This window comes from Paenibacillus sp. BC26 (assembly GCF_900116125.1).
GTDB lineage: Bacteria > Bacillota > Bacilli > Paenibacillales > Paenibacillaceae > Paenibacillus_Z > Paenibacillus_Z lignilyticus.
Map to the genome: position 1 here is coordinate 1 of NZ_FPAD01000005.1, position 57,671 is coordinate 57,671.

Here is a 57,671-nt window from a genome sequence, read left to right on the forward strand (position 1 = left end):
TTCGCTTGGTAGCTCATTCAAAAAACTAGCTTTGCGAAACGTTATGTTTCGCGATTTATAACCATTTGACTGGTCGCTCATTGTTCAGTTTTCAAGGAACAAATACTTCTTGTTTTGTGCGCCCATGTCTCAGCGGCGACTTGATTAATATATCACATTCGCTTACTTCATTGCAAGCTTTTTTTATTCTTTCAAATAAAAAACTGTGTTATATTTCTTTGCCTCAAAAGCGGCAAGGAGTAATATAACACAGTTCGACAAATCAGGTCAACCTTTATTTTGAAAATCTTCTTATTGATTGTTTCTCGACATTACTTCTTCTATATATAGCTGTCGTTCGGTAATAAGGTTGACGATCGTTCCGGATACAGATACCCAAGGCCTTGTCGGATGGTTCCTGTCTGAGAATACAATCTCACCGACCCGATCATCATTTAATCGTACGACTGTTCCATTGTTAAACTGAGTTGCCTTATCAATAAAGATCCGTACGTAGGCAGGATCCAGCTTGCCAAATGAGTCCTGCAGCAGCTGTTCAAGCACTAAGTAAGGCGATGTTGCTTTACGGTAAGCGCGTTTCATCGTCATGGCATTGAAGATATCCGAGATCGCTACAAACTTTGCATAAGGATGGATTTTTTCCGACCCGATACCAAGAGGATAACCGCTCCCGTCATACCGTTCATGATGCTGCAGTGCTGCCAGCTTCACGCCTTCATTGATCGCTGCAGCGTTCTTGAGCAACTGATAGCCAAGAACAGTATGCCGTTTCATATCCTCTACTTCCTCAGCCGTCAGCTTCGTAGGTTTATTGAGGATGTTGCGGTCTATCTTAGCGTTGCCGATATCATGAAGCAGCCCTGCGAACGCCGACTGCATCCAGTCCTTCTTGGGGAGGTTATTCCACTGAGCGAGCATGTAGCAGCTTAATGCTGACATGACGCTTTTGTGAAACAGGTAATCCTCATTCGGGACATTCTGCGGAGAGAAGGTCATCATCTTATAGTCGTGACTATAAGACAGCAGCGCTTCCAGCTGATTACGCAAATCAAGAATCGGCAAAGCCATTCCGCTCATCATCTGATTGAACACTTTCTTGAGCAGCACAACCGTTAGGTCATACTGCTCCATCAATCCCGATTTAACCGAGCTCTCTTTGCCTGATTCTAGATTTTTGTCTTGTGCTGCTTCCTCTGCTTCCTTCTTGTCCCCTGGCGCATCGATGCAGACAGTAGGTACAAGGAATGCATGCAAGATATCATACTCACGTGGAGTTACCACTTTACCTTTATGCAAAAGCACACTGCCAAGCGGGGTGAGAACGTCTTGTGCAATTTTGTCCCCAAGCTTTACTTGCGAAATCGCTACTGTCCCCATAGCTCTCCTCCACGATGCCTGCGATTATCTTTCTCGTCTATGTCTATTCTTCAGTGGAGGACGTTCCTTCTGTTTCCTCGCCCTCTAACTCTTCATCATTGTTGTCCGACTCGTCATTGCGCGCCACACGGGTAACCGTCGCAACAGCATCATCTTCGCGAATGTTGATGAGTCTAACCCCTTGCGTGTTACGGCCCATTGTAGAGATGCCGGCCATGCTCATACGAATGAGCGTGCCTCCGGATGTCATGATCATCAGATCCTCATCGTTCTGAACGACTTTCAAGCTGACGATCGATCCGTTTCTCTCCGTTACATTGAGCGTCTTGATCCCTTTACCGCCACGGCTTTGGCTGCGGTACTCACTTACCGGAGTACGTTTACCATAACCATTAGCTGTAACGATCAATACCTCATTCTCCGGCTCTACAACATCCATACCGATTACCTGATCGTCGTCATCAGAGTTAATCCCCTTAACCCCTGTCGCCGAACGTCCCATCGGACGAACATCCGTCTCTGGGAATCGGATGGACATCCCTTGGCTCGTACCCATAATGATTTCTTTCGTTCCGTCCGTCAGCTTCACGCCAATCAGATCATCGTCATCGCGCAGGTTAATCGCGATAAGTCCAACTTTACGGATGTTCGAATAGTCATCAAGAGGTGTTTTCTTCACGATGCCTTGTTTCGTTGCAAAGAACAAGAAACGATCCGGCTCGAACGATTCAACCGGGATAACCGCATTAACGGTTTCTCCTTGCTCGATTTGAATCAGGTTTATGATCGGTGTCCCACGAGCTGTACGGCTGAGATCCGGAATCTCATAAGCCTTCAGGCGGTACACTTTTCCCTTATTCGTAAAGAAGAGAAGGAAGTGATGGGTGTTGGAAACAAACAGATGCTCGACAAAGTCGGTATCCTTCGTATCCATTCCGATAACGCCTTTGCCGCCGCGTTTCTGGCTGCGGTAAGTTGTAACCGGCAGACGCTTCACATAACCGGAGTGCGTAACCGAGATAATGACATCCTCGCGCGGAATCAGATCTTCATCCAAGATCTCATCTTCACTTGCCATCAGCTCCGTACGACGCTCATCCCCGAACTTTTCTTTCACTTCTTCAAGTTCCTCGTTGATGATTTGCAGAACAAGCTGCTCATCAGCAAGAATCGCTTTGAATTCCGCAATTTTGCGAAGCAGTTCAGCATACTCAGCTTCGATCTTGTCGCGCTCGAGTCCTGTCAGACGCTGCAAACGCATGTCGAGAATGGCTTGTGCTTGATCGAGGCTTAGACTAAAGCGCGAAATCAAGCCTTCTCTTGCTTCTTCCGTTGTTTGCGATGCACGAATCAATTTGATGACTTCATCAAGGTTATCAAGCGCAATACGCAAGCCTTCCAGAATGTGAGCGCGAGCTTCCGCTTTCTTCAGGTCAAACTCCGTACGACGGCGAATGACTTCGATTTGATGCTCTAAATAGTAATACAAAATATCACGCAGGTTGAGTGTACGCGGCTCTCCTTTAACAAGGGCAAGCATGTTGAAGCCGAAGTTCATCTGCATCTGCGTTTGTTTGTATAAATTGTTCAATACAACTGTAGGCGTCACATCGCGGCGAAGCTCAATGACGACGCGCATCCCGTTACGGTCAGACTCATCGCGAAGATCGGTAATGCCCTCGATTTTCTTCTCGCGGACAAGCTCTGCGATTTTCTCGACAAGTCTTGCTTTGACAACCTGGTAAGGAAGCTCATGCACGATAATCCGCGCTTTGCCGCCGTTCTCCTCAATTGTTGCACGCGCACGCATGGTGACGGATCCGCGGCCTGTTGTATAGGCTTGGCGCATCCCTTCGCGTCCCATTACGAAGCCGGCAGTTGGGAAGTCCGGTCCTTTGATATAATCCATCAACTCGATTGGAGTGATATCAGGGTTCTGGATAAGCGCTTGTACGCCATTGATAACTTCGGTCAAGTTATGCGGCGGAATATTGGTAGCCATACCTACCGCAATCCCTGTCAAACCGTTTACCAAGAGATTCGGGAAACGGGCAGGAAGTACTTTCGGCTCATGCTCTTCGCCGTCATAGTTTGGAATGTAATCGACCGTTTCTTTATTGATATCGCGAAGCATTTCCATCGCGATCTTGGACAAACGCGCCTCTGTGTAACGCATAGCTGCCGCCATATCACCGTCAATGGAACCGAAGTTACCATGACCGTCGATAAGCATATACCGCAGCGAGAAATCTTGCGCCATCCGGACCATGGTCTCGTAAACGGCAGAGTCACCATGCGGATGGTACTTACCGATAACTTCGCCTACGATTCTGGCCGACTTCTTGTATGGCTTGTCCGGAGACATGCCAAGCTCGGACATGGCAAAGAGAATCCGACGGTGAACCGGTTTCAGTCCGTCTCGTACATCCGGAAGTGCGCGGCTAACGATGATACTCATTGCATAATCCATAAACGATTCGCGCATCTCAGTACCGATATCGCGATCCCTTACTTGCAGATTGTTCTCTTCCGCCATCGTTGACCTCCTAGGGTTGCTTATAACATCAACATGAGCCTTCGAATGCGATTACAGTGTTATTCGCATCATGAAAGCAGGGATAATTCGTATAACAGAATACTAGAATCCATTATAGTTTTTTCTCAATCCAGCCAACCTTAAACGTTTGCCGGCAATAAAGTTGTTTCAGGCACCCACCATCCAACAAACTTTCGCCAAACGTAGGTATTCGCCCACTCCATGCACCGTTCTCCGCCATAATCTAACAAGCAAGGGTGAAACGGCTGTAGACGTCCTTTAATCGGGCAATTTTGCGTAAAAGCAAAAATAGGCATTATCCCTATTATAACATCGTTTTCAACCCCTGTCTCCTGCAGGCTGGGCATTCCTGCACCACCTACTATCCCTCTGGAAGGCGGGACATTGTTGGCCATTCAACGCGTTAGAAGCAAATGGGAGAAAACAATCGTACTGCTGCATTCGGACGAATTGCGTCAGCGTATTCCGGTGACACAAGTGTGGAGCACGTCTGATCTTGAGCAGATGCTTAATGAGTTTGAAATGCTTTATGTAAAACCCGATCACGGCACATTCGGCAACGGCGTCATCCGGGTGGAGAAAACAGCCGATAATACGTACACCTATCAGCTTGGGACCAAGCTTCAGCGATTTTCTTCGTTTGAGTCGATGGCTCAATCTCTCGGGCAAGCCATTCAAGGACGCAAATATTTGATTCAACAGGGCATTCATTTACTTACTTATGACAAAAGAAGATTCGATGTTCGCGTCATGGTTCAGCGCAACCTGAAACAGCAATGGGTAACGACCGGTGTCATCGGCAGAGTCAGCCACCCCTCCAAAGTCGTAACCAACTGTCATAATGGCGGCACTGCGATGTCCTTCGAGAAGCTCATGGGATCGCATCTATCCAGCGCGCAAATCGCCAGCTATCAAGAATGGTTAGCTGAGCTCGGCGTAGCCACTGCCCATCAAATGCAGACCAAGTATAAGGGAATCAAAGAGATCGGTCTCGATCTGGCAATTGATCAATCCTTCAGGCCGTGGATCCTTGAGGTCAACACGATGCCTGATCCTTATATCTTCCGAAAACTACCGGATAAAGATATCTTCCGCCGCATTTACCGCTACCACGTAGCAAATATTCGCAAAAAGAAATAACACAAGCCGCCCGAATCTCCGGACGGCTTGTTGTTTGTTGGGTTTACGCTCTATACATCGAGATTCTTCACGTACTTCGCAAATTCTTGAATGAATTCACGGCGCGGCTCGACGTTATCCCCCATAAGGGTTTCGAAAATGTTGTCAGCCTCAATGGCATCCTCGATTGTAACTTGAAGCATCGTGCGGCTTTCCGGATCCATAGTTGTCTCCCACAGCTGCGATGCGTTCATCTCTCCGAGACCTTTATAACGCTGTACATTGACTTTAGCGCCTTCACCGAATTCGCTGATGATGGCATCCCGTTCTTTCTCGCTTTGCGCATAACGAATGACTTTATTGCGTTCGATCTTAAAGAGCGGCGGCTGTGCGATGTAAATAAAGCCGGCCTCGATAATTTTGCGCATGTAGCGGAAGAAGAAGGTGAGCAGCAGCGTACGAATATGTGCGCCGTCGACGTCGGCATCGGTCATAATGATGACTTTGTGGTAACGAGCTTTGGAGATATCGAAATCATCGGCTATGCTCGTACCCAGCGCCGTAATGATTGCCCGAATTTCCGTATTGGATAAAATACGGTCCAGGCGCGCGCGCTCAACGTTCAAAATTTTACCCCGCAGCGGCAAAATGGCTTGGTAATGACGATCACGGCCTTGTTTAGCCGATCCGCCCGCAGAGTCACCCTCTACGATATAGATTTCACTGATCGAAGCATCCTTCGAAGAGCAATCCGCCAATTTACCCGGTAATGCACTCACTTCCAGAGCGCTCTTACGACGGGTTAACTCACGGGCTTTACGAGCAGCTTCACGCGCACGTGCAGCTTGAAGGCCCTTCTCGATGATTTTCTTCGAAACAGCCGGATTCTCATTCAAGAACTCTTGGAACTTCTCCGCGAAGAAGGATTCGACAATCCCCCGCACTTCACTGTTACCAAGCTTGGTTTTCGTTTGCCCTTCAAACTGTGGCTCCGGAATCTTGACGGAAATAATCGCCGTCAAACCTTCACGAACATCGTCACCTGACAGATTGGAGTCGCTTTCTTTGATCGCGTTCATTTTGCGGGAATACTCGTTAATAATACGTGTCAGCGCGCTCTTGAAGCCGGACTCATGCGTTCCGCCCTCATGCGTGTTGATATTGTTAGCGAACGAGTAAATGTTCTCTGTATAGCTATCGTTATACTGCAAGGCTACTTCCACATGGATGTTGTCCTTGTTGCCCTCCACGTAGATCGGCTGCTCATGCAATGCTTCACGATTACGGTTCAAATACTTGACGAATTCGTTAATCCCGCCTTCGTATTTGTACGTGTTGGTTGCACCTGTTCGCTCATCAAGCAGCGCAATCTCAATTCCTTTATTCAAAAATGCAAGCTCGCGAATACGAGATTGCAATATCTCATACTCATAAACTAACGTCTCTGTGAAAATCTGAGAATCCGGTTTGAAACGAGTCGTTGTACCGGTTTCATCGGTATCGCCGATTACTTTGAGATCGTACTGCGGTACGCCGCGACGATATTCTTGTCTGTGAATATGGCCTTCCCGCTTAACGGTTACCTCTACATGCTCGGACAACGCATTCACGACGGAAATACCAACGCCATGCAAACCGCCGGAAACCTTGTAGCCCTCGCCGCCAAACTTACCGCCTGCATGGAGAACAGTCATAACCACTTCAAGTGTCGATTTCTTCAGTTTCACGTTCTCGCCAACCGGAATCCCCCGGCCGTTATCGATGACGGTAATGCTGTTATCCTCGTGAATGATAACTTCAATGCGCGTACAGAAACCTGCCAGCGCTTCGTCAATACTATTGTCAACAACTTCCCATACGAGATGGTGAAGCCCTTTGCCGCTGGTGGAGCCGATATACATACCCGGGCGTTTACGTACCGCCTCTAATCCTTCAAGTACCTGAATCTGACTTTCATCATACGTATGCTGATTCGACGACATGCTCAATTTCACTGCTCCTCTCAACTACTCTTGCCGCATCTAATGCTGCAATATCAATTCCCGTTGTACGACCCTAGTTAGTCGCAAAATGGTGCGATCGTTTCTTCAGCGTTGAGGATGAAATCGGCGAATAGTAGATCTTATGCTCGGTCACTACAATGGATTTCGCTTCTTCTTCTCCTATAACTTCAACGTCTTTGCGCTTCCGAGCCTGTGCGACGAATTGCTTGGACAGCTTGGAGGACTGCTCGATTGAGATATCAAATATAGCTACGAGCTCCGTAGCACGAATAATTTTTTCTCCGCCCAAATGAATGTACATAGCCTCCACCTCTCATAGGCAACGCCTTAAGGCTTACTGTTCGACATGACCGTCCTTCACCTGGTACACGCGGGAATCATGGAGCTTGCTGATATTGACGCTTTCAAGCCCGGTCGTCGTAATAAAGGTCTGCACTTTACTTTGAAAAGTTTCTATAAGCTGCGTTTGCCGGTGCTGGTCCAGCTCGGATAAAACATCATCGAGCAGCAGCAAAGGGTACTCGCCGATTTCTTCATGGATAAGTTCAATCTCAGCTAATTTCAGCGATAAAGCTGTCGTTCGCTGTTGGCCCTGTGACCCATATACAGAGGCTTCTTTGCCGTTTATAAAAAAGGCCATGTCATCACGATGAGGACCAACGAGCGTCATACCGCGACGAAGCTCCTGATCCTTTACTTGTGTTAACTTTATCATAAATTGCTCAAATAATATAGATTCATCTTCGGTCGGGTCACTTTCGAACGAGGGGCGATAAACGATTGTCAGCTCTTCTGCGCCGGCTGTTATGCCTGCATGAATCTGCTGTGCCCACTTCTGAAGCTTCTCTATGAAGTTTTGCCTTTTTTTCACAATTTTAACACCGTACTCTGCAAGCTGCATATTCCAGACATCCATCATGGCCTGATTGGCATTGCCGGGCGATGCTGTTTTCAAGTAATTATTGCGCTGTACGAGCACTTTGCTGTACTGACCCAGTGCATGCAAATAACCGGGCTGAACCTGGCCGATTTCCATATCCAGAAATCGTCTTCGGATGCCCGGCGTGCCTTTTACGATTTCCAAATCCTCGGGAGCGAACATGACGACATTAAGCGATCCGACAAACTCGCTAAGTTTGCGCTGCTCCAGGCCGTTTATCTTCGCTTTCTTCCCCTGGGGAGACAAAGAAAGATCCAGCGTGAGCGGACCATATCGTTTCTCCACTACACCCCGGATCCGCGCTTCAGAGGATTGCCAGCCAATTAGCTCTTTGTCCTTGCTCGTTCGGTGAGACTTCGTCAAAGCCAGAACGAAAATCGCTTCCAGCAGGTTGGTTTTACCTTGCGCATTGCGACCGACAAACAAGTTAACCTGACTGTCCGTCGCAAGCTCAATTTGCTCGTAATTGCGATAATGCTGCAATTGAATGGATGTTAATCGCACTTGGATGCCCCCCGGTTACTGCTGACAAGCCGTGTTGCTCGCTGCATTACCGTTTCACGATCGTAAAGCTGCCGAACCCTTTCACGTCAATCTTATCGCCGGTGTACAATTTGCGGCCGCGGCGGTCGTCCGGCTCCCCGTTGATCAGTACCTCGTTCTCCTGCAAGAAGAATTTGGCTGCACCGCCGGAGTCAATGCAGTCAGACAGCTTAAGAAACTGTCCGAGTGCAATATATTCTGTCGAAATTCCTATTTCTTTCATCGTTTCATTCTCCTTCTTTAGCCTGTCGTCCGGTATGGCAAGATGAGGTGCAGGCTGTGCGGATGGTCAGTCGGCTTAATGATGATCGGGCTCATCGCGCCGTTAAATCCGATAAACAAATACTCGCTATCGATAACTTTCAGGGCATCAAGCATATATTTGGAGTTAAAGGCGATGCGAAGCTGCTCACCGTTCATTTCTTTGGCATCGAGTTTCTCCGTTACGCGGCCGAGTTCCGTGGAGCTCGATGAAATTTCAATTGTGCCGTCCTCGTCCGAAATGAGGCGAACAATGTTGGTTTTCTCTTCACGTGACATCAAATATGCACGATCGATCGCATCCGTCAATTTTTTTGTGTGAAGAACGAGTTCTGTTTTGAACTGCTGCGGAATAATTTTAGAAGTGTCCGGGTAAGTCCCGTCCAAAATACGCGAGTAGAACAATACGTTGCCCACTTTGAACAGCACTTGGTTATCCGCCACAACGATATCCACATGTGTATGATCGTCCGGAACGAGCTTGGATAACTCGTTTAATGTCTTTCCGGAAATAACAATATTGGAAAAACGGTAGTTTTCAGGCGTTTCGACAACAGCTGTTCGGCTGGCCAGACGATGGCGGTCCGTTGCCACGAATTTCAGCTGGCCTTCTTGTAAATTCCAGAGCGCTCCGGTCAAAATCGGCGTTTGTTCGCTGGTAGAAGCCGCGAAAACCGTCTGGCGGATCATCGATTTCAGCAGGTCTCCCGGAACGGAGATGTTCTCGCTTTGTTCGATTGTCGGAAGAATCGGGAATTCTTCGGGATCAAGGCCAACCATTTGGATATCCGTCGAACCGGATCGAATCATCGTTTGGTGATGTTCTTTTACTTCAATTTCGAGATCTTCGGACGGCAGCTTCTTCACGATTTCAACAAAGAACTTAGCCGGCAGTACGACGCTGCCCGGTTTCTGTACTTTAGCAATGACAAATTCACCGTTCTCAACGGGAATAAAGCTTTGAATCGAAATATCGGTATCGCTGGCGGTAAGTGTTACACCTTGGTGAGTAACGTCGATTTTGATACCGCCGAGAATGGGAATAGCCGGTCTGCTGGAAGTTGCTTTGGAAACTTGTTGGATCGCGTCGTTCAATTGATCTTTTCGAATGGTTAATTTCATGAAAGTCACTCCTATATTGCAGGGATCAAGGCGGCGATTGAGGAGGCTGCGTTGTCACCTATATTTGATGATGTTTATTAATAAATATTAGTAGAAGTCGTAGTAGGGGCGCTGAATATGTGGATAAGTGGTTCAAACACGGATAAAGCAAGCCTATCCACATGTGTATAGCGTGTGCATAGGCTTGCTGATGAAATGTTGAAGAAGTGTATAACTTTTGGGGCTATATCCACAGTCTTCGTATTTACGTGTGATTTTTAATTTTATCCGTTAACGTTTGAACGATTTTGTAGAGCTCCGAATCCACTTTCAGCTGCTGCGTAATTTTCTCGTGCGCGTGGATGACGGTTGTATGGTCGCGTCCGCCGAACGCTTCCCCGATCTTAGGCAGCGAGTAGTCCGTTAATTCTCGGGACAGATACATCGCAATTTGTCTTGGGAACGCAACTGCCTTCGTACGCTTACGCGCTTTAAACTCCTCTAGCTTGAGTCCGTACAGCTCCCCAACTTTTTGCTGGATATCCTGCATCGTAATCATTTTTGGCCGGCTTGATGGAATAATATCTTTAAGCGCTTCGGCCGCCAAATGGGACGAGATATCTTCATTAATGAGCGATGAATACGCTACGACGCGGATTAATGCGCCTTCCAGCTCGCGAATATTCGTATCGATTTGGCTGGCGATGTAGACCATTGCTTCGTTCGGGATGTCCAGATTCTCCGCTTTCGCTTTCTTCCGCAGAATTGCGATCCGCGTCTCAAGGTCCGGCGGCTGAATATCCGTTATTAAGCCCCATTCAAACCGGGAACGAAGCCGTTCCTCCAGGGTTGGAATTTCTTTAGGCGGCCGGTCACTGGAAATGACGATTTGCTTACGTTCTTCATGCAGCGCATTAAAGGTGTGGAAGAACTCTTCTTGCGTTTGTTCTTTGCCGGCCAGGAACTGTATGTCATCAATGAGCAGCACGTCAATGTTTCGGTATTTGTTGCGGAAGCTCTCGCCTTTGTTGTCCCGAATGGCATTGATGAACTCATTCGTAAATTTCTCGGAGGATAAATATAGAACCCGCGTATTCGGGTTATGTTCCAAAATATAATGCCCGATCGCATGCATTAAATGCGTCTTGCCCAGTCCGACGCCGCCGTATAGGAACAGCGGATTATAAGCCTTCGCCGGTGCTTCGGCCACAGCTAAAGAAGCGGCATGGGCAAAGCGGTTATTGGCGCCGATGACGAATGTGTCGAACATATATTTAGGGTTAAGCATGTGCGTATAGGGCTCTTCCGGCCCGACATGCACGGTTGGCATAATGATTGGTTGGATTTCTGCGGGCTCAGGCGGCTTATTCTCTTCAATGACAAATTTAATGTCATATTGGCGCCCCATAAATTCCTGCAGTGTGGTCCGCACAAGCTTTGTATACCGGCTCTCGAGCCATTCGGCCGCAAAAGTCGTCGGCGCTGTCACAATGACAGTAGAATCACCACTAAACGAAGCCTTAGTCGCTTTGAACCAAGTGTCGAAACTTGGCTTGCTGAGCTTCGTTTGAATGATCGACAGCACCTGTTGCCACATTTCGTGCGTATGGCTATCCACAGATTGTCACTCCTTATCCAATTCACCGAAAACGGCGCGGTCGTGCTATCGATGTCGAAACATCGGGCATTCTGATCAATTTCATCCACATTATTAAGGATGGGTGCATAAAAATTATCAAAAGGGGATGAATGTTGTTCACATTGTTATCCACAGGGTGTTGATAATGTTGAGGGGGAGTTGGAGTCATCCACACGGAAAACATATTCATCATAGCAAAATAACCCTTGATATTCAACGATTCCGCTGATTTTATCCACAAATTCTATAGGTTGTGTATAATAGTTATCGACAACACTAGATATTGTTTATATCTTGTTACCAATTCGACATAATGCGGGAATCTCCGATAAATTCATCCACATGTTATTAAATTATCAACCTAAAGGCCCTGTTTATATTTTTATCCACAGCCTGGCGTTGGAGACTCTTCCCACAGCTGTTTCTGGTTGACTTTTGGGCATCTGCATGGTTTAATTGAAAAAGGCGTTTTTTCACCGATGGACGCTCGTGGTTTGACTATCTCGGCTGCGCAGCTGTTCACGCTTAGAAAAAACTGATGATCGCTAATCGCGCCAGACGATAGAAATAGTAATGGTGATTTGAGTAAGGTATAGGAGGTGCATTGATAATGAGACCGACATTCAGACCGAACGTTAGCAAACGCAAGAAAGTTCATGGTTTCCGTAAACGCATGGCTTCCGCAAACGGACGTAAAGTGCTAAGCGCCCGCCGTCAACGTGGAAGAAAAGTATTGAGCGCGTAAACCTTAAGACCACATTACGTGGTCTTTTTTTCTTTTTTACGGCAAGAATAGAGGAAGAAGAACGAATTGTGCGCTTCCTTATAATGAGGGAGAGACGATTAGTCACATGATGATCTTAGGAGAGTTATGTGGGTGAGAGCCCTTTTTCCTACAGATATATAAATAAAGGTCCGGTGAAGGTGTACCCGTGCAAAGAAAATTGCGATTGCGTAACCGCGAAGATTTCAGCCGGATTTATCGGAACGGCAAATCATTCGCAAACAGCCAATTTGTCGTTTATTGGTCGCGCCAGCTGCAGGCGGATCCATTACGGCTTGGTGTATCGGCGAGCAAGAAGATCGGGAATGCCGTCGTTCGCAATCGAATGCGGCGTCTTGTGAAGGAAATTGTCCGAGGGCAGAAGGACCGTATAACCGGGCAGCTGGATCTGATCGTTATTGTGAGGAAGCCGGCGGTTGGTCTGGAGCTGAAGGAACTCGAAAAAAGCATGCTTCACGTATTGAAACGAGCAGGTCTTCTGAAGACTTCACGTTAAGGTGTGTAATCGCTTTTATGTGAGCAGGAGGCTTGTTTCTTTGTGCCATAAAATGTGATATAGTTTACGTGAATATGAAAATGCAACTGGTCCTTGTTTTCCGGACCTTACGCTATCGGTATGCAGAGAGGAGATTTACATGTTGTCCCGTATTTCGAAACGAACATGGCTGACGGCAATTGCATTAATTGCGGTCATGCTTTTCCTGAGCGGCTGTTCATCGGCTACTCACACGGTATCAATGACTGACCTGGAACACGGTAACTTCTGGCAGAGAAACGTAGTGTATTATTTCTCACTAGTACTCGAAACTTTTGCCAAATGGTTTGGCGGCGAGTATGGCATTGCGATCTTGCTGATGGTTATCATCGTCAGAACGTTGATTCTACCGCTTACGATTAAACAATACCGCAGCTCGAAGGCCATGCAGGCATTGCAGCCGGAGCTTGCGAAATTGAAAGAGAAGCACAAGGACAACCCGCAAAAGCAGCAGGAAGAAACGATGAAGCTGTTCCAACAGCATAAAGTTAACCCGCTGGCCGGCTGTCTGCCGTTGCTCGTGCAAATGCCGATTTTCATTGCGCTTTACAATGCGATTTATATGAATGAAAACATTCGTGAGCATACATTCCTGTGGCTGGAGCTTGGAGAGAAGGACCATACTTATGTGCTGCCAATCTTGGCTGCCATCACTACGTTCATTCAATCTAAGATGATGTCGTCGCAACAGAAAACAATGCCGGCGATGCAAGGGATTATGATGATTTTCCCGGTATTGATCTTCGTTATGGCGTTGTCTTTCCCGGCTGCATTGCCGCTTTACTGGGTATTCAGCAATATCTACACCATTGTGCAAAACTATTTCCTATATGTACGCAACTCACCTAAGGGCAAGGAGAGTGTACCTGCGAAATGAAGAAAATCGTAGCATCGGGCAAAACGATCGAAGATGCTGTACAAAATGGTTTAACGGAATTGCAAGTGTCAGCGGATCGCGTTAATGTAACTGTTCTCGAGAAACCGTCCAAAGGTTTATTCGGCTTGATCGGTGCGCGAGCTGCGAAAGTGGAACTCGTGCTTGTACCAGTGGTCGAGCAAGTGAAGACGCCATCGGTTACTGCGGCGGCAGCCAAAGATCCGCTCCTTGAAACGGAACGATTCATCACCGAAGTGGCAAGAACGATGGGGCTTGACATTACGATTGCTCGTAACGATTCGAAAGACGGTTTAACCCTCGCGTTATCGGGAAGCGGCGATCTTGGCATGCTGATCGGACGTAGAGGCCAAACGCTTGACGCTTTGCAATACCTGGTCAACATTGTGGCCAACCGTTATTCCAACAGCCATCTTCGCATTGTGCTTGATGCGGAAGATTTTCGCGAGCGTCGCCGGAAGACGCTTGAGGATTTATCCGATCGGCTGGCGGGACATGTTATCCGTACACGCAAGGAAGTTGTACTGGAGCCGATGTCCCCTCACGAGCGGAAGATCATTCATTCGCAATTACAGAACCACGCCAAGGTTAAAACATTTAGCAAAGGCGATGAACCAAATCGCCGTGTCGTAATAACGCTCAAGTAGAAGCATACAGCTCTTTTTCAGCAATGGCTCTTTAATGGTCATTGCTCATTTTTTTAAATATGAGGGAAAATAACATGATGATTCAAGACACGATTGCCGCCATTTCGACTGCTGTCGGAGAGGGCGGCATTGCCGTTATACGGGTAAGTGGACCTGAGGCGGTTGCTGAAAGTGCAAAATGTTTCCGATCCAAATCGAATATTGTCACGGTTGATTCGCATACCGTCCATTATGGGCATATCGTGGATCCCATCAGCGGCGAAGTCGTAGAAGAGATTTTGCTGACGATTATGAGGGGTCCGCGTTCGTTTACGGCAGAAGATGTCGTTGAACTTAGCACGCACGGCGGTGTTGTCGCGGTTAAACGCGTCCTGGAGCTGCTGCTTCGTTCCGGGGACGTTCGGATTGCAGAGCCCGGTGAATTTACGAAGCGTGCGTTCCTGAATGGGAGAATCGATTTAACGCAGGCGGAGGCGGTCATTGATCTGATCCGCTCGAAGTCGGACCGCGCATTCTCGGTTGCGATGAAGCAGGCCGAAGGGATGCTGTCGAAGAAGGTTAAAGCGCTTCGTCACAATCTGATCGAGCTGCTTGCGCATATCGAAGTGAATATCGACTATCCGGAGCATGATGTGGCTTCCATGACAAGCGATTATATCCGTGAACGCTGCGGTGAGGCATGCGCCGAAATCGATCGATTGTTAAAAACGGCAAGCGAAGGCAAGATATTAAGAGAAGGCATTATGACGGCAATTGTGGGCCGGCCCAATGTCGGCAAATCTTCGCTGCTTAATGCGCTGGTACAGGAAAACAAAGCGATTGTCACGGACATACCGGGCACAACGCGTGATGTTATTGAAGAGTACGTGACACTTGGCGGCATTCCGCTGCGATTGCTCGATACGGCCGGTATCCGCGAAACTGCGGATGTGGTGGAACGGATCGGAGTGGAACGCTCGCGCTCAGCGCTTGAGGAAGCGGATCTGATCTTGTTCGTGCTGAACGTGAATGAAGAGCTGCATCCGGATGACCGGTTGCTGATGGAGCAGTTTCGAAATCGGCCGGTTGTCGTATTATTGAATAAGACGGATTTACCTGTCGTGATGGACACCTCTGAGGTTGAAGCGATATTCTCCTCCGAGCAAATTGTTCGTTTGTCGGTTCTTCACGAACAGGGGCTTGAAACGCTGGAGGATGTCATTAAACGTATGTTCTTCGGCGGTGAGCTGGAGTCTGCGGATTTGACGTATGTCAGCAATGTTCGACATATTACGCTGCTCGGCCATGCCCGCCAGTCGCTTGTGGATGCCATGGAAGCGACAGATATCGGGATACCGATTGATATTGTGCAAATTGATGTGCGTACCGCTTGGGAGCAATTGGGCGAATTAATAGGTGATTCGGTATCGGATTCGCTTATCGACCAAATTTTCTCACAGTTCTGTTTAGGTAAATAAGGTAAATAATCTTAGTTGTAAAGGCAAGGAGGGATAAAGTAATGGGATATCATGCAGGGGATTTTGATGTCATTGTGGTCGGTGCCGGTCATGCAGGTGTAGAAGCTGCACTTGCTGCCGCGCGAATGGGCTGCGAGACGCTGTTGCTTACGATTAACCTGGATATGGTGGCTTTCATGCCATGTAATCCATCGATCGGCGGACCGGCAAAGGGACATGTCGTGCGTGAAATTGATGCGCTTGGCGGAGAAATGGGACGCAACATTGATAAAACATTTATTCAAATGAGGATGCTTAATACGGGTAAAGGACCGGCTGTTCACGCGCTGCGCGCGCAAGCGGATAAATTCCTTTATCAGCACTTCATGAAACAAACGATAGAAGAAACCGATCATCTGACGCTTCGCCAAGGCATGGCGGAGGAACTCATTATTGAGGATGGCGCTTGTGTAGGTATTATTACGAAGACCGGTGCAGAGTATCGCTCAAAAACGGTTGTTGTGACTACGGGCACTTATCTGCGCGGGAAAGTGATTATGGGTGAGCTGATGTACGAGAGCGGGCCGAACAATCAGCAGCCTTCCGTTAAACTGTCCGAAAGCTTGCGTTCACTTGGGCTGCAGCTTGTACGTTTCAAAACGGGAACGCCGCCTCGCGTGCATAAGGACACGATTGATTTCTCCAAAACCGAAATTCAACCCGGTGACGAGAAACCGAAATTTTTCTCGTACGAAACGGAGTACTCCGATAATGAGCAACTGCCTTGCTGGCTGACGTATACCTCGGAGGAAACACATAAGATTATTAACGATAATCTTCATCGTGCTCCTATGTTCTCCGGTGCCATTGAGGGAACAGGTCCGAGATATTGCCCATCTATTGAAGATAAAATTGTACGCTTCGCCGATAAACCGAAGCACCAGATCTTCCTGGAGCCGGAAGGGAAGAATACGTCGGAGTACTATGTGCAAGGACTCTCTACAAGTATGCCTGAGGATGTACAACTAAGCATTCTCCGTTCTATTCCAGGTTTGGAAAAAGTTGAGATGATGCGCACGGGTTACGCGATTGAGTATGACGCCGTTGTTCCAACACAGCTGTGGCCATCTCTCGAAACGAAGGTTGTTCCGGGGTTGTTCACAGCTGGACAAATTAACGGAACATCCGGTTATGAGGAAGCAGCAGGACAAGGTGTTATGGCTGGGATTAACGCGGCGCGTAAGGCACAAGGGAAATCGCCTGTAATCATCGACCGTTCGCAAGGGTATATCGGCGTGCTCATTGATGATTTAGTGACCAAGGGAACCACAGAGCCGTATCGCCTTCTAACTTCGCGCGCCGAATATCGGTTGTTGTTGAGACATGACAATGCGGATATGCGTTTGACGCCAACGGGGTATGAGATTGGCTTGATTTCGGAAGCGCGTTATCAGAAGTTTACACAGAAGAAGCTGTTGGTGGAACAGGAAATTGAGCGTCTGAAAACCGTTAAGATTCGTCCTGATGAACTAACGCTGCAATTGCTGGAGGAAGCACAATCGACTCCGATTCAACAGACAACTGACGGACTTTCCTTATTAAGACGTCCGGAAGTTTCTTATGACATCATTGATCAACTGTCTCCATCCCCTGAAGTGCTTACAGAGGATATGAAAGAGCAAGTTGAAATTCAAATTAAGTACGCAGGATATATTGAGAAACAGCAGCAACAAGTTGAGCGTCTTGCTAAGATGGAGAAGAAACGCATTCCTGACGATATAGATTATATGGCTGTCAACAATCTCTCCAAGGAAGCGAAAACAAACTTGTCCAACATTCGTCCGTTGTCGATAGGGCAAGCATCACGCATTGGCGGTGTAACGCCGGCGGATATCTCTATTCTTCTCGTTTATTTAGAACACTACAATAAGGTTGTTGCAGCACGGGGGTAACCATGAACGCTACCGAAACTTGGTTCACTGAATTATTGCAAAAGCATGGAGTGGCGCTTTCGCCGCTCCAGCTGGAGCAGTTCCAAACGTATTATGAACTGCTTGTGGAATGGAACGAAAAAATGAATTTAACAGGCATTACGGAGAGAGAAGCGGTGTATGAGAAACATTTCTACGATTCCGTGACTCTCTCTTTGTTTGTAAAAATGGACAAAGTATCATCATTGGCCGATATTGGGTCAGGTGCCGGATTTCCAAGCCTACCATTGAAAATTTGTTTCCCTCATCTTAAAATTACGATTGTAGATTCGTTAAACAAACGAATTCAATTTTTACAGCATGTTGTGCAAACACTTCAGCTTCAGAACGTGCAATGCGTTCATGGTCGTGCCGAGGATATCGCGCGCCAAGCTAATCATCGTGACGCTTATGATGTTGTCACCGCAAGAGCGGTTGCGCGGCTTAGCGGCTTAAATGAATTATGTCTTCCATTTGCACGCAAGGGTGGGGTGTTCGCTGCAATGAAGGGATCTGATCCTGCTGAGGAATTGAATGAATCCAAACGCAGTATGACTGAACTCAAAGCGAAGCTTACTTCTGTCGAACATTTGAAGCTGCCTTTCGAACAATCGGATCGTCACATTCTCCTGATGGAGAAATTTAGCGCTACACCAGCGAAGTATCCGAGAAAAGCAGGTTTACCATTGAAACAACCTATTATATAGTGATAATGGATTGATTGATATTGTTTCACGTGGAACATATTGTTGGCGGACACAATTGTTTCGATAATAAATGTCTGTCAAGCAGGAAATCAACTTACAGCCGGCGAATTATAGTAGGAACGACAATACTCGGCACTTTGAAATCGGGTGGTAGTTGACGATATGAAAGAACAGTTCTCTCGTTTATTTGGATTGAGTGACTCCAAAAGTGTAAGTCAAGATGAAGTGAAGCAGCTCCCGATTGAGGATGTAGACACAAGTCCTTATCAACCGCGGACTGTTTTCGACGATGATCGAATTGATGAGCTCAGTCAAACCATCCGCACGCACGGCGTAATTCAGCCGATCGTAGTAAGGGTGCGTGGTGGCAGATATGAAATCATCGCGGGTGAACGGCGCTATCGTGCAGTTAAAAAACTCGGTCTTGAGACAATTCCGGCTATCATTCGTGAATTTAACGATTCTCAAGCCGCATCAATTGCTCTGATTGAGAACCTTCAACGTGAAGGTCTCACTTCCATCGAGGAAGCAGTCGCGTACCAGAAGCTTATTGATCTACACAATCTTACGCAAGAAAGCTTAGCTCAGCGTTTGGGTAAGAGCCAATCCACGATAGCCAACAAGATCAGGCTTCTTGGTCTCGGTGATACAATTAAGAATGCACTGATGGAACGTAAAATTACGGAACGACATGCAAGAGCCTTGTTGTCACTTGATACGGAAGAGCTGCAGCTGAAAGTGCTGGATGACATTGTTACGAAAGAGCTGAACGTGAAACAAACGGAAGCTCGAGTGGCGTTCTATAAAGAGGCTACTAAAACGAAAAAGCCGAAGCGGGTTTCCTTTACGAAGGATGTACGTCTGGCGCTTAATACAATAAGACAATCTATTGATATGGTTTCGGGATCGGGCTTGCAAATTAAGACCAACGAACAAGATTACGAGGATCATTACGAAATCGTAATCAAAATTCCGAAACGATAATAGCGATTCAAACAGCCGTCCGAACTAGGGACGGCATCGTCATTTAATCGTTTCATATGGCATCAATAAAGTAATCAGCATAGAGGTGAACGGTTTGTCTAAAACGATAGCAATAACGAACCAGAAGGGCGGTGTCGGAAAAACGACCACGTCCGTTAATCTGGGTGCATGTCTGGCGTCGCTTGGCAAGAAAGTATTGCTCGTAGACATTGACCCGCAAGGCAATACAACGAGCGGAATTGGAATTAATAAAGCAGACGTCGCACATTGTATTTACGATGTGCTTATTAATGATGTTCACCCTAAAGATGCTACTTGTTCTACTAATATTGAAGGACTTAATATAATACCAGCTACGATTCAGTTGGCCGGTGCGGAGATCGAGCTTGTTCCAACGATTTCTCGCGAGCAGCGCTTGAAGAAGTCACTTGCCCTGGTTAAGAACCAGTATGATTACATCCTTATTGATTGCCCGCCATCATTGGGTATTCTAACGATTAACTCTTTAACTGCTTCTGATTCTGTTATTATCCCTATTCAATGTGAATATTACGCGCTGGAGGGCTTGAGCCAGCTCTTAAATACAGTACGTCTGGTTCAGAAGCATCTGAACACTACGCTTCAAATTGAAGGTGTTTTACTTACGATGTTTGATGCTAGGACTAACCTAGGCATTCAAGTAATTGAAGAAGTGAAGAAATACTTCCAACAAAAAGTGTACCAAACGATTATTCCAAGAAACGTCCGTTTAAGCGAAGCTCCTTCACACGGACAATCTATCATAACTTACGATCCAAGATCCAAAGGGGCAGAGGTGTATCTTGAACTCGCGAAGGAAGTGATTATGTATGAGCAAGCGGCTAGGTAGAGGACTTGATGCGCTTATCCCATCGCTATCTGTAAGCGAAGATGATAAAGTTGTAGAAGTTTCGTTAACACAGCTTCGTCCGAATCCGTACCAACCGCGTAAAACGTTTGATGACGATGCGATTAAAGAACTCGCTGAATCGATCAAACAGCATGGCGTCATCCAACCGATCATTGTTCGTACTGTGCTCAAAGGGTATGAAATCATCGCCGGTGAACGACGGTTCCGTGCATCGCAGTTATGTGGCAACACAACTATACCAGCAGTAATTCGCAATTTCTCCGACCAGCAAGTAATGGAGATTGCTTTAATTGAGAATCTACAACGTGAAGATCTCAATGCTATGGAACTCGCAATTGCTTACCAAGCACTCATGGATAAATTTGATTTAACACAAGAAGAGCTTTCCATGAAGGTTGGTAAATCGAGATCTCACATCGCAAACTTCCTGCGTTTGTTATCATTACCAGAGCAAATCAAAGATAATGTTTCACGTGGAACAATTTCAATGGGGCATGCAAGGGCAATTGTGGGTGTGAAGGAAGATGCACGCAAAAAGGAACTTGCTGAGTTGACCATTACTAATGAGTGGAGCGTTCGTCAATTAGAAGAAGCGATTAAAAACTTGGATCAGCCAGCGGCTGAGAAAACAAAATCGCAATCTTCCAAGAAACGCGACCCCTATATTGATCAGCTGGAAGAAACGCTGCGTGAGCAATTTAAGACAACGGTGAAGATTAAACAGCAGAAGGATAAGGGACGCATCGAACTCCTCTATTACAATAAACAGGATTTAGAACGGTTATTGGAATTGCTGCAACAGTTATCTTAATACTAAAACTCAAATAGCATACTCGATTGGGAATCCCCGTTTGAAGTAGGGGTGCCAATCGAGTATGCTATTGTTAGCATTATAAGGTATTTCGCTTTGTTGGCAAGAGGAGGAATAAGGATGCAGCAGACAACGGATAAGGGATTGATTTATCTCGATCATGCGGCAACATCATGGCCTAAACCGGCCAGTGTAATTGAAGCTGTGGTGGAAGCAATGGAACGTGATGGTGCGAATCCCGGGAGAGGCAGTCATGCGATGGCTGTTCGGGCAAGCCGGATTTTGTTCAACACGAGAAAAGCGTTGGCAAAGCTGTTCGCGGTATCCAATCCCAATGATATCGCATTTGCATTAAACACAACCATGGCACTCAACACTGCAATAAAAGGAATGCTGAATCAAAATGATCATGTAATAGCCACTGCAGTCGAACATAATTCCGTACGCAGACCTTTAGAATACCTCAAGCGAGTAATCGGTATTGAGGTTAGTTACGTTGAGCCCAATGAAGCAGGGGAATTGGATGCGAAGCAAATTGAGGCTGCCATACAGCCTAACACAAAGCTTGTTATCGTGAATCATAGTTCGAATTTATTGGGATCCATTCTGCCTGTTGCTGATATTGGAGAGGTTACACGTAAACACGGACTAAAGCTGCTTGTCGATGCTGCGCAAACAGCGGGGTTGTTGGAAATAAACGTGGAGCAGATGGGGATTGATATGCTCGCGTTTCCGGGCCATAAAGGGTTGCTGGGGCCGCAAGGGACAGGCGGGTTGTATATTCACCCCAACGTGGAGCTGGAGCCTCTCCTGCACGGTGGTACGGGCAGTCAGTCGGAGGCGATAGAGCAGCCAACGGTTCGTCCTGACAGGTATGAAGCGGGCACTCAAAATGCAGCTGGAATAAATGGGCTGAAGGCCGGGGTGCAGCATATTCTGCATGAGACGGTGCAAAACATCCATACTAGAGAATGGATGCTGACACAGCAATTGATGGAGGGGCTTCATGAGTTGAACGGAGTTCGCATCCTTGGCCCGGAGCTCGGTAAACCCCGGACCGGAATCGTGTCCTTCGTTTTGCCGGGAGCAGATCCATCCGAGATTGGATTTATTCTGGATCAGCATTATCAAATCGCTGTTCGCACAGGGTTCCATTGCACTCCACTCGCACATGAAATTGCAGGGACGAAGGATACAGGGGCAATACGCGCAAGCGTGGGATGCTTCACAACAAAACAAGAGGTTGATGCGCTTATAGCGGCTGTGAAGGAAATTAAGCAGCACTACAGTTAATGTGCTTTAAACGGGGGAGAGTAAGACATCATGAATGAACTGATTGAAAGTCCGTCTGATTGGATAACGATTGGACTGCTTGTTGTTGTATTAATTTTGTTGGTGCGCAGTTTTGTTATCGGAAGCAAGCTGAAGCGACTGCGTAAAAGTTACACGCAGTTTATGAGCGGTGCAGGGGTCGAAGAACTGGAAAGCGTCATCGTAGAGCTGAAGCAGCGACTTAGTACGCAGGAAGAAGGACAGAACAAGCTGAAGCAAAGCGTCCATACGCTGAATGATACACTGAAGAAGAAGAAAGGCAACATCGGTATCCATCGTTACAATGCTTTTGCTGAACGAGGGAATGATCTGAGTTTCTCAATAGCAGTGATTGATGATACTGAGGACGGAATGGTACTAAGCGGCATTCACGGCCGAGAGAATACCTTCGTCTACGCCAAGCCCGTGCAAGAAGGGCAATCGAAGTATCCGCTGACCCCGGAAGAGAAAGAAGCCATCAGTCTTGCGTTGCAGCGGGAATCGAAGTAGGGCGTACGCATTTCATGATGGATAAGAACAGGCTGTGCGCAATAATATCAGACATACGCATAACAAGATGAAGCCGAGTGTTTTGCAAAACAAAATACTCCATAAATCCACCGACATTTACGATACCTGTAATGTGGATGTCACCAACAGGCGGCAGATCTTTATTAACACCGGCACCCGGACGGACAGGACCAGAGCCGACTTGAATACAGCCGACACTTGCGGCTTGACCTAAGCAGGCATCAATACCAATGACAAAAGGCTTACGGACATACTTGTTGATGTCGATCAGTGTTTCGTCCAAGTTCATCGCATGAACAGGTTCCTCCAGGGTGCCATAAAGATCGAAGAAGGGACTCCGATATTTGCTTAGAGAAGTGCCGACAAGAGGGCCGAGCGAATCGCCTGTGGAACGATCAGTACCTACACATACAACAACAAGCCTACGATCAGCAGGGACGTTGTCCAAAAGGTACGTGATGCGGTTCATCAGAAGTCCTGTAATGTTGGGTTCTGTGTACGGTACTTTAAGCGGTGTTTCTTTCATTCCCGGCAATTTCATAGATTCTCCTCCCGCCAACTCTATGAATTCCAACAACCTATCGATAGAGAAACAGTTGTTATCACTTGGTTACTAGTATATGGATAGGACAACCATTTTATACTTGTTTAACCGAGGAACCTGCAATAAAACAATCAGGAGGCGCAGACCCATGCTTATTGCCTTTGACTCCACCCAGCAGGCTCTGCGGGCGGAAATGCTACTAGAATATGCGGATATTGAAATTGACATCTGTCCAACGCCGAAGCAAATTACCGCGGGCTGCGCACTATCCATTCATTTTCCGGAGAGTGATCTGCTAGTCGTGAAGGATGTCATCAACCAAGAGAATGTTGAGATTAGGGGAATATTTAAACAGGTTGAGGATCGGTACGAGCCCATTGAGTTATGAGGAATAAAGGGATACGATAGAGATAGAAATAGAAACAGCTTTAGGGGAAAGGGAGCGGACTGTTATGGAGAGGAAACAGTTTGAACTGGGCGATGTTGTCCAAATGAAGAAGCAGCATCCATGTGGAACAAATGAGATGGAGATCATTCGCATGGGGATGGATATCCGAATCAAATGCGTAGGCTGCAAACACAGCGTTCTCATACCACGCGCGAAGTTCGAGAAAAACTTGAAAAAAGTACTCCGTTCGAAAGCAGACGAGGGCTTAAATGAGGGCGAAAGCGCCAATGGAATATCAAGCAATTAATGCTTGCATTTGGACGAGCCCCGTGGTAAGATAAATTCTGTTCTGCTGATTCACCTTTATGGAGAGGTACCCAAGAGGCCCAAGGGGGCTGACTCGAAATCAGTTAGGCGTGTCAAAGCGTGCGTGGGTTCGAATCCCACCCTCTCCGCCATATTTAATCAATCAACGACCCGAAAGGGTCGTTTTTTTGTTTTCATGCTAAGGTTATTTGTAAGGCGAGATTGGACATATGCATTACCAACAGTTGCAAGTTCTCCAAAGCGGAAAGAGCGCGGGACGCTGATATTGTGGCCGTTCGTTCGTTAACCGGACGTTCTTAGCCATCTGCTGAGAGAAAGGGTACTTCAGGAACGCTTATTTCGTGCGTCGCAGCAAGAAGGGAAAGAGGTTCTCACGAGCACCTATTTCTTGTGTCACAGGCACGATGGGGAAAAGGGTTCACACAAGCGTTTATTTCCTCTGTTACAGACAAGATAGAAAAACCCTCACGAGCGCAGTGTTTCCGTGTTTGCAGACACAATGGAAAAAAGGGCTCTCGCGAGCCCTTCTCCGACGGTGTTTGATTTAGAAAACAGTCATCACTACAAGCTTTTCGTAAGAAACCTCGGTTCACCGGTCTTTAGTCGGTGTGCGTGTGTTACAGACACTGGTCTTTGGCACATCCCTCCGCTTCTATGCTGAGTGGACAAAATCTCCTTGAGGTTCGTACATGCATGGGTTCAACGGAACCACACCTCTCTTTACACCGTCACAACTATAATGCGCAGGTTGTTTTTCTTCTATACAAGAAATCGCGAAAAAATCAGTACATTCGTTTCCACTTGCGATCCTTATTCGAAAGGGCCGGAAACTTGTCGCCTTTCGCCAATCTTACCTTCTGCGGATTGTTGACGCCCATATGGAAAGACGCTTCGCCGATTTCAATATACAACCCGTCGTTTGGCGCACGGTCGCCTTCTCGAAATTCTGTCCATTCACCCATTAATGAATTACACCTCCAGTGCGGTTGCACAAATGAGGACGACGCAGAGATTCCGTCCTGATCATTAGTGTGCAACAAATGAGGATGGAACATGAACGGAAGAAAGAGGTAGGCGAACGGCTTGAATCAATACTTGTCAAGAGGGGACTAAGTTTGGTATAGTATTCAGGTATGCGAGAAATTAACTCGCTCCTTGCTCCCTTTTTAAGGGGGCCGCATAGTCCAAGAGGAGGTGAAACATATGCGCAAATACGAAGTGATGTACATCATTCGTCCGGATGTGGAACAAGAGTCGGTACAAGCTTTGACTGACAAGTTCCAAGGAATCATCGGAAACGGTGGAGAGGTCACAAAGCATGACGTGATCGGTAAACGCCGCCTTGCGTATGAAATCAACAAGATTCGTGACGGTATCTACGTACTGGTACATTTCAACGCAACTCCAGAAGTTGTTGCTGAACTTGACCGCGTCATGAAAATTACGGATGAAGTTATCCGTTTCTTAGTTGTTAAAGATGTAGCTTAGTCTCATCAACGCAAGGATGTTTCGATTGGAGGCGATAAACGATGTTGAACCGTGTTATTCTCATCGGTAGATTAACAAAGGATCCTGAAATGCGCTATACGCCGGCAGGTGTTGCGGTAACGCAATTTACACTTGCGGTGGATCGTCCGTTTACGAGCGGTGGTCAGAACGAAAGGGAAGCGGATTTTATTCCAATCGTTACTTGGCGTCAGCTCGCTGAAACTTGTGCGAACTACTTGCGCAAAGGCCGCCTAACAGCGGTTGAAGGCCGTATCCAGGTACGGAATTACGAGAACAACGAAGGCAAGCGGGTCTACGTGACTGAAATTATTGCCGATAACGTTCGTTTCTTGGAATCCGGCAACCGTGAGAATGGTCCGCGTGATGAGGGTGCGGCAAGCTATGGCAGCGGAAACGGCAACTACGGTGGAGGCAACTCACAAGGTGGCACCAGCGGTGGTAATCCACAGGGTGGAGGCCGTTCGGGAGGCACACCAAGGAACAACAATAGTCGTGATCCGTTCTCAGACGACGGACGCCCGATCGATATATCGGAAGATGATTTGCCATTCTAACTGAAAGGACGGATGAACATGAGCTTTAAGCAAAGAGATGGTGGCGACGAGCGTCCAGAACGCAAATTCGGCGGTCGTAAAGGCCGTAACAAACGCCGTAAAGTATGTTTCTTCACAGCTAACAAAATTACGCACATTGACTATAAAGATACGGACCTGCTTCGTAAATTTATCAGCGAGCGCGGCAAAATTTTGCCACGTCGTGTAACTGGAACAAGTGCAAAGTATCAACGTCTTCTGACTGTAGCGATCAAACGCTCCCGTCAAGTAGCGTTGTTGCCTTACACAACGGAATAGGACGTAACGAGGAGGCAGCCAATCGGCTGCCTTTTTTTGTGCTTGTTAAATATCGTCCCCGTTAAAACTTACTTGCTTGCTGCTCCGCATAATCACCGATAACCGGAAGCTTAAACCTTTTGCCCTGCAAGGCGAGGAGCATTAATGCAATCCATAATATAAATGACAGCGGAGCAAGTAAAAAGCCAAGCAGCCAGCCGATAAACGGGATAAAGCCGAGCACAATATTAATGACAACCAGTACGACAGATATTAAGATCGATTGCATGGCATGAAATTTCACGAAATTGCTTCGCTTCTCCAGAACAAGAAACAAGATGCCGGTTACAAAGCTGCCCAGATAACAGAGCAACCCGACAATCTTAGGGTCAATGCCGGTCGATGATGGATCAGGTCCAAATAACGGTGCTTGCATAATGACGCTCCCTCCCTTTGTAGGTATGTATTCAAGCTTGGGCTAAACTATGCTTGGTTGAAATGACCAGAATTGACAAAGGAAAATCGTTAACCATTTGTAACTTTCGACTCCACATAATCGTTTAGAATTAGGAAACCACGTGTAAATAGATTTGTAGAGAATGGAGCGTTACAACGAATATGCAACCGAGAAAATCACGACGATCGTATAAGTGGCTTGCAGCTATCCTCGTTATCGTAGTGCTGGCGGGGACAGTCGGCTATTTTAATCGAAATGCGCTTGCGATGTGGGGGTTTGATGTGTTCTTATCCGGATCGGTTAAGGACAGGCTCGAAAATTCGTATCAGCCGCTGGAAGGCCACGAGCCGGTGAAGACAACGTATAAGCCGGAGGAGCCATTCTCCATGCTGCTGCTCGGCGTCGATCAGCGGGATAAAGAGGTAGGCCGCTCTGATACGATGATCTACACCGTTATCAGACCTAAAGATGGCGCCATTCTGATGGTTTCCATTCCCCGTGACACGTATGTCGACATCGTCGGCAAAACAACGAAATCAGGTAATCAATGGGAAGATAAAATCACGCATGCCTATGCTTTTGGCGGAGCGAAAATGTCGGTAGAAACCGTCGAAAGGTTATTCAACAACACCATCGATCATTATGCTACAATTAACTTTACCGGCTTCCGTGAAGTCATCGACGCTATGGGCGGAATCGCGCTTCCGATTACGGAAGATCTGGTTAATGATGACCCGGATCACGAGAAGTTCGTTGTTAAGGCCGGTAAAGAGCTCTACAATGGCACTGAAGCGCTCAACTTTGTTCGGTACCGTGAAGATGCAGGCGGCGATACGAGCCGTGCAGGACGTCACCAGCAGTTCTTAAACGCAATCATGACTAAAGCTTCGCATGTCCAGCAGTGGACGAAGATTCCTGAACTTATTTCAATTATGGGCGACAATTTCACAACCGATTTAACTCCGCAGCATATGATTGATTTGGCGAAGAGCATGCTGCAAAGCGACAACCGCACGATTTACAGCCATACGTTGAAAGGCAACGGACATCGTAAAGTGAATCACGGCGCTTGGTACTATTTTGCGGATGAAGAAGATTTAGCTGCAACGCAACAGTTGATTAAGGCATGGCTGGATCCAGCGAAAACGAAAGCAGAGCTGCCGCTTCCGGAGGAATACCAGGTTAAAGATCAGAAGCCTGTGCAGTCGTTGTCGTCCCAAACGAAAGCAGCATCAGAGAAGCATTAACGGCAATGCGGCGCTGAGATGACATCAAAGGCGCACGTCAAGCTCGTCAAGCTGCAGCTAGGCCCGGAGCTCTTCACGAACAAGAAAGACAAAGTAGAAGGGAATGGGAACATCAACATGAATATTGCTTTTTTTCTACTGCCTAAGCAAGAGGTGGTATGGTTGACGCTCGATGCAACACTGCGTCAAACACTCGAGAAGATGGAGCATCACCGCTACACGGCGGTACCGATACTCGACAATCAGGGCGGATATGCAGGCACATTAACTGAGGGCGATCTGCTGTGGTATATGAAGAACAACCCGCAAGTGAGCTTCGATCAGACGAACAAGGTGAAGCTGTCGGATGTGCAAATGCGCATGGCAAATAAAGCCGTACAGATTGATGCCAATATGGAGGATTTGATTTCACTGGCGAAGGTGCAGAACTTTGTGCCTGTCGTGGATGACATGAACCGGTTTATCGGCATAGTGCGCCGAAGCGACATCATTGACTACTGTGAAGCCATTATCTTAAATCAAAATAAACAAGCCAGCAAAGAAATGGCTGCCGGCTAAATCAGACGCCGTCCTCGATCCCAGAGGACGGCGTTTTATCGTTCATGCACCACGGGATTGCGCTGCTCCTGCTGGACAAGGTCCCCTGTGTTGCCGGAATTGTTTTATGATATAATGGGGAGTAAATCATTAGTTCTGTACTAGTAAATCAGCAAGAGGTGAACGGTTTGAAAACCGGCTTAAAGTCAATTCTTTGGAGCTTCTCAGCGTTAATTCTGCTGCTCATGGTAGCAGTCCCCGTTCTGAATGCGCTGGCTGCGGCAGTATTAATGGTACCAACGGTAATCCTGTATACGACGTTGTCCAAGCGCGCATTTACGCTGCACATGGCAGCCGTATATGGAATTGGCGTTCTCATTATGGGACTGCCTGCCTTAATCGTTGGACTGTTTTTCTTAGTTCCATCGCTTGTTATGGGGCATTATTACCGAAAAGGGGCTCCTGCCCGGAAGGTCTTAACCGCTACCGTATTAACGGTGCTTGCCCAGCTTCTGCTGGAGCTGGTTGTGTTTGACCTCGTATTCGATTTTTCCCTAATGAATGAAATTCGCGAAATGATCACGAAAACGGTCGACAATTTACGGGAACAAGGCATTATGCCGAGCGTGTGGACGGCAACCGTAACGGAATCGTATGTACAAAGCTTGATTCATTCCATACCAATGGCGCTTATTACCGTTTCATTCCTGCTTGCGGTTATCACGCATGCAATTGCAGCGCCCGCTCTGCGTTCAAGCGGTTTAACGATTTCGCATTTGCAAGCGGCGCGCGAGTGGAGATTGCCGCGGATTTTTGTGTTTTACTACTTGGTCGTACTCATAGCGGATATGGCTACGCCGAACACGGGCTCATCGTTCATGACGGTGACGCTTCATAATTTAGTGCCGCTCATGCAAATGGCTTTCTCCATTCAGGCGATGGGTTTCTTCTTCTTCCTGGCGCATGAACGCAAATGGAACAAAGCGATTCCGGTGCTTCTGTCGGTAGTTGTCGCGATTTTCCAACCGTTTAGCTTGATTGGGGTCATTGACGCAGCTTTCCCAATCCGTAAAGCGTTTAAGAAATCGTGATACGGAGGCGAATGAAACGATGCCAAAGTTTTTAATTAACCGCTGGCACGGCATGCACCATTTGTGGGCATTCGTGCTTATGATTCTGTTGACGGTCACACTCGCTTTCTATGAATGGAAGCTCGGCATGCTGGGACTGCTGCTCTGCGGTGCGGTAGGTTTCTACTCGGTTATGGCCGAGCGCGCCTTCCGCCGCGATTTGAAGGTCTATCTGGGGACGCTGTCGTATCGGGTGAAGAAAGCCGGTAATGAGGTGATCAGCGATCTCCCATTCGGAATCATTCTCTATAACGAAGACAAAACAGTAGAATGGCACAATGCGTTTGTCACGCACATGCTGGAGCGGGAGTCTGTTGTCGGCGATTCGCTGGAAGATTTGTTTCCTACGCTCTCGCAGGCCAAAGAACGCGAAGGTACAGTAGAAGCGCATGTCGGAAACTCGGTGTATGAGCTGCAGTTCCGTTTCGATGAGAGGCTGCTCTATATCCGTGATATGACGCAGCGCTGGCAGCTGGCTAAGCGGTATGAGGAAGAGAAGCTGGCGCTCGGCATTGTCATGATGGATAACCTCGATGAAGTTACGCAAGGCATGGACGATCAACAGCGGAGTACGCTGCTTTCGAAGGCAACTGCGGAGATTACGGACTGGGCGAATAAGTTTCACGTGTATTTGAAACGGCTCACCTCTGACCGTTACTTGGTTATTACCGACATGCGCACGCTCAAGCAGCTGGAGCTGTCGCGGTTTGTCCTCCTCGATGAGGTGCGGGAGATTACCGCGGAGAATAAGATTCCGATGACGCTCAGCATCGGCTTCGCCGCAGGTGCCGAAAGCGTCGTGGAGCTCGGCCACTGGGCGCAAATTAGTCTTGATTATGCACTTGGACGCGGCGGCGATCAGGCAGCGGTGAAGGTCGGACAGCGCCAGTCATTCTATGGCGGGAAGTCCAACGCCGTTGAGAAGCGGACCCGTGTTCGGGCGAGGGTTGTCGCGCATGCACTGCGCGATCTGATCAAGGATAGCGACCGCGTCGTCATTATGGGGCATAAAATGCCGGATATGGATGCGATCGGCGCTTCCATTGGCGTGCTGAAGGCTGCTATGCTTTTTAATAAAGAAGCGTACATCGTGCTGGAAGGCGTTAACCCTTCAATCCAGAAAATGATGGAGATGCTGCGGGAAGAAGAGCGGATTGCCAAGCGATTTATTACGCCTGAGCAAGCTAAAGAGCTGATTAACGGCAATACGCTTGTCGTTGTCGTCGATACGCATAAAGCATCGATGGTGAAAGAGCCGAAGCTGCTGACGCAAACGGAAAAAATCGTGGTCGTCGATCATCACAGACGCGGGGAAGAGTTTATCTCGAACGCGATTCTGGTCTACATGGAGCCGTACGCATCCTCGACTTGTGAACTTATAACAGAGCTTCTGCAATATATTAACGACCGCGTGTTGCTGGATGTCAGAGAAGCGACGGCCCTGCTCGCGGGAATTACCGTGGACACGAAGAGTTTCTCGCTTCGCACCGGCTCGCGGACCTTTGAAGCGGCATCGTTCTTGCGCCGCAATGGGGCGGATTCGACCTTGATTCAGCGGATGCTGAAAGAGGACTTGGCCGAATACATTAAGAAGGCAGAGATTATTAAGCAGGCCGAGATCGTCTATGAGCATATTGCCATCGCGATGACCGAGCAAGGCCGGCAGTATTCGCAGCTGCTCATTGCGCAGACGGCGGATACGCTGCTTAATATGACCGACGTGCTGGCATCCTTCGTCATCGGAGAGCGGCCGGACGGTCTGATTGGCATCAGCGCCCGCTCACTGGGCCATATGAACGTACAGGTGGTCATGGAGCGTATGGGCGGAGGCGGACATTTAACCAATGCCGCCGCACAGCAAGAAGGAACCGTGGTGGAAGTAGCGCAGCGCCTCAAGCAGGTGCTGCAAGAACTCGATAAGGAAGAGGGGTTATTCGAATGAAGGTAATCTTTTTGCAAGACGTGAAGGGGCAAGGTAAGAAGGGTGAGGTTAAAGAGGTGTCGGAAGGGTACGTGCGCAACTTCCTGTTTCCGAAGAACTTGGCAAAGCCGGCTTCCGATGGCAACCTGAAGACGCTTGATATTCAGAAGGCGTCCGAGCAGAAGAAGAAGGAAAAAGAAAAAGAAGACGCAAAGGCGCTTGCAGAACGTCTGGAAGCGATGAAAATAGTTGTGAAAACGAAAGCCGGCGAAGGCGGTCGTTTGTTCGGAGCCATCACAAGCAAGCAAATTGCGGAGTCGCTTGAGGCGCAAGGCGTCAAAATCGACAAACGCAAAATCGAGCTGGAAGAGCCGATCCGTACGCTTGGCGTTACGCAAGTATTGGTAAAGCTGCATCCGGAAGTGAAAGCGAAGCTGAGTGTACATGCTACAGAGGAATAGAAGCAATCAAAAGGGGAGTCATGCGGACCAATGAGTAATGAGATGAATTTCGACCGAATACCGCCGCAGAATATGGAAGCAGAGCAAGCGGTACTTGGTGCTGTCTTATTGCAAACGGAAGCGTTAATAACGGCAATGGAGCGGCTGCGCAGTGAGGACTTCTACTTGCCGTCGCATCAGCTGCTGTTTGATGCGATGGTGGAGCTTGGTGAAGCGAGCCAGCCGATTGACTTGGTAACCTTGACTGCTTATTTACAGGATCGACAGCAGCTGGAGGAGATCGGCGGCGTCAGTTACCTGGCCAAGCTGGGAAACGCGGTTCCAACAGCAGCTAACGTGGATTATTACGCGCAAATCGTGGAAGAGAAATCGATGCTCCGCCGTCTCATTCGGACAGCGACGAACATCGTTTCGGACGGCTATGCCGCAGCCGAAGATGTGGGAGCCATGCTTAGCGAAGCGGAAGCCCGCATCATGGAGCTGTCTAACCGTCGTTCAAGCAGCGGATTCATATCCATTCGCGACGTGCTCATGGAAGTATTCGAGAAAGTGGAGCATCTATATTCGAATAAAGGCGGCTCCACCGGCATTCCATCCGGGTTTACCGACTTGGACAAGATGACCGCGGGCTTCCAGCGAAATGACCTGATCATTGTAGCTGCACGGCCATCCGTAGGAAAAACGGCTTTCGCACTTAATATCGCACAGAACGTCGGTGTGCGGGCACGGGAAACAGTCGCCATCTTCAGTCTTGAGATGTCGGCTGCCCAGCTGGTACAGCGTATGATTTGCGCGGAATCAAACGTGGATGCGGGCCGATTGCGTACCGGGTATTTGGAAGGCGACGATTGGGAAAAGCTAACGATGGCGATCGGTTCGTTGTCTGAAGCGCAAATTTACATCGATGATACGCCGGGTATTACCGTATCGGATATTCGCGCTAAGTGCCGCCGTCTGAAGAAAGAACGCGGACTTGGAATGATTCTGATCGATTATTTGCAGCTGATTCAAGGACGCGGCAAAGCCGGCGAGAATCGTCAACAGGAAGTATCCGAGATCTCCCGTACACTGAAACAGATCGCCCGTGAGCTCGAAGTGCCGGTTATTGCACTGTCACAGCTCAGCCGGGGCGTTGAGCAGCGGCAGGACAAGCGTCCCATGATGTCTGACCTTCGGGAATCCGGATCGATCGAGCAAGATGCCGATATTGTAGCGTTCCTATACCGGGATGACTACTATGATAAGGAATCCGAGAAGAAGAATATTATCGAGATCATCATAGCCAAACAGCGTAACGGTCCCGTTGGAACCGTTGAGCTTGCCTTCTTGAAAAACTTCAATAAATTCGTTGGTTTAGATCGATCGCACCAAGAACCGGGCCACGCTTCCTAATAAAGGAGGGTTCTGTCCCACATTTATCGAAATTCCGAACAATGCGATATACGACCTTACAATTGTTCGCTTTTCGTTGACTTTACCACTGCAGACTGCTAAACTAATCATGCTGTCTAAAGCTGGTAGCTATTATGTTGTTTATTTGCAACGCGCGCAAAACTTGTAATGGGGGTATATCCATGTCAACGGTAGTTGTAGTCGGAACCCAGTGGGGAGACGAAGGCAAAGGAAAAATCACCGACTTTCTGGCGGACGGTGCTGATGTTGTAGCCCGGTACCAGGGGGGAAACAACGCAGGTCATACGATTATGATCGGCAACAAGAAATATAAGCTCACGATGATTCCATCGGGCATTTTCAACGAAAATAAAGTGTGCGTCATCGGTAACGGTATGGTTATCAATCCGTCCGCACTGATTGATGAAATTAACTATATACATGACAATGGATTCTCTTCCGAGAATCTGAAAATCAGTGATCGTGCTCATCTGATCATGCCGTATCACCTCGTGCTTGACGGTCTTGAAGAAGAGCGTAAAGGCGATAACAAGATTGGTACGACTCGCAAAGGCATCGGCCCTTGCTACATGGACAAAGCAGCGCGTAACGGGATTCGCGTCGCTGACCTGCTCGATGCGGAAGAGTTCGAAGCGAAGCTTCGCCGCATGATCGTTGAGAAGAACCAAGTGATCGAGCAAGTTTACAACGGTGAGAAGCTTGACGCTGACGCTATTCTTGCCGAGTACCTGGGTTATGCCGAAACGCTGCGTCCTTACGTAACGGACACTTCCGTTGTGCTGAACGATGCGATCGATGAAGGCAAACGCATTCTGTTCGAAGGCGCACAAGGCGTAATGCTTGATATCGACCAAGGCACTTATCCGTACGTGACTTCCTCGAACCCGACAGCCGGCGGCGTTTGTATCGGTTCCGGCGTTGGACCTTCTAAGATCCAACAAGTTATCGGCGTTGCCAAAGCGTACACTACGCGTGTTGGTGACGGTCCATTCCCAACTGAGCTCAATAATGAGATCGGGGATTGGATCCGCGAGAAAGGTCATGAGTACGGTACAGTTACCGGCCGTCCACGCCGCGTAGGCTGGTTCGATACGGTTGTTGTCCGCCATGCGCGCCGCGTTAGCGGGATTACAGGCCTGTCCTTGAACTCGCTTGACGTGCTTTCCGGTCTTGAAACGGTTAAAATTTGCACGGGCTACAAACTGCGCGGCGAAATCATTACGCATTATCCGGCCAGCTTGAAGCTGATCTCCGAGTGCGAAGCGGTTTACGAGGAACTGCCGGGCTGGAGCGAAGATATCTCGAACGCGAAGACGCTGGCGGATCTGCCGGAGAACACGCGTCGCTATGTGGAGCGGGTATCCGAGCTTACGGGCATTCCAATTGCGATCTTCTCCGTTGGACGCAACCGCGAGCAAACGAATCCGGTTGTACCGATCTACGGTTAATCCATATCGATCCAGAGGGCTGCGAGAAATCGCGGTCCTCTTTTTTTTTCTGCCAATTTAGGGGATGCGATTATGAATGGTTCCGCAGCTGCGTGCCCATACTAAGAAGTATGGGCGAAAATGCCCTTGCATAGGAGGGTGATTATCATGTGGAAAATGACAGGGTGGCTGGCGAAAACAATCGCGGCGGGACTGCTGATCAGTTTTCTATCCATCTGGACGACAGGTTATATCGTGAACAGTTACGTCGAGACGCTGCTGAAGCAGTTTAATGTGCCGCTTGAGCAGAAACCTTTTGCGCTGAATGGAGTTTGGGGCGGGTTATGGGGAGCGGACCCGGTTGTGAAGCAAAAAGGCAATTCGGCGGAATCGGACCCGAAGGACAAAGATGCGGACGTCAAAACAGGCAGTGGCGACGGGCAAACATCGAGTACGAAGGATGATACGAAAACGGACGGCGATTCTCCTGCGTCGGTGGATGCTTTTGAGCAGACTCCGAGCGGCGAATTAAGCGATATCGGAGGCGGGACCGGAACGAAGGCGGGCAGCGGCGCTGTTTCTTCAACGGATGACGAGGTTGCCATGACGACAGAAGAAATCAATGCAGCGAAATCGCAAATCAGCGACGCCGACAAAGAAAAGCTGTTCAATACGATGATGACGAAGCTTCCTCAGGACGCATGGCAGAACATATCGAATCTGATGGAAGAAGGGCTGACAGACGCGGAATTGACCCAGGTCCAACAGCTCATGGCGCAATACCTAGATCGGACAGAATACGACGCAATGCTGGCAATTCTGAGCAAATATTAATGTCAAGCCCAAGGTCGTTTGGTTGAATCGGAATGCAGCGTTATGATAAAGTAGAAATCGTAGCCTGACAATGTAGGTTTACATTGTCGAATCCCAACAAAGTTATGAACCATAACGCGAAAAGGAGACGATCATGGCCTTTTTTAATGAGAGGGGTCGAATCCGGAAGGTATGGAACTCGTTCCGACAGACTTTTCGGACCGTCAACCCAAATAGCACGCAAGGCAATACGAAGCACCGATTACTGAGCAAGAAGCCGTTATTTCTTGCAGTAGGCGCAGTAGCTTTATTGACGATTGCAGGTTTTAGCGGCAGTCATTATGTACAAGCACACACCGTAGATTATGTCGAAGTTTATCATAATGGCAAGCTAATCGGAGAAGTAGGCTCAGAGACCCAGGTTAAAGAGTTGATTAGCAGCAAAGAGAAGCAGATGCAGGAGAAAAACGCAGGCATACATATGGTGCTTGACGCAGGTACGATCACATACAGCGATAAAAGCGCTTACAATGCCAAACCGGATTCAGCAGCGACTTTGCAGAAGCTTGAAGGGCTGCTTGCATCACATGCTACAGGTGTAGAGCTAATCGTAGACGGCAAGCGGGTCGGTGTTGTGAAGGACAAGGCGACGGCGACAGCGCTGCTTAAGCGGGTAGAAGGTAAATATTCGCCGAAGGTGAAAGCAGGCAAAGCGGAAGTTACGGCATTGTCTTACTCCGCTGACGGCAGCTTGAAATCCAAATCGGCCTTGAAATCCGTGAAATTTGTCGAGAAGGTTGCGACTAAAGAAGCAGAAGTTCAACCTACGGACATCGCGGATCCCGAGCAGCTCTATTTGCAGCTAATTAAAGGGACTGTGAAACCGACTTCGTATACGGTTCAAGAAGGAGACTGCGTCGGCTGTATCGCACACAAGTTCGATATCTCGCCTCAGGTCATCTATGAACGCAACAAATGGATTAAAGAGGATATGATTAAAGTCGGAGACGTGCTGGATCTGACGGTGCTTCAGCCGCAAGTGACGGTTGAAACGGTCGAGAATGTGACGGAAACCGAATCCATAGAACCGGCTACGGTCGTTCAGAAGAACAGTAATATGAAAGCCGGCCAGTCGAAGGTGATTCGCCAAGGCCAAAGCGGCAAGAAGCAATTGGTATATCGATTGGTGAAGCAGAATGGTTACTTGATGAGCGAAGAGCTGATCAGCGAAGTCGTTCTGAAGCCATCCGTTCCGGCGATTGTGATGAAAGGAACGAAGGTTACACTGAGCGAAGGCAGCGGCCGCTTCAGCTGGCCGGTAACCGGCGCGCGTCTCACCAGCAGCTTCGGTCAACGTTGGGGAACATTGCATCGCGGCGTTGATATGGTGGGTAACAAAAACATTATGGCAGCAGATAACGGTACAGTCAGCTTCACCGGTCAACGTCCGGGGCTTGGCAATTGTATCATCATCAATCACCATAACGGCTATGAAACAGTTTACGGCCATCTTAGCAAAATTTCCGTCAAGCGTGGTCAGACGGTTGAGAAGGGTCAACGGATCGGCATTATGGGTAATACCGGTCACTCCTTCGGCACGCATTTGCACTTTGAAGTTCATAAGAACGGCGCTTTGCAAAACCCGCTTAAGTACCTGTAAGCGAAGCAAGCGCAGACGCTGCGAAACACTGCTCGGCCTTCATGGCCCGGCAGTGTTTTTGCGTTCAGAGGAAAGTCACAAAATACGCGGGAATTCGACCAATTCTCCCCTCATATGAGGGAACTTTCATTGGGAACTCAGACACTTCCTATGGTAGAATAGAGGAAGATTGCTAAGCGACAGGCGGTGTAGCGATGCACGGAAAAATATTAGTCGTTGATGACGAACAACCGATTGCGGACATTATAAAATTCAACCTCGAGAAGGAAGGCTATCAAGTCATTTGCGCCTTCGACGGTGGTGAAGCGGTAAGACTCGCGTTTGAGGAGCTGCCGGATTTAATTTTGCTTGATTTGATGCTGCCGGTGAAGGATGGCATGGATGTGTGCCGCGAAGTGCGCGCGCGTTTGCAAACGCCGATCATTATGCTGACAGCCAAAGATACCGAGCTGGATAAAGTACTTGGATTGGAGCTTGGGGCCGACGATTACGTCACGAAGCCGTTCAGTACCCGCGAACTGCTTGCCCGAGTGAAAGCGCATTTGCGTCGCCAGAAGAACGATGCTTCTTCGTCTGCGGCCGCTGCAGCAGGCAACGGCACATTGCCGGCTGCCGAGGACAAGCAGGGGCTTGGGATTTTCAACCTGTTTATCGATACGGATATGTATGTCGTCTATAAAGACAATGAGCCGCTCGACCTGACGCACCGTGAATACGAGCTCGTTTATTATTTGGCCCGCAACTGCGGGAAGGTAATGACGCGCGAGCATTTGCTGCAGGCGGTATGGGGGTTTGAGTATTTCGGTGATGTCCGTACGGTGGATGTTACGATCCGGAGACTTCGGGAGAAGATCGAGGATGATCCGAGCCGGCCGGAATATATTTTGACACGCCGCGGGCTGGGTTACTTGATGCGTAATCCGAAATCCGGAGGGTTCGGGTACGGATGAACGGGATACGGTTTTTCCGAACCATTCAAGTTAAACTGATTATTATTTATGTGCTGCTGATTCTTATTGCGATGCAGCTGATCGGTGTCTATTTCATCAGTACGATGAAGACCTCACTGACATCGACGTTTACGAATAACATGAACGAGCAGGCTAATCTGCTCTCTAAATTATCGGCGCAAACGCTGTCCAATCGGTTGGACAAGACAGGCACCACGGATGAGAACTCGACTGAGGAGTATCTCAGGGTGCTTGTTAGCAGTTTGTTCAGCATCAGCGAGGCTGAAATTCAAATTCTGGATGCAAGCGGGAAGGTGTTAGCCACCTCCATGCAGGCGCATCAGTCCTATATCGGCAAGAAGAATACCTCGCTGGCTGTCAGCCGGGCGCTGCAGGGGATTCGCGATAACGAAGAGGAAATTATCGATGAGGACGGTTTGCGCAAGAAGATCATTGCCAAGCCGATTGTGGATGGGGAGAAAACGGTAGGTGCGATCTACCTGGTCGCATCGATGAAGGAGCTCTATTCGACCGTTGATCGGATTAACCGGATCTTCATGTCCGGGATGCTCTTCGCCCTTGGTCTGACGGGCGTGCTCGGCATTCTGCTCGCCCATACGATTACGAACCCGATAAAAGCACTGACCCGCCAGGCCGCGGCCGTTGCGGAAGGTCGGTTTGACCAGCAGGTACCGGTTCTCGGCAATGACGAGATCGGCCGATTAAGCGAAGTGTTTAACGATATGACGATGCGCTTGCGCGATGCTCTGTCCGCCACGGAAGAAGAGAAAGAGAAGATTTCTTCGATTCTGGCCAATATGAGCGACGGGGTCGTAGCCGCCGACGAGCGCGGCGTCGTTATCATTACGAATCGACGGGCGCAGGAAATGCTGCGCCGGGAAGATTGCCAGGGCATTCGACTAACCGACTTGTTCGGCATGGATGAAGCGCAGCTGACGGGATTGCAGAAAGGGAATGAGCCTTCGGCTATTCTCTATCATCTGGAGGCCGATGGCGATGAGGAAGAGCTGATGCGTGTAACGCTGACGCCGATTCATCGCCGGGATCAAGGCATCAGCGGTACGATTGCGGTGCTGCAGGACGTCACCGAGCAGGAGCGGCTTGAGCAATCGCGGCGCGAGTTCGTTGCGAATGTATCGCATGAGCTGCGCACGCCGCTCACGACGATCAAGAGTTATGCGGAAGCGCTCGATGACGGCGCAATGGATGAGCGGGAACTGGGTCAGCGATTCGTCGGCGTTATTCGGAACGAGACCGAGCGGATGATTCGTCTCGTTACGGATCTGCTGCATCTATCGCGGCTGGATTCCAATCAAGCTCCGCTGCGTCGGCAGCAGACGAATGTGCCGGACATGCTGGAGGAAGTGGCTGACCGCTTCTCCTTCCAGCTGCGGAAGAAAGCGATTAAGGCGTCGGTTCGGGTAGAAGATTCGATTACATCCATCTGGCTCGATCGAGACCAGATCGATCAGGTGCTTGATAATCTCGTCTCGAACGCGATTAAATACACGCTCGACGGCGGGCGCATTGAAATTGCGGCACGCCGACTTGAGCCGGCTTCGGTCGCCATTAGCGTGAAGGATACGGGAATCGGTATTCCGAAGCGGGACCTTGGCCGTATCTTCGACCGATTCTATCGGGTCGATAAAGCCCGCTCGCGCAATATGGGCGGTACCGGCTTGGGCTTGTCCATTGCCCGGGAAATTGTGAAGGCACATGGCGGCTCCATTGCGCTTGATTCCGAGCTGAATGAAGGAACGACGGTAACGGTCATTCTGCCTGTGCAGGTCGGCGGAGGTGAGAGCGCATGATGGACAAGCTGAAGACCGCGGTGCTCACAGCGCTCGTTATTCTCAGTCTGATTCAAAGCTATATGCTCGCATACAGCATGCCCGGCCTCGGCGTAACAACGACACCGCAGCAGGATTATGTGCCGGCCGAGCCCATGGGGCAAGAGGAGAAGATCGAGAACGTTATTTTTCCGGAAGACATGGTTCTGCATCTGGGCAAAGGAAAACATACGCTCCTGTACCCGGCCTCGAATTTCTATAACTTGATCTTCGGCAAGATTAAGAGCCGTGAGTTTAAAGGTTTCCAGCGGAGCGCGGCAGTCGTCGTCGATTGGGATGAAATCCGCAATCGCGATGAAGGGCTTGAACTGCGGTTCGGGCGCGGCGTTCCGGTTGAGCTGTTAAGTAAAGTATTGAAGCTGGAAGGCGATGCGACGTTTATGGATGACGTCGTCAACCGGATCTGGATTTATAAAAGCAGCGATCGGGATGAAATCCGAACGTATTTCTTCAGCAGCGACGGCTTGACCGTGTATGAATCGGTGAAAGCGGATTTAACGGCGCAAGACGTTCAGATGTATGTCGGTTACGGGGAATATCAGACGAACTATCGGAAAATCGGCGATGATCTTTATACGCCGGATGGACCTGTGGAGTCGATGCAGCTGACCGTGGGTTACGATACGTATTCACCGGAACAAATGCAGCAGTATTTGTTCTTTGATCCCGGCGTTACGCGGGTAATCAGCGACCAAGGCGGCTCGCAGATCTATACGGATGGCAAGCGCGGTCTCCAGGTGGAACAGAACGGACGATGGATCAGCTATACCGATCCCGTATCGGTGCAAGGCCAAGACGATAACGAGAGTCAGAACGTATATGCAGCCATTCAGTTCATTAACAAGCACGGCGGCTGGGATGGGTTGCACCGCTTCACGCATGCGGGTACGTTCGAGAGTGTACAGGTACTGCGATTCCAGCAGTATTACGGCTCGTATCCGATTATACCTCAGGAGCCGTTCATGTTCGGCAGCATGAGGCTGCGTTTGCAGCAAGGCGTTGTTTCGGAGTATGAACGTTCGCTGCTCACGCTGCAGAAGAAGGCACAGCAACGGGACATCCGTTGGCTGCCCGGCGGCGATATGCTGGAGAACGCCTTTAAGAACTACAATCGCAGACTGGAAGTGACTGCGATCTATCCTGCGCTGCTGGCGATATCAACCGAGAAGAATGTAATGAAGCTGGAGCCAATCTGGGCTGTCCGTCTCGTAGACGGCACCCAGGAGAACCTGCTTCAAGCGATTCCGGGCGGTTACAAGCCGATGCCCGGTGAGCCGGGCGGTGCGCCGCTTCAGAAGACGAGCAATACCGGCGGCACCGGAAACATGAACGATGAACCGAGCGATAATGCGGCTTCCAGCGGTATTGCACAGCTGAGCGGCGGACCATTATCCGGACATATCAGCAGCTTAATCAGCCTTAATGGCACGAATGTAAGTGAAAAGAAAAATGGAATCGATGCGGGAGCGAATGCCAGTGAAGGCACGGGCTCAAGTGAAGGAACCGGAAATGCCGTTCCCGCGGATAGCGATATGGCAGGCGCGCCTGCCGCTGCGGATATTACCGCTGCTGTGAGCGGAGAAGCGACCCATGTGGGTAGTGGAGACGGCGACGCTGCAGCGGAGCAGCCGTAAGCGGGGCTACAGTCGAAGGAGATGAAGGGATGGATTGGGGCAGGGCGAAAAGTGTGTTGATTTTTGCATTTTTGCTGCTGAATCTCGTGCTTGGGTATCAGCTCTGGTCCAATATCCGGGAGGGGCTGCGAACGAGCGCGGATGTGAGCGATTTGCGGCCGGAAACGCAGGCGCTTATGGAAGAGAAGAAGATTAAGCTCGGAACAAGCATCCCTTCGGAAACTCCCGAGCTGCGGGATTTGACCTACCGCATCCAAACCAAGCTCGGCAAAGGTGAGCGCCACGAACTGAAGAAACCGGTAGACAGTAAAGTGGTGTTCGAGGAGAAAGAGCTGCAGGCGAGTCTCGGCGGCATTATCCCGGAGCTTGAGAATTATGCGCTGGGTACGGTACATGAAGATGAGTTTATTTTGTACCGGATGGTTGAAGGGCGCCCGATGTTCGATGCCAAGCTTGAGCTTTATTATGATTACCGCAATCAGAAGATTACGGCGTACAGGCAGGACCTTGTCGAGCTGCTGCCGCCACAGAATTCGACCTCGCAGTCGGTTCTGTCGGCCACTAAAGTGGTGACAAGCTTAATTGAGAATCAACTGCAGAACGGGGCAGTCATAGGGGAGATCAAGCTGGGCTATCACGGCCAGATTTTCGACTCCAATACACAGGTTTCGGCGCCGACATGGCGCGTGCTGCTGGAAGATGGCGGACAGTACTACATGAATGCAATCAGCGGAGAAGTTGTGACGGAATAAGTGGGGTTTCGCAGTGTCCCGCCGAACGATCGGCGGGTTTGGGGAGCAGGGGAAAGGGCAGGTTTAGAAGAAGTATGGGACTTCGATTTACGGTACTTGGGAGCGGTTCGACAGGTAATGCCACGATCGTGCAGTGCGAAGATTCGACCGTGCTTATTGATGCGGGTTTAAGTGCGAAGAAGCTCGAGGAGCTCATGCGGGAGCGGGGCGTCGCCGGTCATGAAATCGATGCGATTCTCGTGACGCATGAGCATTCCGATCATATAAAAGGGCTTGGTGCGTTTGCCAGGAAGCACAATGTGCCGATCTATGCGAATGAAGCGACATGGGGCGCACTTGAGCGCCATGTCGGCACCATAACAAGCGAGCAGCGTGTCATTATGGAGACAGGCGAAACCGCGAAGTTCGGCGCTATGCGGACGACATCGTATGCGATTTCGCATGATGCGGCCGAGCCGGTCGGGTATGTTTTTGAAGATGATGATGTCAAGCTGAGTCTGGCCACAGACCTTGGCTATGTTAGCGACAAAGTAAGGCGCATGATAGAAGATTCCGATGTGCTGGTGCTGGAGTCGAACCATGATGTCAACATGCTGCGGATGGGGCGTTACCCGTGGAACATTAAGCGGCGCATTCTCAGCGATATCGGGCATTTGTCCAATGAAGCAGCCGGAGAAGCGTTATGCCAGCTGATGACGGATCGAACGAAGCGGGTTTATCTGGCGCATCTTAGCTTGGATCACAATTTGATGGATCTGGCTAAGCTGACGGTGAACGGCATCTTGGAGAACAACGGTTTCTTCTTCAAGCGCGATGAGCATCCGCTGCGCGAAACGTTCCATGACCGGCCTACGGCATGGGATGAAGTGCGCCGACGATAAGCTCGTCCAGCTCGGAATCAAGCGAAGCGATTTTGCGTTCAAGTTCGTCCGGGGTGAGAATGCCTTTATCCATGAGCAGCTCAGTCATCGCGCTGAGAGTTAGCAGGGTGCGGTAATGATCCTCTTTGAGGTCGGCAAGCTTGGCTACGAGATTAAGATGGTCAAGGGCCGAGGAACTTCTGGATTTCATGAGATTCGCTCCTTCATCTATTTGTTTATTATTCTATTATTATTGTAGACCGTTCTACCGATATCATTCCTAGATTCGTAAAATAATGGTCTTGATGTCAGCGTGACATCGAGAGGAGCGATTATAGATGAGCTTGTTTGATGATGATTTCTATTCAACACGTGTATCGCGTCGTATTCGGTCTACGGGCCGTGACGCTTCGTTTAGCAAGCGCGGGAGCGGCATCCGCTGGACGCCTGTACGCGTAGCTGTAGCTTCTTCGATGGTTAGCGCACTGGCTGCTGTGCTGGTGTTTGGTTTATTTACGGGTTTTGACCGCAGTGAAGGTTCTGTATCCGCTGTTGCAGGCGTGACTAATGTGGGCTTGAGCAATGATCCGCTTGAGAAAACGATCTCGGCCGCGGCGAAGATGCGTCCGGCTGTCGTCAGTATTATCAATGAGCAGGCTCAGCCTGAAAATGATGCAACCGAGGGTAATGATGCGGCAGGTACTGATGGTGGAGACGTCTCTCCTGAGCTGCAGCAAGCGGCTCTGGGCTCCGGGTTTATTTTCGAAAAGGTCAAAGGCAAGGCGCATATCATTACGAACAATCACGTTATCCAGGATGCCGTTGCGGTAAAAGCCGTGCTCAGCAATGGCGAAACGCGGAATGCGAAGGTTGTCGGAACTGATGCGATTACGGATCTGGCTGTGCTGGAGATCGATGCGGACGGCATTGATGCGGTAGCCGAATTCGGGGAATCCGAAGGCTTGCGCGCCGGTCAATGGGTGATGGCGATCGGAAATCCGCTTGGACTTAGCGATTCGCTTACGATGGGGATTGTGAGCAAGACGAAACGGATCATTCCGGTGTCGCTCAGCCAAGACGGCAACTACGACTGGGAACAGGAAGTTATTCAAATCGACGCGTCCATTAACCAAGGGAACAGCGGCGGTCCGCTGATCGATCTGGACGGCAACGTGGTCGGTATCAATAGCATGAAGATTGCGGAGTATGGCGTGGAGGGCGTCGGTTTTGCGATTCCTTCGCATATTGCGATGCCAATTGTGCAAAGCTTACTGGAGTATGGCAAAGTGAAGCGTCCTTATCTGGGCGTGTATACGATGGATCTAGGGTTGTATATGGCGCAGCAATCGGCTGCAGCTCAAGGTCATGGCGATGATGATGGCAGCGCAGGCGACGCGGATCAGGAGCCGTCCACGGAGGAAGGCTCGAAGTCCGGCGATGGTGCCGTTGGCGGAGAAGACGAAGGCATGATGATGCCGCAAGGCGATCTGAAGCTGCCGGATGATGTGAAGCAGGGCGTAATCGTGCTGCAAGCGGTCGGTCCGGCGGAGGAAGCGGGTCTGGCGTTTAACGATGTCATCGTGAAGCTCGACAACGAATCCATTAGCAGCACGATGGAGCTGCGCAAATATTTGTACGGCAAGAAGACGATCGGCGACGAGATTGAAGTGACCTTCTACCGTGACGGCAAGAAGCAAACGACAACGTTTAAGCTGGCGGAGAAGACGGAAGAATAACGGTATAGTCGCGAAGCGGATCAGCTCGTGCAGGCTCGGAAGGTGCGGGCCTGCGTTACGACGAGCTGATCTCTTTGCGTGGATTTGGGGTTGTAGGGATGGGGCAAGGCATACTAGGAAACAGACTACAATTGGGGGATCTGGCAGATGTATTGTGTATGTAAAGAGCATGTGGAGCTGGCGATTGATAAATTTGTGGATGAATACGAGGATGCACCGGATATCGTGGATTTGGTGACGACGAAGTTCACGGAATGGGAAGCGCCGGCCACTTGCGAGCTGTGCGATCACATTGCCGAGTATTTGGTGGTGTAGCCGGTGCATATTCAAATTGCTGCTGTCGGAAAGCTGAAGGAAAAATATCTCGTGCTCGGCATCGCCGAATACGCGAAGCGTCTTGGCCCGTACGTGAAGCTCACGCTCACGGAAGTGCCGGACGAGCGGGCGCCCGAGACGATGAGCGCCGCCGAGGAAGCCATTGTTCGCGAGCGCGAGGGTGAGCGCTTGCTCGCGGTTATTAAGCCGGACGCGCATGTGATCGCGCTGGCGCTGGATGGGGAGCTCTGGTCGAGCGAGGATCTCGCCGGCCAGCTCGATCATTTAGCCACGTATGGGCGGAGCCACGTGGCTTTTGTTATTGGCGGGAGCAACGGCCTCGCACCCGCCGTGCTGAAGCGCGCCCAGCAGAAGCTGAGCTTCGGGCGCATGACCTTGCCGCACCAGCTCATGCGGTTGGTGCTGCTGGAGCAGGTGTACCGGGCGGTGAAGATTAACCGGGGGGAACCGTACCATAAGTAGGGTGAAATCTTCAGCATTAAAGGGGGTCTGCGCTATGTTTTTGGAATTTCCGCCATCTCCCATCTTGAGCGCCTATGTCGATAGCCTGCTCATCCAGGAAGATTTAAGCCGGAATAACTACGCCAACCGTAGCCCAGTCAAGGTACTGCCTACTGCAATGACGGTCATCGGTATTCAATATGGTAAAACGATGTCCGTCGTGGAAGCCGGTACAACCAAGCAACTAAGTACAAGCGGCATTACCGGTATGCAAACGACGTTCCGGGAATATGTCAGCACGGGAGCCATCGGCACGATTATCGTCCGTTTTAAGCCAGGCGGCTTGCTGCAATTTGTCGACTATCCAATCCATGAATTTCTGGATTCCAACACGGACTTGAAGCTGATATTCCCGCCACAGGCCGTCGAGGAAATGGAGCAACGCATTCAAGAAGCTGAAAGCGCCGCCGCACGAATCGCCGCGGTGAACAACTTTTTGCTTGCGATGTTTAAAGATAAACGGGAGGACAAGTTGCTCCTGGACCTCGCTGTACAAATCAGCAAACAGAACGGCAGCATATCTGTCGATCAACTTGCCAAGCAATTTTTTGTCAACAAACGGACCCTGGAACGTCAGTTCAATCAGCGGATCGGCATATCGCCCAAAAAGTTTGCCGGCATTCTCCGATTCCAACATGCCATCCGGCTCAGGAAAGCGGGATTTGGCTACCTTGATATTGTCGAGGCTTGCGGCTTCAGCGATCACGCGCATTTCATCCGCGAATTCAAGTCTTTGGCCGGCTGCACGCCTGAGCAATTTTTTGGCACCGAAATACAGCCCGAATTGGCTCGGCATTTCAACGAATACAAGGCTAAGACGTTCTATAAACCGATCATGTACCAATAAAGCATTTCCCGCCTTCCACGGGAGAATGCTTTTTTTGTTTTGTCGCATTTGTTCAATGAGCCGCGTCGGAAGCCTGTTAGTATAAAGACAAAGCGAGACATCACTAAATTCCAAAAGGAGAGAATTCTTATGACAAATCCGCGCGAATTGCCGATTTTAACCGACTTTCCATTTGAAGGCCGTTATTTGCTGGTCAATGGACACAGGATGCATTATATAGATGAAGGCAGCGGAGATGCTGTAGTGTTCCTGCACGGCAATCCGACTTGGTCTTACGACTGGCGAAATATCATTCCATACCTGACGGAATCCTACCGCTGCATTGCTGTCGATTTGATCGGAATGGGCCGCTCGGACAAGCCGGATATCGGCTATACGTTTTTGGAACATGTCGATTACATCACAAGATTTATCGAGCAGTTAGGGCTGCGAAATATCGTATTGGTCGGTCATGACTGGGGAACGCCGATCGGTCTGCAATATGCCGCTTCACATTCTGATAACGTGAAGGCCGCTGTCATGATTGAACCGCAGTCGTTGAAGCCCTTCACCGACTGGGCAGATTTTTCGCCGTCTGAAGCGGTCGAACTGTTTCAAATGCTGCGCAATCCTGAAAAGGGTTGGCCATTCATGCGAGACAATAGCGTATTTATAGAAGGCATGACCCATTCGATCATCAGCCGATCCATTACACCGGAGGAACTCGAGTTCTTTCGCGAACCGTTTCACGATGTCCAGGCGCGCAAGCCGATGTGGGTATTCCCGAATCAACTTCCGATTGGTGGTTATCCGGCCGAGGTTGTTCAGGCAATTATTGAACGCAACCGGTGGTTGATGGAAACCTCGATTCAAAAGCTGATGTTTTATGCTGTGCCGGGTTGCAATGTACGCGATCCCGAACTGGCTTGGTGTCGCAGCAAGCTCAAAAATTATAGCGCTCATTCCATCGGCGAAGGCTTCCATTATCTGATGGAAGAAAATCCGCATGAGATCGGTCAACACCTGCTCCTCTGGTTACAAAACTTGCATACTCCGCCTTATTAATCTCCAATATGTTTATAGCACCGCACGTAATCTATTACGAAATCACTTGGATACACAGGTTGTCCCGTGTTTCCGCTCTCTTGCGTAGGGACCTCATAGATGTTTAGCATAAGCTGCATGGGATAGCTGGGAGATTGTGTAGAGCGATGGACTAGTTCGTTGTCCACATAGAAGGCGACGCCTTCAGGAGTCCAGTCTGCCGCGTATACATGGTAGTGGGTTGGATCAATGGCAAAATCCCGTTCGAAAAACTCCTCTTTAATCGTCGGGTCACCGAATGCATGGATGCCAAACCCGAGCGTGCATGATCCGTTCCTTACGTTCCATCCTTTCAGCTCAAACGGACAAATTTCCGCGGATCGCTCGGGTGAATCTTCAAAGCCTATCATCCAGAACGCGCAGACATTTCGCGGCGTGCCAAGACCTCTAGCCCGAATTTCGAAAAAGCCGTATTGCGGGACAAATAAACGCTCCTCAGCTTGTTCCTCCCGAACGAGACAATCAGGCGAAAACCGATGCTGACCAAGCGCGCTGTCCAGCGGTCCAGAAAATACTCCTGTTTGTAAGTTGCTAACTTTCACGCTGCCATTGAATTCCGGACTCCACGGCTGTTGGTCCTTGGTAATGCGCAAGAGGAGCTGACTATTTTCGAAATGATAGTTTGCAGCAGCATTCCGTCGGCTGCTCCACTGAGGTAAATAATAAGGCAGCCATTTGGTGCGATCCAACTCGGTTGTCTCGAAGTCATCGTGGAAAATAAGCGTGTAGTTTGGTTTTTCTAACGGGTTCCTTGGGAAATCCAGCATGCTCATGGTGGCGCTCACTCCCTTTTTCAATTCTTGTCCATTGTCTCTCATCCCCTCACCCATTGGCAAGATTCAGAGTTACGTTCAGGCAGAAATGAACCGGATTGATAACGAAACCACTCCATATCAAGGAGTGGTTTTGGCTTTATTTATGAATGTATTCATTATGGTAAAACGCTAGTTTGAGCATTTTTACACAGCTTGGGCAGATCTGAAACAGGCTGCTTTCGTCGTGAAATTCGTCGAAATAATCCTTTCATATAAGCGCCGAATAGCGCTCGAATAATTGCAATGCAGTTGCTTCAACCCTAATCAATTAGGTTAATGCAGTATCAAGCAAGCGAAACAAGCTAATCTGAAGACGACGAGGAGGAATTACAATGACAATTCAAACGATGACGACGAAGGTACACACGGTTGGCCACTTGAACGAGGTTCAGCGAGAGGTTAATCGCTTCCGCGGCGAAGGCTATGATGCGAACAACATCTTCGTACTGACCCATGACAAGGAAAGGACGGCCAGAATCGCGGAGAACACGGATGCCGAGACGATTGGCGTATCCGATGAGGGAGTCGGCACGGCGATTGCTAATGTGTTCCGCTCGACCGGCGATGAGCTTCGCGCCAAGATGAGGTCTCTTGGGATTTCAAAGCAATATGCCGAGCATCTCGAAAGAGAGATGGATGAAGACAAAATTCTGGTCATCGCCTGGGGTGGCAGGGAATACAAAAACGATGAATATGACGATACAATCTACTACTACCCGACCTTTGGTGCTTTTTAAAACTAACAAACTACATCTATAGAGAAACGAAGACCTATCCCAGAGGGGTAGGTCTTCGTTCTATATAGAAGCGTTGCAGGGAAAATCCGGAATCAGAGGGGATACAAATGAATTGATGTTGGTTGTAAACAGTGTTACTCTAACTACGGTAAACTCAAAACCTATTTCTGCAAAACATCTGATAATCACGCTTCAGATATAAAGAAAGGTAGTCCTTATGATAAAAGTTGAACACCTATCCTTCTCGTTTCCCCAAAAAGAACTATATAACAACATTTCATTTACGTTAGAAGAAGCACAACATTGCGCCTTTATAGGTACAAGCGGCAGTGGGAAAAGTACATTGATCGATATACTGAAGGACCCGGAAAAATATCTTTTCGACGGCAAATTAGAGATGGACCCCGATTGCACAATCGGCTATGTAAGTCAGTTCTCAGAACTAGACAACACGAAGGAAACAACCGTTTTTGAATATATAGGAGAACAATTTATACAGATTCAAAATGAAATTCAATCGATTTGCACGGAAATGGAAACTTCACCCGATATAGAGCCGTTACTGGAAAAGTATCAATTAGCTTTAGACGCATTCGATGCAATGGGTGGGGATGATTTTGAAAGTAACATTCATAAGCAGCTAAATCTAGCCAACCTCATGAAGCGGAGAGATATTAACGTATCCGACCTGAGTGGCGGCGAATTCAAGCTTATTCAAGTGATGAAGGAAATGCTTAATCGCCCCGACTTCATGATTATGGATGAACCGGATGTATTTCTAGACTTCGAAAACCTAAATGCGCTTAAAAAACTGATTAATTCTTACAAAGGAATGCTGCTGGTTGTTACGCACAACCGGTATCTATTGAATCATTGTTTCAACAAAATCATACACCTTGAAAACATGGAGATCCAAGAGTTTGATGGGCGATATATAGAGTATAGCTTCTCCTTGCTTCAGACAAAAATCGAGCTGCAAGAAATCGCGGTAGCTGAACATGAAGAGATTGAGAGAAACGAGAACATCATCAATAATCTTAGAGTGATCGCAACTTATAATTCAGAAGCATCGAGAGGGAGAGCGTTAAAAGCCAGAGTCAGATTTCAAGAAAGACTGGAAGCGCGCAGAATTAAAGCGCCGTTTGTTGACATTAAGCAACCCAATATCAATTTTGGTCTTGTTAATGAAACGGAAGACACGATTGTTGTAAATGTCAATAATTATAGTGTTGCCTTTGATGAAATGCTTTTGGAAAATGTTGATTTTGAGATAAAATCTACGGATAAAGTAGCTATTATCGGTTCAAACGGTACCGGGAAAACGACCTTACTCCGAGAAATTTATAAAAATAATCATGATTCAATTGAAATATCTGCTGATGTGAAAGTGGCTTATTTATCTCAGCTTCAAGGTGAAATGCTGAAGGATTCCAATACAATAATGGAAGAATTCTTCGATGCGGGATTTAAAACGTATGATGAGATCAGATTGTATCTTTCAAACTATGGCTTTGAAGGAGAAATCGTTAGTCAAAAGATAGAATCTTTATCCGGCGGCGAAAAAAATATACTTCAATTGGCTAAAGTTTCTGCCAGTAAAGCAAACGTGCTGCTTCTTGATGAACCGACAAGCCATTTAGATACCTATACACAACTAGCACTGGAGAATGCCATTAAAGAATTTAAAGGTGCCATTCTCATGATTTCTCATGATTTCTATTGTGTTGTGAATGGTATGGATTATGTTTTGATTATAGACGATAAGACGATTACAAAAATGAACATGCCCGCATTTAGAGAGATGATTTATGCCAGTCATTTTGATCGAGACTATTTAGAAACGGAACAAAAGAAAAAATCAATTGAGATGAAAATAGAACTGGCTTTAAAGGATACTAATTTTGAACTTGCAAAAGGATTGCTTGATGAGCTGGAAGGGCTGATTAAGTTACTTTAGTTTAAAGCATATCGAGGAAAACAAACGATAACGATAGGTGCGCAGAGCCAACTCCTTTGCGCCTTTGAGGATCCAGCTCTTGGATTTATCCCACAGTTCCGGAGTCAGCCTTGTGACGGGAAATACAGGCACATCGGTCCTTACATGGCCGGACAGCACGCGGACATGGGCCTTACTGCGGTAATCATAGCGGAGCGGATGACCCGCTCAATCAAGCCAAGCCCAAGCGCTAACAACGCTTGGGCTTTTTATGTTTGTATTATAAGCTGCTGTATTCTCAAGATTACCGGACAAACACACTTTTTTAATCTTGTCCACATGTATACCTTACCAAAACGATTCTATTGCATTTAATAAACTATATCTAAAAAAGGGAGGTTTTGAGGATGGGAAATAGAGGAACTAGCGGTTATGCCCCCGTTCAGATCTTTAACTCCACTTCGTATAATGCGTTTGGGACAGTTGAATATGCATCCATCTTTTGTAGTGACGACAATTATAGAGTTGCGCGTAACTCGACTTGGACAGCTTCCAGCCGTGGAATTTGTTTGGTGACCAGAATCACGGCTGTGGTTCAAACGCCAAGTGGAAATATTCAAGCGGAACCTTATAATTCTTCCGGCACTTCTTTCAGCCAGTTTGCCATTATTCAGGTTGGGGAAAATAGATTCCAAGTGACGCGCGTTGTAAGTGCGAGAAGACGCAAGTAACATCTCAGGCAAGGCAAGATCAACAATAGGCACCTAAAATGAAAAGACGACAGGCCAAAGGTACCAAGGCTGTCGTCTTTTTCGCATTAATGCTTCCTATACCATAATATTCTGCGAAGCATCGAGGGGTCCTTCAAGAGCCGGAAAGGACGCAAGTCCGGTTGGTAATTGCCTTCAATGATCCAGATCCGGCGGTTCTTGTCGATCCCTATATCGAACCCGACTTGTCTAAGCTTGGGGTAACGCTCTCCCAGACGTTTGGCAGCCAATAATGCGATTCGTTCCGCTTTGACAAGCAGGCTCCGATCTCCGATTCGGGCTAACTTTAGCGCTTCAAGCACCGGAATGGTACGGCTGGCCACATTGGTAACCAGATAGCCTCGCGCCGCCACTTTCGCGTATGAGCCTGTCACATTCCAAACGGAGGAGGAGCCTCTTTTTCGCTGAGCCATGATCCGTATGTCAAACGGCTTTTGTTGAATTTGAGCAAGCTGCAGACGCCTTTGGACGATATATCCACGACCTCTGTTTCTACTACGGAGCCATTGGAGTAACTTCTCGGTGCGTCTGATGGTCACTGCGTTCTTTTCGTTTTGAATGCGATAGGCGTTCGCACCGTTTCGTTGAATGAACACGATATCCCTTCCGTAACTCCCGTCGCGAGGTTTCAGTACGACGCTTCGATAGTGAAGCAGCATTTTCGATAACGATTTCTTCTTAAGCAACTGTGTATCTGGCAACCGTCCGGCGAGAGAGGCACCGTTGCGAAGGAGGCGATATTGCAACCATTTGTCTCTTTGGATTGACATTGGGATCACAGCCTTTTTCCATCTTTTACGGTAATTCTAAGTCAAAATAGTGATCAGCATAAGCGAGTATTCGTCTATATTTAGCCTGCGAGGAGCATATCGGGATATTATATCGGGATATTACCCGACGAGCTCCCCATTAACCGCAATCCGATTAGTGCCGCTCGACTTGGCGAGATACATCGCTTGGTCCGCCGCACGTATGAGATCGAGCTCCGTCTTGCCCGGTGCCCATACCGTACAGCCGACGCTGGCGGTCATCGGAAGATGAAGCCCCTTAATCGACATTGGCGATTCCAGTTGCTCAATCAACCTCTTGGCTACCTGCATTAAGCTGTCGTCGTCGTTCTGCAGCCATGCCGCCACCACGAACTCATCGCCCCCTACGCGCGCGACCAGATCGAACGCGCGAGTCGCCTTCTTGATGCGGTTCGCGAATTCGACAAGCACGAGATCGCCGACTTCATGTCCGTGAGTATCGTTGCATTGCTTGAATTTATTCAAATCGAGGTAGAACACCCCGAATAAGCCTTCTTCTCGGCCGGCGCGATTCATCCAGCCTTGGATTCGAACGCTAAAGCCTCTACGATTCAGTAATCCCGTCAGAATGTCGCACTCCGTCAGTTGAATAAGCTCACGCTCAAGTTTCTCGCGCCTTTCAATTTCGGCTCTTAATTGAATCAATAATTGCTCGTAATCGTTTAGAATCCGTACTTTATCGTCGTAGTTGATTTGCTTGCCCAGCTCTGACCCCAGAGCAAGCGATAACAGCTGCAACGTCTCGATATCTCGGCTGGAGAAAGCATTAGGACGGCCGGAGATGACTTTCAATACGCCGACAGCGTTGCTAGTTTCGAACAGAGGAACGCAGACCATGCTCCGCGCGCCGACTCTCATAGTCGCTTCCTTGTTGACGCGATCGTCCTGCTGCGTATCCGGCGAATACAAGATGTTCTCTTCGGTCACGCACAAGCCCGACAAACTGCCGTTCTTATGGAGTCGGATGCCCAGATGAGGCTGCAGCGTACCGCTGACGGCGGCATAAACCATTTCATCGCCCGCCAGCATTTCGATCGTAGAACCGTCGGCATCGGTTAATAGGCACATCCGATCGCAGATCGTCTGCATAAACAGCTTTAAATCAAAGTTAGATAACAGCATTTGCTGCTGGACTTCCATAATGACTTTCAGGCGACGGTTCTCAATCATCGACCCTATTCCCCTCCAAGCGCGCATAGTAATCTGTCGGACATTATCAGATAACATGCTAGCACTTTTAAATAGGTTTGTCAGCCCGGCTCCGAGAGTGGCTTGATCTGTCTCAATAAATAAACTTCCGCTGCGCCCAATAGCTGAACAGAAATAAGGAAGCTTCGGTTATGAACTTCGCCGCGACGAGATGTACACCCATAATTTCATTCAAAAGATGCATCAGTCCATAATTCAAAAGAACGACGATGAGGACAAGAGCGTAATACAGGGGCAACGCTTTGCGCAATGAGACTTCTTTTCTTTTGCCGAAAATGAGCCCGCGATTAACCATAAAATTCATCACAGAGCTGAAGAAGCGCGCGCCTATAACGGATACGAGCAAATTCGCGTTTGTCCAATGCAGGAACAGAAGAAGCAGTACAAAATCCATGATCGCGGCGAACCCCGAGGACGCGCAGAATTTCATGAACGGAAAATACACCTTAGCGGAATCGATGATCGGACGGAAATGCGAAGATTTGTTATCGTCCAGATAGACGGTGTCGATCGGCACTTCTTTGAAACAATAGCCTGCATTCGGCGCTTCAAGCAGCATATTCATTTCATATTCGAAGCGGTCTCCGGGCAGTTGGCATAACCAGTCCAGCATGTTAGAAGAGTAGCCCCGAAGACCGGTTTGCGTGTCCGTTAGAGGCGTGCCTGTCGTAAGAGAGTATACCATTCGCGTAGCGGAATTCCCGAGGCGACTGCGTAGCGGAACCTTGCCGGTGAACCGTCTGCAGCCTAGCACGATATGGTTAGGATACTCATGAAGTGCCTTTTTAATCTTCAATATATCATCAGGAAGATGCTGGCCGTCGCTATCGGCACAGATGACTTCGTCTTCATGGCCTTGCCGCCGGACATAGTCGAAGCCTGTCTTCAACGCCAGCCCTTTGCCTTGGTTGGTCGGATGCGTAAGTACGGTGCAGCCGGCATCTTTCACCGTATCGAATATATCGCGATAGTCCTCGCCGCTTCCGTCGTCCACAACTAATATTGAATCGTCCGTTGCTTCCCTCAAATCATGAATGAGGGCAATGAGCCGGTCGTCTGGTTCGTAGGATGGAATAAGTATTGTCATCGAAACAGTCCTCCTCGTTAGGATTTGGGAATATAGATGATGTCACTGACACCGCGTTCGCTGCCGTGGCTGCTCGGTGTATTCACGACTCTGTCCATAAAAACCATCGTGGACGAGCCGCCGCCATCGAGATTGTAAGCTTCGGTCGCGCCGAGCTCCTTGAACAGATCGGCGAACTCGGTCAAGGTCATGCCGCGGCTGTATCCGGTGTTGCGCCCGTCAACGACGACAAACACGAAATGATTGGGGGTAATCATCCCTATGCCGGTGCGCGGATTCGCCTCTTGAATCGAGCGGTTGCCGAAGTTTTTGTCGATGCGAACGCTGCTGAAGTCCCCCGCGATCTTTCCATCGTCGACGAGGATAGGGCCGAAGGAGAAGGTGTTCGTGGCCCCTTCAGCCAGCAGATCGTCCGCGGAGGTTTGCTCCTCGCTGTAGCCTTGCAGCGAGCCGTTCTTGAACAGGGCAAAGCCGTCGCGTGCAGGCTCATTGCGGTATATCGTGCCGTTACGGATGATGACACCGTCGTTGCGGAAGCCATAGTAGTCGCCATTGATTGCGAGTACGGCGTTGTTAGTTGCCGCGATCTCCGAAGTGTTCTCGGTGATGTTGGTGCCGAAGGCGTTTTTGGCAAAAGCGGTGAGCAGATTCGTCTGGTTGTTGAATTCCACATCGGCGACGTAGTAGGTGATCGTATCGGCTCCGGAGCCGGTTTGTACTTTCTTGATGCTGACCGTCTGGTTGTCATCTTTGTAATTCCAGTCGTCCCATTGCGCAGGAGATGCCGAAGACGGGATGGAAGTCTCCTTACTTGCGGCTGCGGAGCCGGAGTCGATGCGGATCTCGACATGCTCAATTAAATAGCGATCGGCAAGCGCGTATAGGGTCGATCCGATGATCGTTAGCGAAACGATGATGGATACAATGATTTTCTTGCGTCGGCGGAACATTAGGAGTCACTCCTTCATTCGAATAATGGTGGGGAATAACCTTAGCCTAAAGACCGAACCTTTAATGAATCTGAAACCCAGAAGAGTGGGAGAAAAAGAAGAAAGTACAAAAGCACCAATCCACTTAAGGATTGGTGCTTTTTTGGCTGCCCGAGAAAGTCTAGACAGCGTATTGTTTGTTAATAAATCATTGAACAGATTTCTTTGTAAGAAGCATGCCTGAATCGATTTCACATTCATTAAAGGTTGAGCCTCTAAGCTACAGATAAGCACGCGAATTAGAGGACCTTAACGGAGGTGCTCTTTTTTATGGCAGGCAAGACGGAAGACTATAGGAAAGCACCAGAAATCGATGGATTAGCTTCTACAGCGATTTCGAGTTGTTCCGTACAATAAAGACACACAGAAGGAAGAAGGTGATGGATTTGGGCAAGGCGGGACGCCAATGGAAAGTCATCCGAAGCAACTTGGATATGTATGCTTTGGTGCTGCCGGGGCTGGCCTTTTTGCTGATATTCAAATACACGCCGATGTATGGCATTCTGATCGCATTTCAGGATTTCAACATTTTCAGCGGTATTGGCGGCAGCGAATGGGTGGGGCTGAATCAGTTCGAGAAGCTGATTCGTTCGGAAGAGTTTTATCAGGTTTTGACCAATACGCTATTGATCAGTTTATACAAAATCGTCATCTTGTTTCCCATTCCGATCGTCCTCGCGCTGCTTCTAAACGAAGTACGCCGCATGTTCTTCAAGCGCGCCATTCAGACGATTATTTACTTGCCTCACTTTCTATCGTGGGTCATTATCTCGGGGTTGTTCATTAATATCCTTTCGCCTACGAGCGGAATCGTCAACGGGCTCATCAAGTGGTTGGGCGGCGAGCCGGTCTCCTTCCTTTCCGACAATGACTTCTTCCGCAGCATCCTCGTATTCACGGCAGGCTGGAAGGAAATCGGATGGAACGCGATCATCTTCATCGCCGCAATCGCAAGCATCGAGCAAGAGCAATACGAGGCGGCCGCCATTGACGGTGCGGGCCGGATTCGGCAAATGATCTCGGTATCGCTGCCGGGCATGCTGCC

Annotated in this window: 58 protein-coding genes and 1 tRNA gene (1 of these 59 running past the window's edge); 42 read left to right on the plus strand and 17 right to left on the minus strand. The window is 48.8% G+C overall.

Annotated features, from left to right (window positions below; genetic code table 11):
• Positions 1–291: 291 nt before the first annotated feature.
• Both BM412_RS26120 and gyrA read right to left on the minus strand, forming a co-directional pair.
• The gene (locus BM412_RS26120; protein WP_091224654.1) at positions 292–1,377 is read right to left on the minus strand and encodes an HD-GYP domain-containing protein; all 1,086 of its coding nucleotides are present in this window, start codon (positions 1,375–1,377) and stop codon (positions 292–294) included.
• Positions 1,378–1,420: 43 nt separating this feature from the next.
• Positions 1,421–3,913: a DNA gyrase subunit A gene (gyrA, locus tag BM412_RS26125; protein WP_091224655.1), complete on the minus strand. Its 2,493-nt coding sequence runs from the start codon at positions 3,911–3,913 to the stop codon at positions 1,421–1,423.
• Between the two features lie 408 nt (positions 3,914–4,321).
• On the opposite strand from gyrA, the gene BM412_RS26135 reads away from it, so the two are divergent.
• Complete coding sequence (locus BM412_RS26135; RefSeq protein ID WP_177246104.1) at positions 4,322–5,074, plus strand: YheC/YheD family protein; 753 nt, start codon at positions 4,322–4,324, stop codon at positions 5,072–5,074.
• A 50-nt stretch (positions 5,075–5,124) separates the two neighbouring features.
• On the opposite strand, the gene gyrB is transcribed toward BM412_RS26135, so the two are convergent.
• From gyrB to dnaA, 6 genes are all read right to left on the minus strand, one after another.
• Entirely contained in the window at positions 5,125–7,035 is a 1,911-nt protein-coding gene (gene gyrB / locus BM412_RS26140; RefSeq protein ID WP_091224657.1) for a DNA topoisomerase (ATP-hydrolyzing) subunit B, read from the minus strand.
• Positions 7,036–7,108: 73 nt separating this feature from the next.
• On the minus strand, positions 7,109–7,357 hold the full coding sequence (gene remB, locus BM412_RS26145; protein ID WP_090980648.1) for an extracellular matrix regulator RemB: 249 nt from the start codon (positions 7,355–7,357) through the stop codon (positions 7,109–7,111).
• Positions 7,358–7,390: 33 nt separating this feature from the next.
• Positions 7,391–8,500 carry a DNA replication/repair protein RecF gene (gene recF, locus BM412_RS26150; RefSeq protein ID WP_091224658.1) on the minus strand — a complete coding sequence of 370 codons (1,110 nt, stop codon included), beginning with the start codon at positions 8,498–8,500 and terminating at the stop codon, positions 7,391–7,393.
• Positions 8,501–8,546: 46 nt separating this feature from the next.
• Positions 8,547–8,762: a S4 domain-containing protein YaaA gene (gene yaaA / locus BM412_RS26155; protein WP_090980644.1), complete on the minus strand. Its 216-nt coding sequence runs from the start codon at positions 8,760–8,762 to the stop codon at positions 8,547–8,549.
• Positions 8,763–8,779: 17 nt separating this feature from the next.
• Positions 8,780–9,922, minus strand: coding sequence for a DNA polymerase III subunit beta (gene dnaN / locus BM412_RS26160; protein WP_091224659.1), 1,143 nt, complete (start codon positions 9,920–9,922; stop codon positions 8,780–8,782).
• A gap of 244 nt (positions 9,923–10,166) precedes the next feature.
• Positions 10,167–11,519, minus strand: a complete 1,353-nt coding sequence (gene dnaA / locus BM412_RS26165; RefSeq protein ID WP_091224660.1) for a chromosomal replication initiator protein DnaA — start codon at positions 11,517–11,519, stop codon at positions 10,167–10,169.
• Between the two features lie 631 nt (positions 11,520–12,150).
• Here dnaA and rpmH point away from each other — a divergent pair.
• The 12 genes from rpmH (at position 12,151) to BM412_RS26225 (ending at position 23,019) form a co-directional block, all read left to right on the plus strand.
• Complete coding sequence (rpmH, locus tag BM412_RS26170; protein WP_090574515.1) at positions 12,151–12,285, plus strand: 50S ribosomal protein L34; 135 nt, start codon at positions 12,151–12,153, stop codon at positions 12,283–12,285.
• Positions 12,286–12,472: 187 nt separating this feature from the next.
• A complete protein-coding gene (gene rnpA / locus BM412_RS26175) occupies positions 12,473–12,820 on the plus strand; it encodes a ribonuclease P protein component (protein WP_091224661.1) in 348 nt (115 codons plus the stop codon).
• A 139-nt stretch (positions 12,821–12,959) separates the two neighbouring features.
• Positions 12,960–13,736: a YidC/Oxa1 family membrane protein insertase gene (locus BM412_RS26180; RefSeq protein WP_091224662.1), complete on the plus strand. Its 777-nt coding sequence runs from the start codon at positions 12,960–12,962 to the stop codon at positions 13,734–13,736.
• A complete protein-coding gene (gene jag, locus BM412_RS26185; protein ID WP_091224663.1) occupies positions 13,733–14,401 on the plus strand; it encodes an RNA-binding cell elongation regulator Jag/EloR in 669 nt (222 codons plus the stop codon). Before BM412_RS26180 ends, jag begins: the two co-directional genes overlap by 4 nt.
• Before the next feature lie 77 nt (positions 14,402–14,478).
• Positions 14,479–15,858, plus strand: coding sequence for a tRNA uridine-5-carboxymethylaminomethyl(34) synthesis GTPase MnmE (mnmE, locus tag BM412_RS26190; RefSeq protein WP_091225059.1), 1,380 nt, complete (start codon positions 14,479–14,481; stop codon positions 15,856–15,858).
• A gap of 41 nt (positions 15,859–15,899) precedes the next feature.
• Positions 15,900–17,789, plus strand: a complete 1,890-nt coding sequence (gene mnmG, locus BM412_RS26195) for a tRNA uridine-5-carboxymethylaminomethyl(34) synthesis enzyme MnmG (protein ID WP_091224664.1) — start codon at positions 15,900–15,902, stop codon at positions 17,787–17,789.
• A gap of 2 nt (positions 17,790–17,791) precedes the next feature.
• Positions 17,792–18,514: a 16S rRNA (guanine(527)-N(7))-methyltransferase RsmG gene (rsmG, locus tag BM412_RS26200; protein ID WP_091224665.1), complete on the plus strand. Its 723-nt coding sequence runs from the start codon at positions 17,792–17,794 to the stop codon at positions 18,512–18,514.
• 162 nt (positions 18,515–18,676) lie between these two features.
• Complete coding sequence (noc, locus tag BM412_RS26205) at positions 18,677–19,498, plus strand: nucleoid occlusion protein (RefSeq protein WP_091224666.1); 822 nt, start codon at positions 18,677–18,679, stop codon at positions 19,496–19,498.
• A gap of 94 nt (positions 19,499–19,592) precedes the next feature.
• Positions 19,593–20,366: a ParA family protein gene (locus BM412_RS26210; RefSeq protein WP_091224667.1), complete on the plus strand. Its 774-nt coding sequence runs from the start codon at positions 19,593–19,595 to the stop codon at positions 20,364–20,366.
• On the plus strand, positions 20,347–21,198 hold the full coding sequence (locus BM412_RS26215; protein ID WP_091224668.1) for a ParB/RepB/Spo0J family partition protein: 852 nt from the start codon (positions 20,347–20,349) through the stop codon (positions 21,196–21,198). The genes BM412_RS26210 and BM412_RS26215 overlap by 20 nt, the downstream gene beginning before the upstream one ends.
• A 120-nt stretch (positions 21,199–21,318) precedes the next feature.
• Positions 21,319–22,491, plus strand: a complete 1,173-nt coding sequence (locus tag BM412_RS26220; protein WP_091224669.1) for an aminotransferase class V-fold PLP-dependent enzyme — start codon at positions 21,319–21,321, stop codon at positions 22,489–22,491.
• Between the two features lie 30 nt (positions 22,492–22,521).
• Positions 22,522–23,019 (plus strand): DUF4446 family protein, encoded by a 498-nt coding sequence (locus BM412_RS26225; protein WP_091224670.1) that lies wholly within the window; start codon positions 22,522–22,524, stop codon positions 23,017–23,019.
• On the opposite strand, the gene yyaC is transcribed toward BM412_RS26225, so the two are convergent.
• Positions 22,988–23,581 carry a spore protease YyaC gene (gene yyaC / locus BM412_RS26230; protein WP_091224671.1) on the minus strand — a complete coding sequence of 198 codons (594 nt, stop codon included), beginning with the start codon at positions 23,579–23,581 and terminating at the stop codon, positions 22,988–22,990. The genes BM412_RS26225 and yyaC overlap by 32 nt on opposite strands.
• Positions 23,582–23,732: 151 nt before the next feature.
• Between yyaC and BM412_RS26235 the strand changes: the two genes are divergently transcribed.
• The 3 genes from BM412_RS26235 (at position 23,733) to BM412_RS26245 (ending at position 24,430) form a co-directional block, all read left to right on the plus strand.
• Positions 23,733–23,972 carry a putative Se/S carrier protein gene (locus tag BM412_RS26235; protein ID WP_091224672.1) on the plus strand — a complete coding sequence of 80 codons (240 nt, stop codon included), beginning with the start codon at positions 23,733–23,735 and terminating at the stop codon, positions 23,970–23,972.
• Between the two features lie 64 nt (positions 23,973–24,036).
• Positions 24,037–24,279 carry a DUF951 domain-containing protein gene (locus BM412_RS26240; protein WP_091224673.1) on the plus strand — a complete coding sequence of 81 codons (243 nt, stop codon included), beginning with the start codon at positions 24,037–24,039 and terminating at the stop codon, positions 24,277–24,279.
• Positions 24,280–24,339: 60 nt separating this feature from the next.
• Positions 24,340–24,430 (plus strand) — tRNA-Ser (locus BM412_RS26245).
• Positions 24,431–25,081: 651 nt separating this feature from the next.
• Here the strand turns inward: BM412_RS26245 and BM412_RS26250 are convergent.
• Positions 25,082–25,261 carry a YjzC family protein gene (locus tag BM412_RS26250; RefSeq protein ID WP_091224674.1) on the minus strand — a complete coding sequence of 60 codons (180 nt, stop codon included), beginning with the start codon at positions 25,259–25,261 and terminating at the stop codon, positions 25,082–25,084.
• A gap of 241 nt (positions 25,262–25,502) precedes the next feature.
• Here BM412_RS26250 and rpsF point away from each other — a divergent pair, with 241 nt between their 5' ends.
• From rpsF to rpsR, 3 genes are read left to right on the plus strand one after another with little or no spacing between them, the layout of a single operon-like run.
• Complete coding sequence (rpsF, locus tag BM412_RS26255) at positions 25,503–25,787, plus strand: 30S ribosomal protein S6 (RefSeq protein ID WP_091224675.1); 285 nt, start codon at positions 25,503–25,505, stop codon at positions 25,785–25,787.
• 41 nt (positions 25,788–25,828) lie between these two features.
• Complete coding sequence (locus tag BM412_RS26260; RefSeq protein WP_091224676.1) at positions 25,829–26,362, plus strand: single-stranded DNA-binding protein; 534 nt, start codon at positions 25,829–25,831, stop codon at positions 26,360–26,362.
• Between the two features lie 18 nt (positions 26,363–26,380).
• Positions 26,381–26,659, plus strand: coding sequence for a 30S ribosomal protein S18 (gene rpsR / locus BM412_RS26265; protein ID WP_090574546.1), 279 nt, complete (start codon positions 26,381–26,383; stop codon positions 26,657–26,659).
• Positions 26,660–26,720: 61 nt separating this feature from the next.
• On the opposite strand, the gene BM412_RS26270 is transcribed toward rpsR, so the two are convergent.
• A complete protein-coding gene (locus tag BM412_RS26270; RefSeq protein WP_091224677.1) occupies positions 26,721–27,074 on the minus strand; it encodes a DUF4870 domain-containing protein in 354 nt (117 codons plus the stop codon).
• A gap of 182 nt (positions 27,075–27,256) precedes the next feature.
• On the opposite strand from BM412_RS26270, the gene BM412_RS26275 reads away from it, so the two are divergent.
• The 14 genes from BM412_RS26275 to BM412_RS26340 all read left to right on the plus strand — a co-directional run bounded on the left by BM412_RS26275 (position 27,257) and on the right by BM412_RS26340 (position 43,792).
• The gene (locus BM412_RS26275; RefSeq protein WP_091224678.1) at positions 27,257–28,342 is read left to right on the plus strand and encodes an LCP family protein; all 1,086 of its coding nucleotides are present in this window, start codon (positions 27,257–27,259) and stop codon (positions 28,340–28,342) included.
• A 117-nt stretch (positions 28,343–28,459) separates the two neighbouring features.
• On the plus strand, positions 28,460–28,900 hold the full coding sequence (locus BM412_RS26280; RefSeq protein WP_091225060.1) for a CBS domain-containing protein: 441 nt from the start codon (positions 28,460–28,462) through the stop codon (positions 28,898–28,900).
• 158 nt (positions 28,901–29,058) lie between these two features.
• The gene (locus tag BM412_RS26285; protein WP_256256603.1) at positions 29,059–29,970 is read left to right on the plus strand and encodes a DUF2232 domain-containing protein; all 912 of its coding nucleotides are present in this window, start codon (positions 29,059–29,061) and stop codon (positions 29,968–29,970) included.
• A gap of 19 nt (positions 29,971–29,989) precedes the next feature.
• Positions 29,990–31,951 carry a DHH family phosphoesterase gene (locus tag BM412_RS26290; protein WP_091224680.1) on the plus strand — a complete coding sequence of 654 codons (1,962 nt, stop codon included), beginning with the start codon at positions 29,990–29,992 and terminating at the stop codon, positions 31,949–31,951.
• Entirely contained in the window at positions 31,948–32,391 is a 444-nt protein-coding gene (gene rplI, locus BM412_RS26295) for a 50S ribosomal protein L9 (RefSeq protein ID WP_091224681.1), read from the plus strand. The genes BM412_RS26290 and rplI overlap by 4 nt, the downstream gene beginning before the upstream one ends.
• 30 nt (positions 32,392–32,421) lie before the next feature.
• A complete protein-coding gene (gene dnaB / locus BM412_RS26300; RefSeq protein ID WP_091224682.1) occupies positions 32,422–33,783 on the plus strand; it encodes a replicative DNA helicase in 1,362 nt (453 codons plus the stop codon).
• A gap of 182 nt (positions 33,784–33,965) precedes the next feature.
• On the plus strand, positions 33,966–35,252 hold the full coding sequence (locus tag BM412_RS26305) for an adenylosuccinate synthase (protein ID WP_091224683.1): 1,287 nt from the start codon (positions 33,966–33,968) through the stop codon (positions 35,250–35,252).
• 147 nt (positions 35,253–35,399) lie between these two features.
• The gene (locus BM412_RS26310; protein WP_091224684.1) at positions 35,400–36,065 is read left to right on the plus strand and encodes a hypothetical protein; all 666 of its coding nucleotides are present in this window, start codon (positions 35,400–35,402) and stop codon (positions 36,063–36,065) included.
• A gap of 133 nt (positions 36,066–36,198) precedes the next feature.
• Positions 36,199–37,704 carry a M23 family metallopeptidase gene (locus tag BM412_RS26315; protein WP_091224685.1) on the plus strand — a complete coding sequence of 502 codons (1,506 nt, stop codon included), beginning with the start codon at positions 36,199–36,201 and terminating at the stop codon, positions 37,702–37,704.
• Between the two features lie 194 nt (positions 37,705–37,898).
• Complete coding sequence (gene yycF / locus BM412_RS26320; RefSeq protein WP_091224686.1) at positions 37,899–38,654, plus strand: response regulator YycF; 756 nt, start codon at positions 37,899–37,901, stop codon at positions 38,652–38,654.
• Complete coding sequence (gene walK, locus BM412_RS26325; protein ID WP_091224687.1) at positions 38,651–40,486, plus strand: cell wall metabolism sensor histidine kinase WalK; 1,836 nt, start codon at positions 38,651–38,653, stop codon at positions 40,484–40,486. The genes yycF and walK overlap by 4 nt, the downstream gene beginning before the upstream one ends.
• Positions 40,483–42,159, plus strand: a complete 1,677-nt coding sequence (locus BM412_RS26330) for a YycH family regulatory protein (RefSeq protein WP_091224688.1) — start codon at positions 40,483–40,485, stop codon at positions 42,157–42,159. The genes walK and BM412_RS26330 overlap by 4 nt, the downstream gene beginning before the upstream one ends.
• Positions 42,160–42,212: 53 nt before the next feature.
• A complete protein-coding gene (gene yycI, locus BM412_RS26335; RefSeq protein ID WP_256256604.1) occupies positions 42,213–42,911 on the plus strand; it encodes a two-component system regulatory protein YycI in 699 nt (232 codons plus the stop codon).
• Positions 42,912–42,985: 74 nt separating this feature from the next.
• Entirely contained in the window at positions 42,986–43,792 is an 807-nt protein-coding gene (locus BM412_RS26340) for an MBL fold metallo-hydrolase (RefSeq protein WP_091224690.1), read from the plus strand.
• On the opposite strand, the gene BM412_RS26345 is transcribed toward BM412_RS26340, so the two are convergent.
• Positions 43,761–43,982, minus strand: a complete 222-nt coding sequence (locus BM412_RS26345; RefSeq protein WP_091224691.1) for a hypothetical protein — start codon at positions 43,980–43,982, stop codon at positions 43,761–43,763. The two genes, BM412_RS26340 and BM412_RS26345, sit on opposite strands and share 32 nt — an antisense overlap.
• 127 nt (positions 43,983–44,109) lie before the next feature.
• Between BM412_RS26345 and BM412_RS26350 the strand changes: the two genes are divergently transcribed.
• From BM412_RS26350 to BM412_RS26370, 5 genes are all read left to right on the plus strand, one after another.
• Positions 44,110–45,507, plus strand: a complete 1,398-nt coding sequence (locus tag BM412_RS26350) for a S1C family serine protease (RefSeq protein ID WP_091224692.1) — start codon at positions 44,110–44,112, stop codon at positions 45,505–45,507.
• Positions 45,508–45,654: 147 nt separating this feature from the next.
• Complete coding sequence (locus BM412_RS26355) at positions 45,655–45,822, plus strand: CxxH/CxxC protein (protein ID WP_090980575.1); 168 nt, start codon at positions 45,655–45,657, stop codon at positions 45,820–45,822.
• A 3-nt stretch (positions 45,823–45,825) separates the two neighbouring features.
• The gene (gene rlmH, locus BM412_RS26360; protein WP_091224693.1) at positions 45,826–46,305 is read left to right on the plus strand and encodes a 23S rRNA (pseudouridine(1915)-N(3))-methyltransferase RlmH; all 480 of its coding nucleotides are present in this window, start codon (positions 45,826–45,828) and stop codon (positions 46,303–46,305) included.
• Between the two features lies 1 nt (position 46,306).
• On the plus strand, positions 46,307–47,191 hold the full coding sequence (locus BM412_RS26365; RefSeq protein ID WP_143111708.1) for a helix-turn-helix domain-containing protein: 885 nt from the start codon (positions 46,307–46,309) through the stop codon (positions 47,189–47,191).
• A 147-nt stretch (positions 47,192–47,338) separates the two neighbouring features.
• A complete protein-coding gene (locus BM412_RS26370; RefSeq protein ID WP_218163191.1) occupies positions 47,339–48,235 on the plus strand; it encodes a haloalkane dehalogenase in 897 nt (298 codons plus the stop codon).
• Here BM412_RS26370 and BM412_RS26375 read toward each other — a convergent pair.
• Complete coding sequence (locus BM412_RS26375) at positions 48,232–49,104, minus strand: glycoside hydrolase family 16 protein (RefSeq protein WP_256256628.1); 873 nt, start codon at positions 49,102–49,104, stop codon at positions 48,232–48,234. The genes BM412_RS26370 and BM412_RS26375 overlap by 4 nt on opposite strands.
• A 317-nt stretch (positions 49,105–49,421) precedes the next feature.
• Between BM412_RS26375 and BM412_RS26380 the strand changes: the two genes are divergently transcribed.
• The 3 genes from BM412_RS26380 (at position 49,422) to BM412_RS26390 (ending at position 52,493) form a co-directional block, all read left to right on the plus strand.
• Positions 49,422–49,826 (plus strand): YflT domain-containing protein, encoded by a 405-nt coding sequence (locus tag BM412_RS26380; protein ID WP_091224697.1) that lies wholly within the window; start codon positions 49,422–49,424, stop codon positions 49,824–49,826.
• 217 nt (positions 49,827–50,043) lie between these two features.
• Positions 50,044–51,783: an ABC-F family ATP-binding cassette domain-containing protein gene (locus tag BM412_RS26385; protein ID WP_091224698.1), complete on the plus strand. Its 1,740-nt coding sequence runs from the start codon at positions 50,044–50,046 to the stop codon at positions 51,781–51,783.
• Positions 51,784–52,169: 386 nt separating this feature from the next.
• Entirely contained in the window at positions 52,170–52,493 is a 324-nt protein-coding gene (locus tag BM412_RS26390) for a hypothetical protein (RefSeq protein ID WP_091224699.1), read from the plus strand.
• 86 nt (positions 52,494–52,579) lie between these two features.
• Here the strand turns inward: BM412_RS26390 and BM412_RS26395 are convergent, their stop codons facing one another.
• The 4 genes from BM412_RS26395 to BM412_RS26410 all read right to left on the minus strand — a co-directional run bounded on the left by BM412_RS26395 (position 52,580) and on the right by BM412_RS26410 (position 56,587).
• The gene (locus tag BM412_RS26395) at positions 52,580–53,302 is read right to left on the minus strand and encodes a YheC/YheD family protein (RefSeq protein WP_091224700.1); all 723 of its coding nucleotides are present in this window, start codon (positions 53,300–53,302) and stop codon (positions 52,580–52,582) included.
• Positions 53,303–53,422: 120 nt separating this feature from the next.
• Positions 53,423–54,511, minus strand: a complete 1,089-nt coding sequence (locus BM412_RS26400) for a sensor domain-containing diguanylate cyclase (RefSeq protein WP_091224701.1) — start codon at positions 54,509–54,511, stop codon at positions 53,423–53,425.
• A gap of 112 nt (positions 54,512–54,623) precedes the next feature.
• Positions 54,624–55,637, minus strand: coding sequence for a bifunctional glycosyltransferase family 2/GtrA family protein (locus tag BM412_RS26405; RefSeq protein ID WP_091224702.1), 1,014 nt, complete (start codon positions 55,635–55,637; stop codon positions 54,624–54,626).
• 17 nt (positions 55,638–55,654) lie between these two features.
• A complete protein-coding gene (locus BM412_RS26410; protein WP_091224703.1) occupies positions 55,655–56,587 on the minus strand; it encodes a phosphodiester glycosidase family protein in 933 nt (310 codons plus the stop codon).
• 419 nt (positions 56,588–57,006) lie between these two features.
• Here BM412_RS26410 and BM412_RS26420 point away from each other — a divergent pair, with 419 nt between their 5' ends.
• A protein-coding gene (locus BM412_RS26420; RefSeq protein WP_091224705.1) for an ABC transporter permease crosses the window boundary here: on the plus strand, positions 57,007–57,671 show its 5' portion. It continues 256 nt past the right edge of the window; 665 of the gene's 921 nt are visible here — the first part of the coding sequence; its start codon is at positions 57,007–57,009; its stop codon lies beyond the right edge, outside the window.

Excerpts from the sequence above, each read along its gene's own strand:
- BM412_RS26250 (WP_091224674.1), bottom strand. The coding sequence starts at position 25,261 with ATGGGTGAATGGACAGAATTTCGAGAAGGCGACCGTGCGCCAAACGAC.
- BM412_RS26260 (WP_091224676.1), top strand. The coding sequence starts at position 25,829 with ATGTTGAACCGTGTTATTCTCATCGGTAGATTAACAAAGGATCCTGAA.
- BM412_RS26225 (WP_091224670.1), top strand. The coding sequence starts at position 22,522 with ATGAATGAACTGATTGAAAGTCCGTCTGATTGGATAACGATTGGACTG.
- BM412_RS26310 (WP_091224684.1), top strand. The coding sequence starts at position 35,400 with ATGTGGAAAATGACAGGGTGGCTGGCGAAAACAATCGCGGCGGGACTG.
- yaaA (WP_090980644.1), bottom strand. The coding sequence starts at position 8,762 with ATGAAAGAAATAGGAATTTCGACAGAATATATTGCACTCGGACAGTTT.
- rpmH (WP_090574515.1), top strand. The coding sequence starts at position 12,151 with ATGAGACCGACATTCAGACCGAACGTTAGCAAACGCAAGAAAGTTCAT.
- rplI (WP_091224681.1), top strand. The coding sequence starts at position 31,948 with ATGAAGGTAATCTTTTTGCAAGACGTGAAGGGGCAAGGTAAGAAGGGT.
- noc (WP_091224666.1), top strand. The coding sequence starts at position 18,677 with ATGAAAGAACAGTTCTCTCGTTTATTTGGATTGAGTGACTCCAAAAGT.
- jag (WP_091224663.1), top strand. The coding sequence starts at position 13,733 with ATGAAGAAAATCGTAGCATCGGGCAAAACGATCGAAGATGCTGTACAA.
- BM412_RS26385 (WP_091224698.1), top strand. The coding sequence starts at position 50,044 with ATGATAAAAGTTGAACACCTATCCTTCTCGTTTCCCCAAAAAGAACTA.
- mnmG (WP_091224664.1), top strand. The coding sequence starts at position 15,900 with ATGGGATATCATGCAGGGGATTTTGATGTCATTGTGGTCGGTGCCGGT.
- BM412_RS26410 (WP_091224703.1), bottom strand. The coding sequence starts at position 56,587 with ATGTTCCGCCGACGCAAGAAAATCATTGTATCCATCATCGTTTCGCTA.
- BM412_RS26280 (WP_091225060.1), top strand. The coding sequence starts at position 28,460 with ATGAATATTGCTTTTTTTCTACTGCCTAAGCAAGAGGTGGTATGGTTG.
- BM412_RS26375 (WP_256256628.1), bottom strand. The coding sequence starts at position 49,104 with ATGGGTGAGGGGATGAGAGACAATGGACAAGAATTGAAAAAGGGAGTG.
- BM412_RS26380 (WP_091224697.1), top strand. The coding sequence starts at position 49,422 with ATGACAATTCAAACGATGACGACGAAGGTACACACGGTTGGCCACTTG.
- BM412_RS26215 (WP_091224668.1), top strand. The coding sequence starts at position 20,347 with ATGAGCAAGCGGCTAGGTAGAGGACTTGATGCGCTTATCCCATCGCTA.
- rsmG (WP_091224665.1), top strand. The coding sequence starts at position 17,792 with ATGAACGCTACCGAAACTTGGTTCACTGAATTATTGCAAAAGCATGGA.
- mnmE (WP_091225059.1), top strand. The coding sequence starts at position 14,479 with ATGATTCAAGACACGATTGCCGCCATTTCGACTGCTGTCGGAGAGGGC.
- remB (WP_090980648.1), bottom strand. The coding sequence starts at position 7,357 with ATGTACATTCATTTGGGCGGAGAAAAAATTATTCGTGCTACGGAGCTC.
- BM412_RS26270 (WP_091224677.1), bottom strand. The coding sequence starts at position 27,074 with ATGCAAGCACCGTTATTTGGACCTGATCCATCATCGACCGGCATTGAC.
- BM412_RS26275 (WP_091224678.1), top strand. The coding sequence starts at position 27,257 with ATGCAACCGAGAAAATCACGACGATCGTATAAGTGGCTTGCAGCTATC.
- gyrB (WP_091224657.1), bottom strand. The coding sequence starts at position 7,035 with ATGTCGTCGAATCAGCATACGTATGATGAAAGTCAGATTCAGGTACTT.
- BM412_RS26120 (WP_091224654.1), bottom strand. The coding sequence starts at position 1,377 with ATGGGGACAGTAGCGATTTCGCAAGTAAAGCTTGGGGACAAAATTGCA.
- BM412_RS26220 (WP_091224669.1), top strand. The coding sequence starts at position 21,319 with ATGCAGCAGACAACGGATAAGGGATTGATTTATCTCGATCATGCGGCA.
- walK (WP_091224687.1), top strand. The coding sequence starts at position 38,651 with ATGAACGGGATACGGTTTTTCCGAACCATTCAAGTTAAACTGATTATT.
- BM412_RS26400 (WP_091224701.1), bottom strand. The coding sequence starts at position 54,511 with ATGATTGAGAACCGTCGCCTGAAAGTCATTATGGAAGTCCAGCAGCAA.
- BM412_RS26345 (WP_091224691.1), bottom strand. The coding sequence starts at position 43,982 with ATGAAATCCAGAAGTTCCTCGGCCCTTGACCATCTTAATCTCGTAGCC.
- BM412_RS26180 (WP_091224662.1), top strand. The coding sequence starts at position 12,960 with ATGTTGTCCCGTATTTCGAAACGAACATGGCTGACGGCAATTGCATTA.
- BM412_RS26290 (WP_091224680.1), top strand. The coding sequence starts at position 29,990 with ATGCCAAAGTTTTTAATTAACCGCTGGCACGGCATGCACCATTTGTGG.
- BM412_RS26235 (WP_091224672.1), top strand. The coding sequence starts at position 23,733 with ATGCTTATTGCCTTTGACTCCACCCAGCAGGCTCTGCGGGCGGAAATG.
- rpsR (WP_090574546.1), top strand. The coding sequence starts at position 26,381 with ATGAGCTTTAAGCAAAGAGATGGTGGCGACGAGCGTCCAGAACGCAAA.
- BM412_RS26240 (WP_091224673.1), top strand. The coding sequence starts at position 24,037 with ATGGAGAGGAAACAGTTTGAACTGGGCGATGTTGTCCAAATGAAGAAG.
- BM412_RS26340 (WP_091224690.1), top strand. The coding sequence starts at position 42,986 with ATGGGACTTCGATTTACGGTACTTGGGAGCGGTTCGACAGGTAATGCC.
- yycF (WP_091224686.1), top strand. The coding sequence starts at position 37,899 with ATGCACGGAAAAATATTAGTCGTTGATGACGAACAACCGATTGCGGAC.
- dnaN (WP_091224659.1), bottom strand. The coding sequence starts at position 9,922 with ATGAAATTAACCATTCGAAAAGATCAATTGAACGACGCGATCCAACAA.
- yyaC (WP_091224671.1), bottom strand. The coding sequence starts at position 23,581 with ATGAAATTGCCGGGAATGAAAGAAACACCGCTTAAAGTACCGTACACA.
- BM412_RS26395 (WP_091224700.1), bottom strand. The coding sequence starts at position 53,302 with ATGTCAATCCAAAGAGACAAATGGTTGCAATATCGCCTCCTTCGCAAC.
- gyrA (WP_091224655.1), bottom strand. The coding sequence starts at position 3,913 with ATGGCGGAAGAGAACAATCTGCAAGTAAGGGATCGCGATATCGGTACT.
- BM412_RS26330 (WP_091224688.1), top strand. The coding sequence starts at position 40,483 with ATGATGGACAAGCTGAAGACCGCGGTGCTCACAGCGCTCGTTATTCTC.
- BM412_RS26305 (WP_091224683.1), top strand. The coding sequence starts at position 33,966 with ATGTCAACGGTAGTTGTAGTCGGAACCCAGTGGGGAGACGAAGGCAAA.
- BM412_RS26350 (WP_091224692.1), top strand. The coding sequence starts at position 44,110 with ATGAGCTTGTTTGATGATGATTTCTATTCAACACGTGTATCGCGTCGT.
- BM412_RS26355 (WP_090980575.1), top strand. The coding sequence starts at position 45,655 with ATGTATTGTGTATGTAAAGAGCATGTGGAGCTGGCGATTGATAAATTT.
- BM412_RS26315 (WP_091224685.1), top strand. The coding sequence starts at position 36,199 with ATGGCCTTTTTTAATGAGAGGGGTCGAATCCGGAAGGTATGGAACTCG.
- rpsF (WP_091224675.1), top strand. The coding sequence starts at position 25,503 with ATGCGCAAATACGAAGTGATGTACATCATTCGTCCGGATGTGGAACAA.
- BM412_RS26390 (WP_091224699.1), top strand. The coding sequence starts at position 52,170 with ATGGGAAATAGAGGAACTAGCGGTTATGCCCCCGTTCAGATCTTTAAC.
- BM412_RS26405 (WP_091224702.1), bottom strand. The coding sequence starts at position 55,637 with ATGACAATACTTATTCCATCCTACGAACCAGACGACCGGCTCATTGCC.
- dnaB (WP_091224682.1), top strand. The coding sequence starts at position 32,422 with ATGAGTAATGAGATGAATTTCGACCGAATACCGCCGCAGAATATGGAA.